The 40,665-nt window shown below is 72.3% G+C and carries 36 protein-coding genes (1 of these 36 cut by a window edge); 18 read left to right on the top strand and 18 right to left on the bottom strand.

What is annotated here, in order from left to right:
• Nucleotides 1-631: hypothetical protein (locus tag IEZ13_RS18220; protein ID WP_189285747.1), on the bottom strand; the 631-nt coding region annotated here is incomplete at its 3' end.
• 56 nt (nucleotides 632-687) lie between these two features.
• Here IEZ13_RS18220 and IEZ13_RS18215 point away from each other — a divergent pair.
• The 3 genes from IEZ13_RS18215 to IEZ13_RS18205 all read left to right on the top strand — a co-directional run bounded on the left by IEZ13_RS18215 (nucleotide 688) and on the right by IEZ13_RS18205 (nucleotide 3,055).
• Entirely contained in the window at nucleotides 688-1,386 is a 699-nt protein-coding gene (locus tag IEZ13_RS18215; RefSeq protein ID WP_183218864.1) for an SIMPL domain-containing protein, read from the top strand.
• An 86-nt stretch (nucleotides 1,387-1,472) separates the two neighbouring features.
• Complete coding sequence (locus tag IEZ13_RS18210) at nucleotides 1,473-1,829, top strand: YciI family protein (protein WP_183218863.1); 357 nt, start codon at nucleotides 1,473-1,475, stop codon at nucleotides 1,827-1,829.
• Complete coding sequence (locus tag IEZ13_RS18205) at nucleotides 1,826-3,055, top strand: RNA polymerase sigma factor (RefSeq protein ID WP_183218862.1); 1,230 nt, start codon at nucleotides 1,826-1,828, stop codon at nucleotides 3,053-3,055. The genes IEZ13_RS18210 and IEZ13_RS18205 overlap by 4 nt, the downstream gene beginning before the upstream one ends.
• A gap of 1 nt (nucleotide 3,056) precedes the next feature.
• Here IEZ13_RS18205 and IEZ13_RS18200 read toward each other — a convergent pair whose 3' ends face one another.
• Genes IEZ13_RS18200 through IEZ13_RS18185 form a run of 4 tightly spaced genes read right to left on the bottom strand, consistent with a single transcriptional unit; the run spans nucleotide 3,057 to nucleotide 6,862 of the window.
• Nucleotides 3,057-3,830 carry an ABC transporter ATP-binding protein gene (locus IEZ13_RS18200; RefSeq protein WP_183218861.1) on the bottom strand — a complete coding sequence of 258 codons (774 nt, stop codon included), beginning with the start codon at nucleotides 3,828-3,830 and terminating at the stop codon, nucleotides 3,057-3,059.
• Nucleotides 3,827-4,864 (bottom strand): FecCD family ABC transporter permease, encoded by a 1,038-nt coding sequence (locus IEZ13_RS18195; protein ID WP_183218860.1) that lies wholly within the window; start codon nucleotides 4,862-4,864, stop codon nucleotides 3,827-3,829. The genes IEZ13_RS18200 and IEZ13_RS18195 overlap by 4 nt, the downstream gene beginning before the upstream one ends.
• 2 nt (nucleotides 4,865-4,866) lie before the next feature.
• Nucleotides 4,867-5,877 carry a FecCD family ABC transporter permease gene (locus IEZ13_RS18190; protein WP_183218859.1) on the bottom strand — a complete coding sequence of 337 codons (1,011 nt, stop codon included), beginning with the start codon at nucleotides 5,875-5,877 and terminating at the stop codon, nucleotides 4,867-4,869.
• A complete protein-coding gene (locus IEZ13_RS18185) occupies nucleotides 5,858-6,862 on the bottom strand; it encodes an ABC transporter substrate-binding protein (RefSeq protein ID WP_183218858.1) in 1,005 nt (334 codons plus the stop codon). Before IEZ13_RS18185 ends, IEZ13_RS18190 begins: the two co-directional genes overlap by 20 nt.
• 287 nt (nucleotides 6,863-7,149) lie before the next feature.
• On the opposite strand from IEZ13_RS18185, the gene IEZ13_RS18180 reads away from it, so the two are divergent.
• The 4 genes from IEZ13_RS18180 to IEZ13_RS18165 all read left to right on the top strand — a co-directional run bounded on the left by IEZ13_RS18180 (nucleotide 7,150) and on the right by IEZ13_RS18165 (nucleotide 11,665).
• Nucleotides 7,150-8,163, top strand: a complete 1,014-nt coding sequence (locus IEZ13_RS18180) for a glycoside hydrolase family 11 protein (protein WP_229794771.1) — start codon at nucleotides 7,150-7,152, stop codon at nucleotides 8,161-8,163.
• A gap of 118 nt (nucleotides 8,164-8,281) precedes the next feature.
• On the top strand, nucleotides 8,282-9,109 hold the full coding sequence (locus IEZ13_RS18175; RefSeq protein WP_183218907.1) for a TylF/MycF/NovP-related O-methyltransferase: 828 nt from the start codon (nucleotides 8,282-8,284) through the stop codon (nucleotides 9,107-9,109).
• A gap of 80 nt (nucleotides 9,110-9,189) precedes the next feature.
• Nucleotides 9,190-10,803, top strand: a complete 1,614-nt coding sequence (locus IEZ13_RS18170) for a methyl-accepting chemotaxis protein (RefSeq protein ID WP_183218857.1) — start codon at nucleotides 9,190-9,192, stop codon at nucleotides 10,801-10,803.
• Nucleotides 10,804-10,825: 22 nt separating this feature from the next.
• On the top strand, nucleotides 10,826-11,665 hold the full coding sequence (locus tag IEZ13_RS18165) for a polysaccharide deacetylase family protein (RefSeq protein WP_229794770.1): 840 nt from the start codon (nucleotides 10,826-10,828) through the stop codon (nucleotides 11,663-11,665).
• Here the strand turns inward: IEZ13_RS18165 and IEZ13_RS18160 are convergent.
• Nucleotides 11,662-13,059 carry a hypothetical protein gene (locus IEZ13_RS18160; protein ID WP_183218856.1) on the bottom strand — a complete coding sequence of 466 codons (1,398 nt, stop codon included), beginning with the start codon at nucleotides 13,057-13,059 and terminating at the stop codon, nucleotides 11,662-11,664. The two genes, IEZ13_RS18165 and IEZ13_RS18160, sit on opposite strands and share 4 nt — an antisense overlap.
• A gap of 86 nt (nucleotides 13,060-13,145) precedes the next feature.
• Here IEZ13_RS18160 and IEZ13_RS18155 point away from each other — a divergent pair, with 86 nt between their 5' ends.
• Entirely contained in the window at nucleotides 13,146-14,249 is a 1,104-nt protein-coding gene (locus tag IEZ13_RS18155) for a sensor histidine kinase (protein WP_183218855.1), read from the top strand.
• Nucleotides 14,246-14,905 carry a response regulator transcription factor gene (locus IEZ13_RS18150; RefSeq protein WP_183218854.1) on the top strand — a complete coding sequence of 220 codons (660 nt, stop codon included), beginning with the start codon at nucleotides 14,246-14,248 and terminating at the stop codon, nucleotides 14,903-14,905. Before IEZ13_RS18155 ends, IEZ13_RS18150 begins: the two co-directional genes overlap by 4 nt.
• On the opposite strand, the gene IEZ13_RS18145 is transcribed toward IEZ13_RS18150, so the two are convergent.
• Nucleotides 14,868-15,224 (bottom strand): hypothetical protein, encoded by a 357-nt coding sequence (locus IEZ13_RS18145; RefSeq protein ID WP_183218853.1) that lies wholly within the window; start codon nucleotides 15,222-15,224, stop codon nucleotides 14,868-14,870. The genes IEZ13_RS18150 and IEZ13_RS18145 overlap by 38 nt on opposite strands.
• Nucleotides 15,225-15,349: 125 nt before the next feature.
• On the opposite strand from IEZ13_RS18145, the gene IEZ13_RS18140 reads away from it, so the two are divergent.
• Nucleotides 15,350-18,274, top strand: coding sequence for a M36 family metallopeptidase (locus IEZ13_RS18140; protein ID WP_183218852.1), 2,925 nt, complete (start codon nucleotides 15,350-15,352; stop codon nucleotides 18,272-18,274).
• A 40-nt stretch (nucleotides 18,275-18,314) separates the two neighbouring features.
• On the opposite strand, the gene ppk2 is transcribed toward IEZ13_RS18140, so the two are convergent.
• The 3 genes from ppk2 to IEZ13_RS18125 all read right to left on the bottom strand — a co-directional run bounded on the left by ppk2 (nucleotide 18,315) and on the right by IEZ13_RS18125 (nucleotide 24,578).
• The gene (ppk2, locus tag IEZ13_RS18135) at nucleotides 18,315-19,163 is read right to left on the bottom strand and encodes a polyphosphate kinase 2 (protein WP_183218851.1); all 849 of its coding nucleotides are present in this window, start codon (nucleotides 19,161-19,163) and stop codon (nucleotides 18,315-18,317) included.
• 135 nt (nucleotides 19,164-19,298) lie between these two features.
• On the bottom strand, nucleotides 19,299-21,983 hold the full coding sequence (locus IEZ13_RS18130) for a DUF6493 family protein (RefSeq protein WP_183218850.1): 2,685 nt from the start codon (nucleotides 21,981-21,983) through the stop codon (nucleotides 19,299-19,301).
• A gap of 9 nt (nucleotides 21,984-21,992) precedes the next feature.
• Nucleotides 21,993-24,578 (bottom strand): DUF7825 domain-containing protein, encoded by a 2,586-nt coding sequence (locus IEZ13_RS18125; protein WP_183218849.1) that lies wholly within the window; start codon nucleotides 24,576-24,578, stop codon nucleotides 21,993-21,995.
• Between the two features lie 64 nt (nucleotides 24,579-24,642).
• Here IEZ13_RS18125 and IEZ13_RS18120 point away from each other — a divergent pair, with 64 nt between their 5' ends.
• Nucleotides 24,643-25,515, top strand: a complete 873-nt coding sequence (locus tag IEZ13_RS18120) for an amidohydrolase family protein (RefSeq protein ID WP_183218848.1) — start codon at nucleotides 24,643-24,645, stop codon at nucleotides 25,513-25,515.
• 932 nt (nucleotides 25,516-26,447) lie between these two features.
• Here IEZ13_RS18120 and IEZ13_RS18115 read toward each other — a convergent pair.
• Both IEZ13_RS18115 and IEZ13_RS18110 read right to left on the bottom strand, forming a co-directional pair.
• The gene (locus IEZ13_RS18115) at nucleotides 26,448-27,587 is read right to left on the bottom strand and encodes a hypothetical protein (RefSeq protein ID WP_183218847.1); all 1,140 of its coding nucleotides are present in this window, start codon (nucleotides 27,585-27,587) and stop codon (nucleotides 26,448-26,450) included.
• Between the two features lie 109 nt (nucleotides 27,588-27,696).
• Nucleotides 27,697-29,478, bottom strand: coding sequence for a siderophore-interacting protein (locus tag IEZ13_RS18110; RefSeq protein WP_183218846.1), 1,782 nt, complete (start codon nucleotides 29,476-29,478; stop codon nucleotides 27,697-27,699).
• A 43-nt stretch (nucleotides 29,479-29,521) separates the two neighbouring features.
• On the opposite strand from IEZ13_RS18110, the gene IEZ13_RS18105 reads away from it, so the two are divergent.
• Nucleotides 29,522-30,685 carry a hypothetical protein gene (locus IEZ13_RS18105; RefSeq protein ID WP_229794769.1) on the top strand — a complete coding sequence of 388 codons (1,164 nt, stop codon included), beginning with the start codon at nucleotides 29,522-29,524 and terminating at the stop codon, nucleotides 30,683-30,685.
• Here the strand turns inward: IEZ13_RS18105 and IEZ13_RS18100 are convergent.
• Nucleotides 30,678-31,526 carry an amidohydrolase family protein gene (locus IEZ13_RS18100; RefSeq protein ID WP_183218845.1) on the bottom strand — a complete coding sequence of 283 codons (849 nt, stop codon included), beginning with the start codon at nucleotides 31,524-31,526 and terminating at the stop codon, nucleotides 30,678-30,680. The two genes, IEZ13_RS18105 and IEZ13_RS18100, sit on opposite strands and share 8 nt — an antisense overlap.
• A 49-nt stretch (nucleotides 31,527-31,575) precedes the next feature.
• On the opposite strand from IEZ13_RS18100, the gene IEZ13_RS18095 reads away from it, so the two are divergent.
• Nucleotides 31,576-32,535, top strand: coding sequence for an ABC transporter substrate-binding protein (locus tag IEZ13_RS18095; RefSeq protein ID WP_183218844.1), 960 nt, complete (start codon nucleotides 31,576-31,578; stop codon nucleotides 32,533-32,535).
• Nucleotides 32,536-32,550: 15 nt separating this feature from the next.
• Here the strand turns inward: IEZ13_RS18095 and IEZ13_RS18090 are convergent, their stop codons facing one another.
• A complete protein-coding gene (locus tag IEZ13_RS18090; RefSeq protein WP_183218843.1) occupies nucleotides 32,551-33,153 on the bottom strand; it encodes a M23 family metallopeptidase in 603 nt (200 codons plus the stop codon).
• Between the two features lie 148 nt (nucleotides 33,154-33,301).
• Here IEZ13_RS18090 and IEZ13_RS18085 point away from each other — a divergent pair, with 148 nt between their 5' ends.
• From IEZ13_RS18085 to IEZ13_RS18065, 5 genes are all read left to right on the top strand, one after another.
• Nucleotides 33,302-34,306, top strand: a complete 1,005-nt coding sequence (locus IEZ13_RS18085; protein ID WP_183218842.1) for an ABC transporter ATP-binding protein — start codon at nucleotides 33,302-33,304, stop codon at nucleotides 34,304-34,306.
• Between the two features lie 8 nt (nucleotides 34,307-34,314).
• A complete protein-coding gene (locus IEZ13_RS18080; RefSeq protein WP_229794768.1) occupies nucleotides 34,315-34,941 on the top strand; it encodes an ABC transporter permease in 627 nt (208 codons plus the stop codon).
• Complete coding sequence (locus IEZ13_RS18075) at nucleotides 34,938-35,597, top strand: ABC transporter permease (protein ID WP_183218840.1); 660 nt, start codon at nucleotides 34,938-34,940, stop codon at nucleotides 35,595-35,597. Before IEZ13_RS18080 ends, IEZ13_RS18075 begins: the two co-directional genes overlap by 4 nt.
• Entirely contained in the window at nucleotides 35,598-36,503 is a 906-nt protein-coding gene (locus tag IEZ13_RS18070) for an ABC transporter substrate-binding protein (RefSeq protein ID WP_183218839.1), read from the top strand.
• Nucleotides 36,504-36,677: 174 nt separating this feature from the next.
• Complete coding sequence (locus IEZ13_RS18065) at nucleotides 36,678-38,426, top strand: carbohydrate-binding module family 20 domain-containing protein (RefSeq protein ID WP_229794767.1); 1,749 nt, start codon at nucleotides 36,678-36,680, stop codon at nucleotides 38,424-38,426.
• A 33-nt stretch (nucleotides 38,427-38,459) separates the two neighbouring features.
• Here the strand turns inward: IEZ13_RS18065 and IEZ13_RS18060 are convergent, their stop codons facing one another.
• From IEZ13_RS18060 to IEZ13_RS18045, 4 genes are all read right to left on the bottom strand, one after another.
• Entirely contained in the window at nucleotides 38,460-39,068 is a 609-nt protein-coding gene (locus IEZ13_RS18060; protein ID WP_203833687.1) for a suppressor of fused domain protein, read from the bottom strand.
• A 145-nt stretch (nucleotides 39,069-39,213) separates the two neighbouring features.
• Nucleotides 39,214-39,822, bottom strand: a complete 609-nt coding sequence (locus tag IEZ13_RS18055; protein ID WP_183218838.1) for a class F sortase — start codon at nucleotides 39,820-39,822, stop codon at nucleotides 39,214-39,216.
• The gene (locus IEZ13_RS18050) at nucleotides 39,819-40,613 is read right to left on the bottom strand and encodes a hypothetical protein (protein WP_183218837.1); all 795 of its coding nucleotides are present in this window, start codon (nucleotides 40,611-40,613) and stop codon (nucleotides 39,819-39,821) included. Before IEZ13_RS18050 ends, IEZ13_RS18055 begins: the two co-directional genes overlap by 4 nt.
• On the bottom strand, nucleotides 40,610-40,665 hold the 3' portion of the coding sequence (locus tag IEZ13_RS18045; protein WP_183218836.1) for a serine/threonine-protein kinase. 1,366 nt of this gene lie beyond the right edge of the window; 56 of the gene's 1,422 nt are visible here — the last part of the coding sequence; the start codon falls outside the window, past its right edge; the stop codon is at nucleotides 40,610-40,612. The genes IEZ13_RS18050 and IEZ13_RS18045 overlap by 4 nt, the downstream gene beginning before the upstream one ends.

Raw genomic sequence — 40,665 nt, 5'->3', positions numbered from 1 at the left:
TCGCCGCCTTCAAGAAGCTCGCCGCCAACCCCATCTTCAACGTCAAGCTGAGCTGACCGGACACACACCGAGCCGCCACCCCACCAGGGGTGGCGGCTCGTTCGGCTATTCGCAGGGCTCGAAGGCGTTCGTGATGTAGGTGATCCGGCCGCCGCCGTCCTTCCGGTCGCCGGCCCACATCATCGGCGGTTCCTTCGGCGTGGTGATCCAGTACTTCTGGAACACGTCGTCCCATCGGGTGGTCGCCGGGGATGGTGCGCAGCGCCTTCCGGACGGTCGTCGCGGTCGTCACATCGTGCGGCAGGTGGACGCCGTCCGGCAGCCGTCCCGCGCCGACGGTCCAGCCGACCAGGCGGTTGCCGGCCGGCGCCATGGTCACCGTGAGCGCTCCCCAGATGAGATGGCGGCGCGGCTCCGCATCGGGATCGAGCTCGCAACCGCCGCCCTGCACGATCCGGTCCGGCGCGCTCAGGGCCCGGCGCAGCACCCGCTCCGCGGCCCGGGCCGAACCGCCGACCGCCACGCCGCCGACCGCCACCGGCGTCAGCTCCAGCGTCCGACCGCCCCACAGCGCCACCACGCCGGGAGCGTTGAGCAGGGCCGCGACCAGGATCGAGCGCCTCGCCGTCATTTGCTCACCGTAGCGATGAGCGCTCACTTCGTACCAAAAATGGTTTTAATGAATAAATGGTGTTATCTCGTTTCGCGGCCTCGGTAGCCGCACTAACCACCCTCGTCGCGCTCACCGCCGGGCCGGCCGCCGCCGCACCGGCCCTGGACAGTGTCACGGTCACCGGGACCGGCGAAGTCTTCGGCGAGCCCGACGTCCTCGTCGCCGACTTCGCCGCCGAGGCCGGCGCGGCCACCGTCGCCGAGGCGATGGAGCGCGCCTCCGCGGCGGCCACCCGGATGCGGGACAAGCTGGTGAGCGCCGGCGTCGTCGCGGCCGACCTGCAGACCTCCCACGCCGACATCAGCGCGCAGCGTGACGACAAGGGGAAGATCACCGGCTACACGGTGACCCAGGGGCTCACCGCGAAGATCCGGGACCTGCCGAAAGCCGGGACGGTGCTGACCGAGACGGTCACGGCGGGCGGGGACGCGGCACGGCTCAACGCCGTGTCGTTCGCGATCGACGACGACGCGGCGCTGCTCGCCGAGGCGCGCCGGAAGGCGTTCGCCGACGCCAAGGGCAAGGCCGAGCTGTACGCCGGAGCGGCCGGCCGGAAGCTGGGGCGGGTCATCCGGGTGACCGACGCGATCCCCGCCGACGGGGGACCCGGCGTGCCGGACCGGGCGGCCTTCAAGGACACCGCGATGCCGATCGAGCCGGGCCGGCAGCAGGTGGCCGCGACCGTCACCGTGGAATGGGTCATGCTTCCCTGAGCCTCGCTGTCGATGTGCGGTGGTCGCGGTTCGTCGTAAGGTAGGCGACCCACTCCGGGTCGCGTACCGAGGAGGAGACGACCATCGTGGCGAAGTACATGCTTCTGATCTACGGCGACGCGGCGCAGTGGGAGGCGATGACTCCCGGGGAGCGCGCGGCACACGACGCGGCCCACCGGGCGTTCGCCGAGGCCGCCGGGTCGCGCATCGTCGGCGGCGGGGAACTGGAGACCGCGCCGAGCGCCACCACCGTCCGCGGCGGCGCGGACGGTGACCTGATCACCACCGACGGTCCGTTCCTGGACACCAAGGAGGCGGTCGGTGGCTTCTACCTCATCGAGGCCGGCGACCTGGACGAGGTGCTCGCGCTGACCGCCCTGCTGCCCGAGGTCGCGGCCGCGCACAGCGCCGTCGAGGTCCGGCCCATGGTGTTCCACGGGTGAGTGACGAGGTCGTCGCGGCGGTCGCTTCGGCGCACCGCCGCGACTGGGCCCGGGTCCTGGCCGCGACCGCACAGCTCACCCGGGACCTGGATCTCGCCGAGGAGTGCACCCAGGACGCGTACGCCCAGGCGTTGCGGGTCTGGGCGCACTCCGGGGTGCCGGACCGGCCGGGCGCGTGGCTGACCCAGGTCGCCCGCAACCGGGCCCGGGACGTGCTGCGCCGGGAGAGCCGCTTCCGCCGGGCGATGCCGCTGCTGGTCGCCGACGAGACGCTGCCGGGCCCGGAGGACGGGCTGGCCGCCGACGGCCGGCTGCGGCTGATCTTCACCTGCTGCCATCCGGCGCTCGGGCGTGAGGCCCAGGTCGCACTGACGTTGCGCCTGGTCTGCGGCCTGTCGACGGCCGACGTGGCGCGCGCGTTCGTGGTGCGGGAGGCCACCGTGGCGGCCCGGATCACGCGTGCCAAGAAGAAGATCGCGACGGCCCGGATCCCGTACCGGGTGCCCGGTCCCGACCAGCTCGGCGAACGGGTCGGCGCGGTCCTCCAGGTGGTGCACCTGATCTTCACGACCGGGCACACCGCGCCGGACGGGCCCGATCTGATCCGCTGCGACCTGACCCGGTGCGCCGTCGACCTGGCCCGGATGCTGCACCTGCTGATGCCGAACGACGCCGAGGTCACCGCCCTGCTGGCGCTGCTGTTGCTGAACGACGCCCGGGCGGCGAGCCGGGTCGGCCCGGACGGCCGGATGCGGCTGCTGGCGGACCAGGACCGCTCGCTCTGGGACGCCGCGCTGATCGCCGAGGGGGCCGCGCTGCTCACCGGGGCGCTGCGCGGCGGCCCGCCGACCCGGTACGCCGTGGAGGCGGCCATCGCGGCCGTCCACGCCGAGGCGCCGACCTGGGCGGACACCGACTGGACCGAGATCGTCCAGCTGTACGGCGTGCTGTCGCGGATATGGCCCGGTTCGCCGGTCGTGGCACTCAACCGGGCCGTGGCCGTCGGCATGCGGGACGGCCCGCAGGCCGGGCTGGACGCTCTGGAACCGTTGCTCGGCGAGCCCGCGCTGGCCGGCTACGGCTACCTCAGCGCGGCGCGGGCCGACCTCCTGCGCCGGCTGGGGCGCCTCCCGGAAGCGGCCGCCGCGTACCGGGAGGCGCTGCTGCTGACCGCGAACGAGGTGGAGCGGGCGTTCCTCACCGAGCGGCTCGACCAGGTCCGGTAGCTCAGGCGGGCACCACGATCGGGGTTCCGGCGACCGGGTCGGTGACGATGACGCAGGCCAGGCCGAACACCTTCGCGACCAGCTCGGCGGTGATCACCTCGGCCGGGGTGCCCTCGGCGACGATCCGGCCGTCGGCCATCGCGATGATGTGGTCGCAGAAGCGGCTGGCCAGGTTGAGGTCGTGCAGGACCGCGACGATCGTCTTCCCGGACTCCCGGTTCAGGGTGCCCAGCAGGCGCAGCAGCTCGACCTGATGGTTGATGTCCAGGAACGTGGTCGGCTCGTCGAGCAGCAGCAGATCGGTGTCCTGGGCGAGCGCCATCGCCACCCAGACCCGCTGCCGCTGCCCGCCGGAGAGCTGGTGCAGGGGCCGGTTCGCCAGGTCGGCCGTGCCGGTCGCGTCGAGGGCGCGGGCCACCGCGTCGTGGTCGTCGCCGGTCCACCGGCGGAACCAGCCCTGATGCGGGTAGCGGCCGCGGGACACCAGGTCGGCGACGGTGACGCCGTCCGGCGCGACCGGCGACTGCGGCAGCAGCCCGAGCACCTTGGCGACCTCGACCGTGCTCATCCCGGACATCGGCGTGCCGTCCAGGTGGACCGCGCCGGCCCGGGGTTTGAGCAGCCGGGCCAGGCCGCGCAGCAGGGTGGACTTGCCGCAGGCGTTGGCGCCGACGATGGCGGTCACCCTGCCGTCCAGGATGTCGACGTCGAGGCCGCTCACCACGGCCCGGTCGTCGTAGCCGAGGGTGAGGCCCTGTGCGCGCAGCCGTGTCATCCGCCGGCTCCTCTCCGGTTCGTCGTGGCGAGCAGCCACAGCAGGTAGGGTGCGCCGACCGCGCCGGTGACCACGCCGGTCGGCAGCGGCGACGGCATCAGGTGCACGGCGACCAGGTCGGCGGTGAGCAGCAGCGCCGCGCCGGTCAGGGCGGCCGCCGCGATGCCGCCGGTGGCCGGGCCGAGCAGCCGGTTCGCGACCGGGCCGGCGACCAGCGCCACGAAGACGATCGGGCCGGCCACCGCGACGGCGAGCGCGACCAGCAGGACGGCGGTGCCGAGCAGGGCGGCACGGCTCAGCTCGGTACGCGTACCGAGCGCCCGGGCCGTGTCGTCGCCGAGTTCGAGCGCCCTGAGGTGCCGCTGCAACAGCACCGCGACCGGCAGCAGGACCGGCAGGGCGTACAGAAGGATCCGCAGTTCGCTCTCACTGGCCTGACCGACCGAGCCGGTGAGCCAGTGCATGGCCTGCCGCGCCTCGGTCAGTCTCGCGCGGCTCAGCACGTACCCGATCAGGCCGTCGAAGAACGCGGCGACCCCGATGCCGATCAGGATGAAGCGGTAGCCGCTGACCCCGTCCCGCCAGGCGAGCACGTACATGAGCAGGGCCGCGAGCAGGGCGCCGCCGAGGGCGTACGCGCACACGGCCAGCCCCGCGGCCTGGAGGAAGACGATGCCGCCGACCGCCGCGAGGCTCGCGCCGGAGGTGACGCCGACGAAGTCGGGGGAGGCCAGCGGGTTGCGCAGCAGCTGCTGGAAGACGGTGCCGGAGGCGCCGAGGGCGAGCCCGACGGCGAGCCCGGCGCCGGCGGTCGGCAGCCGCAGGCCGCGGACCACGAAGTCGATGCCGGGATTCGGCTCCAGATGCAGGACCGAGACGATCACCTGCCCGGCGGTGAGCCGGAAGCTGCCGACCATCATGGTCAGGACGAACAGGGCGGCCACCAGCAGGGCCAGGACCGTGGTGACGGTGATCGACCGGACGGATCGCCGGCGGCGGGTCACCCGCAGCGTGTCGAGTGTGGCGACGGACATGGTCAGGCCTCCGTGAGCCGGGCGTAGCGGACGATGCCCACGAAGACCGGCGCGCACAGCACCGCGAGGACCACCCCGACCTGGAGCTCGCCGGGCGCGCCGGCCACCCGGCCGATCACGTCGGCGAGCAGCAGGACGACCGGGGCGAGCAGCATCGAGTAGGGCAGGATCCACCGGTAGTCCGGTCCGCACAGGAACCGGGCCAGGTGCGGCACCACCAGGCCGATGAAGACGATCGGCCCGCATGCCGCGGTGGCCGCGCCGGCCAGCAGCGCCACCAGGGCGAACGCGGCGGCCCGGGTGAGCCGGACCCGCTGGCCCAGGCCGCGGGCCACGTCCTCGCCGAGCGCCAGCCCGTTGAGCGCGCGCCCGCATCCCAGCGACAGCACCAGTCCGGTCAGCAGGAACGGGGCGACACCGGTGAGGACCGGCGCGTACCGGCCGGCCAGCGATCCGACCTGCCAGAACCGCAGCTCGTTGAGCGCGTCGATGTCGGTCATCACGATGGCCGAGGTGACCGAGATCAGCCCGGCGGTGACGGCCGCGCCGGACAGCGCCAGCTTGACCGGGGTGGCGCCCTCGCGGCCCATCGACGCGATCGAGTAGACCAGCACGGTGGCGGCCGCCGCCCCGGCGAACGCGAACCACACGGAGACGCCGATCCCGCGGATGCCGAGCACCGTGACGGCGAAGACGACGCTCGCGGCCGCGCCCGCGTTGATGCCCATGATCCCGGCGTCGGCGAGCGGGTTGCGGGTCACTCCCTGGAGGATGGCGCCGGCTACGCCGAGCGCGGCCCCGGCGAGGATCCCGAGCAGCGTACGAGGCACCCGCAGTTCGATCGTGACGGTGCTGTCGATCGTCTGGTCGCCGCCGAGGTTCCCCAGCGCCCGCAGGACCTCCGGCAGGTCGATCGACCGGGAGCCCTGGGTGACGCTGAGGAACGCGACGACGGCCAGGATGGCGCAGAGCGCGACGAGCCCGAGGGCGCGCCTAGGAGCCGATGTTCTCATCAGCGCCGTTGATCGCGGTGGTCAGCTTCTCCAGCTCGGTCGCGAAGTCGCCGTAGGTGTGCAGCCAGTACGCCGGCCAGGAGACGACCGCACCGGCCTTGGCCGCCTTCACCTCGAACCAGGTCGGCTGCTTCTTACCGAACTCGGCGTTCAGCGTGTCCTTGTAGGCGCGCCCGTCCCAGAGGATCAGGTCGGGCTGGTACTTGTCGGCGTTCTCCCAGCTCAGCGTCTCCCAGTAGGGGAAGTCCGCGTCCGGTGTCGCGGGGTTCATCACCATGAGGCCCCAGCGCTGGAAGTCGAGCAGCTCGGGGGCGTACTTCGGGTTGGCGACGTACACCTTCTCGTCGGTCGGCGACATCCCGGCCGCGGTCAGGTTCGGCTTCGCGGCGGTGGCCGCCTTGAACGCGGTGACGGCCTTCTCGTACCGCTGCTTGTTCTCGGCGATCTTCGGGTCGTCGACCTTGGCGCCGAGGCTCTTCGCCAGCGCCTCGTAGCCCTCGGCGAGGTCGGCGATCGACTCACCCTGGGTGACACCCACGATCGGCGCGAGCTCGGTGAGCTTCTTGCTCTTCTCGTCGACGCCCTCCTCCAGGCCGGAGTACGCCTTCTCGACCGGCCACCAGTCGCCGACGATCAGATCCGGGGCGAGCGAGGCCGCCTTCTCCACGTCGATCTTGCCCCACTCCTCGCCGAGGACGGTGATCCCGGTCAGGTCGAGGTTCTTGAGGTTCGCGTCGGTCTTGACCGGCTCGTCGGCGTAGATGCCGACCGGTTTGATCCCGAACGACATCAGGGCGGCCGCCTCACCGGCGTGCGCGATGATCCGGGTGGGGGTCTTCTCGGCCGTCACGGTCTCGCCGTTGCCGCTCTTGAAGGACCAGGGTCCGGCCGCCGCGGGGGTCTCGGGCTCATCGGTGCCGCCGCCGCAACCGGCGAGCAGCACGCCGACTGTCGCGACGGCCAGGATCGAACGCCAGGTGTGCATCGGGGGGCCGTCCATTCATGCTCGGATCATTGGTTAGGGAAGGCTAACCATAGTTCAAAGGATTTGCATAGCCGGGCTCCGAAAGTTTCGGTGACATGCGCCGTGCGTGCACTCGGTCACCAGCGCTGGATGCTCGTGAATGCCTGTTGGGGTCGATCTCGGTATTTCCGAAAGTTCTCCGAAAGTTGTTGACACGATAAGAGGTAATGACGAAGCTCGATTTCGTAACATTCCCGTCCCCGTGGGGCTGCTTCCCCGACAGCCCCTCAAGAGGAGGAAAGGCCCACATGTCCGTAGAAACTCCCCGTCGGCGCGGGCGCGTCCGCCTGCTCACCGCCGCTCTCTGCACCGCCGCGATGGCGATCGCCGGGGTCTCCGTGGCCGGCGCCGCGCACGCCGAGGCCGACCGGACGGTCAGCTCGAACACCACCGGAACCCACAACGGCTACTACTTCTCGTTCTGGAAGGACAGCGGCAACGCGAGCATGACGCTGCGCGCCGACGGTCGGTACTCCAGCAGCTGGGACCGCAGCACCAACAACTGGGTCGGCGGCAAGGGCTGGGCCACCGGCACCCGCCGGACGATCACCTACTCGGGCACCTACAACCCGGGTAACAACAACACCTACCTGGCCCTGTACGGATGGACGCGCAGCCCGCTCATCGAGTACTACATCGTCGAGAACTTCGGCAGCTACAACCCGAGCAGCGGCGCCACCCGGATGGGCACCGTCACCACCGACGGCGGCACCTACGACATCCTGCGCAGCCAGCGGGTCAACGCCCCGTCGATCGACGGCACCCAGACGTTCTACCAGTTCTGGAGCGTCCGGCAGTCGAAGCGCAGCTCCGGCACCATCACGATCGCCAACCACTTCGACGCGTGGGCCCGGGCCGGCCTGAACCTCGGCACCAACCACAGCTACCAGATCATGGCGACCGAGGGTTACCAGAGCCAGGGCAGCTCGGACATCACGGTCCGTGAAGGTGGCGGCACGAACCCGACCAACCCGACCACGCCGCCGCCGGGCGGCGGCGGCAACTGCACCGCCACGCTGTCGGCCGGCCAGCAGTACGGTGACCGGTTCAACCTCAACGTCGCGGTGAGCAACGCCAGTAACTGGACCGTCACGCTCAACCTCAACGGCGGCCAGAGCCTGCAGAACAGCTGGAACGCCGCGGTCAGCAGCAGCGGCAGCACCGTCACGGCCCGCCCGAACGGCAGCGGCAACAACTTCGGCGTGACCATCATGGCCAACGGCAACTGGACCTGGCCCACCGTCACCTGTACCACGAGCTGATCCCAGGATCGGGACGCGGCGGCCACCCGGCCGCCGCGTCACCGTCGGGTTCGGACGATCCACGACCGTGTCGGACTGTTCCAATCCTGTGATCTTCGTTACGGTACCGTCTGTGACGATGCGTAAGGGCGTCAATCGAGTGCTGCGGAATCTCACCGGATACGAGCTGCGCAAGCCGAAGCCGCCGGTGAAGAAGGCCGCCCCGAAGCCCAAACCCGCCCCCGAGCCCGCCGCCGCCAAGCCCGCGGCGCCTCCCGAGATCAAGTTCCCGGTCGACTACGACGAGGCCGCCCGGGCCACCATCCGCACGGTCAAGCCGTGGACCATGACCTCGCCGGGGAAACTGCACGCGCTGATCTCGTCGGTGCGGTACGTGGCCCGGCATCAGATCCCCGGCGACGTCGTCGAGTGCGGCGTCTGGCGTGGCGGCAGCATGCTGGCCATCGCCAAGACCCTCGCCGAGGCCGGTGACACCGACCGCCACCTGCACCTCTACGACACGTTCGAGGGCATGAGCGAGCCAGGCGAGCACGACAAGCGGCACGACGGCCGCAGTGCCGCCGAGATGCTGGAGACCAGCGACAAGAGCTCCGGCGTGTGGGCCTACGCCTCCCTCGAGGACGTGCGGGCCACGATGCGCGAGTCGGGCTACCCGGCCGACCGGATCCACTACTACAAGGGCAAGGTCGAGGACACCATCCCCGGCGACGCCCCCGAGCGGATCAGCATCCTGCGCCTCGACACCGACTGGTACGAGTCGACCCGCCACGAACTCGAACACCTCTGGCCGCGGCTGGTGCCCGGCGGCGTCCTGCTGCTCGACGACTACGGCTGGTGGGACGGCGCGAAACGGGCCGTCGACGAGTGGCTCGAGGAGGTGAACCCGCGACTGCTGCTGCTGCGCATGGACGAGGGCCGGGTCGGTATTAAGCAGACGCTCAGCTAGTTCCCCTCAATCCCTGCCCCGGCGCGCCCGATGAGAAGGGCACAGCCGGGGGTGCCGGCGCCGGGCGGGGGAGTGTGCACATGCGTATCGCGGATATCAGTGTCGGCAAGCGTCTGGGCGCCTCCTACCTGCTGCTCACCGCGCTGATCGTCACGTCGGCGGGCGCCGGCTGGTGGGGCCTGCGCCAGCAGGCCGACGCCGAGGGGGAACTCGCCGTCCTGGAGCAGGTGCGCGACGACATCCAGGCCGCCAAGTACGCCGCCTCGGACGTCACCGGATGGCAGGGCCTCGCGATCGCCGACGCGGGGGCCTACGGGGCCGAGTACGCCCTGGGCCCCGACGGCTACAACCGGGAGGGCGAGCTGAAGTCGAAGGACGCCCTCTACGCCGGTCTCGCCGCCACGAACACGGCCGGCATGACCGAGGCCGAACGGGCTCAGTTCGACCAGCTCAAGCCGGCCTGGGACGACTTCTTCGTCTGGGACGAGACCATCATGAAGTGGCTGTCCGAGGACACCAAGGCCTCCCGTGCCAAGGTGATGGACAGCGTCAACGGCGGTGCGGCGTCGGAGGCGTACGGCAAGGTGCTGGACATCACCGCGGAGCTGGACGAGTCGGTCAACGCCCGCGCCGAGGAGGTGCGCGCCGATGTCGAGCAGATCCGGAAGACCGCGACGACGGTGCTGGGCGGCGCGCTCGCCATCGCCGTGGTCCTCGCGGTGATGATGGGCTTCCTGGTCACCCGCTCGGTGGTCGGCCCGCTCAACGTCGTGGTCGCGGGGCTGAGGCGCCTCGCCGGCCGGGACCTCACGGTACGTGTGGACCTGAACCGCCGGGACGAACTCGGCCGACTCGGCGAGGCCCTGGACCAGACCGCCGACGCGCTGCGCGAAACGGTGTCGGCGATCGCCGGGCACGCCGGAACCGTCTCGTCGGCGTCCCACGAGCTGTCCGCGGTGTCGGCGCAGATCGCCGAGACCAGCGCCGACATGGACACGCAGGCGGCCGCGGTGGCGTCGGCGGCCGGCAGCGTCTCCGGCAACGCGAACACCCTCCAGGCCGGAAGCTCGGAGATGGCCCAGGCGATCGACGACATCGCGCGCAGCGCCGGTGAGGCGGCCCGGGTGGCCGGTGAGGCGGTCACCGTGGTCGAGCAGACCAACAAGACGGTCGGCAAGCTGGGCGACTCCTCGGCCGAGATCAGCAACGTGGTCAACATGATCACCTCGATCGCCGAGCAGACGAACCTGCTGGCGCTCAACGCCACCATCGAGGCCGCCCGGGCCGGCGAGCTCGGCAAGGGCTTCGCCGTGGTGGCCGGCGAGGTCAAGGAGCTGTCCCAGGAGACCGCCCGGGCCACCGAGGACATCGCCCGGCTGGTCAAGACGATCCAGCAGGACACGTCGAACGCGGTCGGCGCGATCAGCGAGATCGGCGGCGTGGTGGCCCGGATCTGCGACTTCCAGACCCTGATCGCCGCGGCCGTGGAGGAGCAGACCGCCACCACCAGCGAGATGGGCCGCAACGTCGCGGAGGTGGCCGACAGCAGCGAGGCCATCGCCACCAACATCGCCGGGGTGGCGACCGCGGTCGGCTCGACCAGCACGGTGGCCAACCGGGCCCGGTCGAACGCCGAGGGCCTGGAGCGCACCAGCAACGAGCTCCAGGAACTGGTGGCCACCTTCACCCTGTGAGGCATGTGAAACCCTGTCCTGCATGCAGATGCATGGCCGGTTCCTCGCCGCCGCCCTGGCCCTGACGCTGACGGCCTGCGGCGCCGGGGAACCGGGTCCGGCTCCGGCCGTCACCGCCGCCGGTAGCCCTCCGCCGATCCTCGAAGCCGCGCCCGCCGTCGAAGCCACGACGGCGGGCGCGAACGCTCCCGGATCACTGCCGCCGGTGGTCCGGCACGGGCCCCGCGACGTGCAGAAGGTCGCGCTCACCTTCGACGCCGACATGACCGACGCCATGAAGGCCCGGCTGCGCAACGGCGCCGTCTCGTCCTACGCCAACCTGCGCCTGCTGGCCCTCCTGGAGACGCGGCGGATCCCGGCCACCTTCTTCGTCACCGGGCAGTGGGCCGAGCAGTACCCCGACGTCACCCGCCGGATCGCCGGGAACCCGCGCTTCGAGATCGCCAACCACAGCTACGAACACGCGGCCTTCACCGGCGACTGCTACAACCTGCCGCGACTCGCCCCCGGCGAGATGACCGGCGACGTCGACAAGACCTTCACGACCCTTCATCCGTACGGCGGACGCCAGACCCGCTACTTCCGGTTCCCCGGGCTCTGCCACGACCGGGCGGCCCTGCGGGCGCTGGCCCCGCTCGGGGTGACCGTGGTCGACGGTGACGTGGTCAGCGGCGACCCGTTCGCCCGTGGCGCGGCCCCGGTCATCGACGCCGTGCTGTCCCAGGTGAAGCCGGGATCGATCGTCATCATGCACATCACCGAGGCGAACGCCCGTTTCACCGACGACGCCCTGCCCGCCGTCCTGGCCGGCCTGCGGCGGCGCGGCCTGGAGCCGGTCACCCTCTCCGAGCTGCTCTCCTAGACCGCCCGCGACACCGGCCGGTGCGCCCAGGCCCGCCGGCCGGCCGCGACCGCGATCAGCCCGGCCCAACCGGCGAGCACCGCGAGCCCGGCCCACCAGGGCAGCGGGAAGTACCCGGCCGACGGCGCGTAGTGGGCCAGCACCTGCGGATACTCCACCCCGGTCTGCTTCACGGCGAACCCGGCGGCCGGGGTGACCCGCAGCAGCCATTGCGCGAGCGGATCGGGCAGCAGCGGCACGGCGGTGACCGTGTACGGCACGACCACCAGCAGCAGCGCGAGCGCCCAGCCGTACCGGAGGAGGGACCCGAGCCCGTAGGCGAGCACCGCGCACAGGCCGAGGGCCACGCCGAGCCCGGCGACCACCCGGACACCAGCCGGCTCACCGGTCACCGCGAGGACGGTCCCGACCGACAGCAGTCCGGTGACCAGCGCCGCCGCGCCGACCGTGGCGGCCCGCCGCGGCTCGAAGGGCGCCGCCCGGCCGTAGCGGGCGGCCACCACCAGGATGATGATCAGGGCGACGACCAGCCCGGTGAGGGCCGCGCCGGCGCCCGGGTCCGGGTCCTCGGCGAGCGGCCCGATGTCGCCGGTGCCGCTGATCGTGACCACCCCGTCCGCCCGCACGGCCCCGGCCGGGTTGTGGTGCTTCTCCCAGTCGGTCACGTTCATCTCGCCGACCGGCTCGCTCGTCCAGGCATCGCCGGCGCCCTCCACGGTGACGCCGTCGAACACGCCCACCGCCTGCGTGAAGCGGCCCTGCCCGATCCGCCCGCCGAGCGCGACCTCTTTGAGGGTGAGCCCGTGCGGGGAGGTTGCGAACAGCCCGACCTGGACGGTGTCCGGCAGCCCGTCGAGCTCGGCCGACCCGACGTCGTGCCACCGCACCCCGTCGGCCGACTCGGCGCCGGTGACGGTGTCGCCGGACCGGGTCAGCCGCAGCCAGCGCGGGTTCCCGGCGGACACGCCGCCGGGCCGCCCGGCCACGTCGTGGCGGTAGCCGTGCTGGAACCGGACCCCGTGCTCGCCGGTCATCATGAGCGCCGCGTACCGGGAGCCCGGCCGGAGCCCGTCCTTGACGATGATCCCGGTCTTCGCCCACGGGACCAGGCCGGGGACGATCTCGTCATGGTCCGGCGGGGGATAGGTGATGGTGCCGGTCATCGACGTCAGCCGAACCGTGATGCTGCCCTGCGGCCCGAGATCGCGGTGCAGGAACCAGAACCGGTCGCTGACCACGTCGCCGTCGCCGGTCACCGGGACCGGCGGGCACGGGCCGGGATCGCAGGAGGTGTCGATGGCGGAGGTGGACAGGACGCCGAGCGCCACGACGGACACGGCCGCGGCCGCGAGGGCCACGATCCGGCCCGGGCGGAGGAAGTCTGCGCTGAACATGCCCGGATTTCTAGGCGCCGGCCGGTAACACGGCCCGAACGCGGGCTGTCACGCCGCTGTTAGGTCCGGCCCGGCATGCTGTGACGATGTTCCGCTTGCGTCTGGCCACGGTGGGGACCCGGTTCACGGTCCTCTACGCGGCTGTCTTCCTCGGGTCCGGGGTGCTGCTGCTGGCGGTCGCCCTGGCGTTCTCCGGCGGCAGCAGCACCACGGTGGCGCCCGTCCAGCAGCAGAGCGGCCCGGCCGCGGCCCAACAGCGGATCACGGCCCTGGAGGACCAGCTCGGCGCCGTCCAGAGCGAGCAGGCCCGGCGGCTGGTGTTCGGGTTCGCCGTGGCGCTGTTCGTGATGGCCGTCCTCTCGCTGCTGCTGGGGCGGCTGATGGCCGGCACCGTGTTGTCGCCGGTGCGGTCGATCACCGCGGTCACCCGGCGCATCTCCGCCGACAACCTGCACGAGCGGCTCGCCGTGCACGGCCCCGACGACGAGGTGAAGCAGCTCGCCGACACCATCGACGGGCTGCTGGAACGCCTGGAGGCGTCGTTCACGGCGCAGCGCCGGTTCGTCGCCAACGCCTCGCACGAGCTGCGCACCCCGCTCGCCACGATGCGCGCCACCCTGGACGTGGCGGTCGCCAAACCCGATCCGGCCGCCGCGACGCTCGTGCTCGCCGGGAAGCTGCGCACCCAGCTCGACCGGGTCGACCACCTGCTCGACGGGTTCCTGACGCTGGCCCGCGCCCAGCACGGCGGCACCGGCGAGGCGGTGCCCAACGACCTGAGTGAGCTGACCGCCGAGGCACTGCGGGACCGGGCCGCCGAGGTGTCCGCCCGGCGGCTCGCGGTGACCGTCGAGCTGCCGGCCGGGAGCGTGATGCGCGGCAACCCGGCGCTGCTGGCCCGGCTCGTGGCGAACCTCGTCGACAACGCGGTCACCCACAACATGGACGACGGGTGGGTCCGGATCGCCGGCGGTGAGTCCGAACTGATCGTGGAGAGCGGCGGCCCGGTCTTCGCACAGGATCAGGTGGACCGGCTCACCGGTGCGTTCGAGCGGCTCGGCGCGGAGCGGGTCGGCTCGTCCGGGCTGGGGCTGTCCATCGTGGCCGCGGTCGTGGCGGCCCACCAGGGCACGCTGGAGCTGACCGCCCGCCCGGACGGCGGCCTGCGGGTGGCGGTGCGGCTGCCGTGAGGATCCTGGTGGTGGAGGACGACCACGCCCTGGCCGACGTGGTGGTGGAGGGGCTGACCGACGCCGGGATGGCGGTCGACGCCGCCCACGACGGGCTGAGCGCCGCGGAAAAACTCGAGCTCACCTCGTACGATGTGGTGGTTCTTGATCGTGATCTGCCCGGCCTGCACGGCGACACCCTGTGCCAGATGATCACCGACCGCCCGGACGACCGGCCGATGGTGCTGATGCTCACCGCGGCGGGCGAGCCCGGCGACCGGGTCAGCGGGCTCACCCTGGGCGCCGACGACTACCTGGCCAAACCGTTCCACTTCCCGGAGCTGATCCTGCGGATCCGGGCGCTGGCCCGCCGCCGACCGGACGCCCGGCCGCGCACCCTGCGGGCCGCCGGGATCGAGCTGGATCCGGTCCGCCGCACCGTGGTCCGCGACGGCCGGCAACTGCCGCTGTCGGTGAAGGAGTTCGCCGTGCTGGAGGCGCTGCTGCGGGCCAGCCCCGGATTCCTGAGCGCGGAGACCCTGCTGGACAGCGTGTGGGACGAGCACGCCGACCCGTTCACCAACACGGTCACCGTGACGGTCGGCCGGCTGCGGCGCAAACTCGGTGACCCGCCGGTCATCACGACCACGCCGGGGGTGGGTTACCGGATCGTCTGACCTTTCGGCGCCGGCGCACCCACAGCAGGATCACGGCGGCCGGCACCGCCCCGGCGACCGGCAGCAGGGCGGTGGCGATCAGGCCGTACCGGAGCCGGTCGGTGTCCGGTGGCCCCGGATCGCCGAGCGGGTTGCCGGTCACCGGCGGCACGTCGGCGGTCAGGGCCGCGTAGGCGTCCACCACACCGTGCCCGCGCCCGTAGTCGACGTCGGCGACACCCGTGTCGGGCGGCGCCCCGGTCGCCAGCACCCCGGTACGCAGGTCCGCGGGGAGGTCGGCCACGTCGATGGCACAGCGGATGTCAACTTGACGCCGCAAGCTTCATCGACAAAGCTCACCATTGAGAAACCTCAATTTTGTGGACGTTCGGCCCATGCCGCCAAGCCGCGCATCTGATGTCGGATGCGAAGTGACCGGTAACGACCGTCCATAAAGGAGGTTCCGTGCGCACACCATCCCGTGCGTTGGCGGGCACCACCACAGCCCTGGCCGCCGCGGTGCTCGTGCTCTCGCCAGGATCCGGCGGAAGCGCTGCACCGGGCGCCGCCATCCCCAGCCGGGCCGAGACCCCGGAGATCCACGCCGACCACGATCACGGCGAGCTCATCGACAACCGCAAGGGCCGCGTCGCGCCCAGCGCCGAACAGCGGACCCTGGCCGCCGAAGCCGACGCCTCCGCCCGGTGGACCGTCTTCGGCACCCCGGCCAGCCTCACCGCCACCACCGCCGAGCCGCTCGCCGCGGGCCTGCCCGCCGAGCCCGTCGCCGCGGCGCGCGCCTACGTGACCGGCAACCTCGACGTCCTCGGCATCACCACCGCGGCCGCCGAGTCCCTCGAACTGCTCACCACCCGCAAGCTCGGCGAGGGCGACGTCGTGCTGCTGCGCCAGCGGTTCGGCGACCTCGACGCCGGCCGCGACGGCCTGATCTCGATCGGCCTCCGCGACGGCAAGGTCTGGCACGTCAGCTCCTCACTGGCCCGCGACGCCGCCGCCCCGCAGCCGGCCACCCTGACCGCCGCCGAGGCCGAGCGCGTCGCCGCCGCCGACGCGGGCATCACCGCTCCCACCCTGCTGGGCACCAAGCTCGTCGCGGTACCCACCGCCGACCGGGGCGCCCGCGCCGCCTACCAGGTCGCCCTCGGAGCGGCGCTGTCCAGCGCCGACCCGGTCGCCTACACCACGTGGGTGGACGCCCGCGACGGCGGCATCCTGGTCCGCGAGGACATCGTCGACCACGACGCCGACAACCCCGAGTGGGAGGTCTTCCCCAACTCGCCGCGCACCGACTACTCCTCACGGGACACCCGCCGGCGCTGGTGCTGGGCGCCGCAGCGGGGCTGTGACGAGGCCGTCGCGACCCCGGCGTCCCCGCAGGCGTGGGACGTCGACCCGGCCACCGGCACGCCCACCTTCACGACCAAGGGCAACAACTCGTTCGCCGTGCACAACTGGCTCTCCAGCGACCCGTTCACGGTCGGCACCGAACTGGCCACGCCCAGCCCGGCGCGCGAGTACACGTACCCGTGGACCAACCAGTGGCACGACACCAAGTGCGCGCCCACGGTCTTCGACTCGGCCGCCCGCAACGACATCGACGCGGCCCGCGCCAACCTGTTCGTGCAGCACAACCGGATGCACGACTGGTCGTACCACCTCGGCTTCACCGAGGAGACCTGGAACATGGAGGGCGACGGCGGCGACCCCGAGCAGGGCAACGCGCAGGCCGGTGGCATCAGTGGCGGCCCGCCGGACTTCCTGGCCCGCAACAACGCCAACCAGATCACCCCGCCCGACGGGGAGGCGCCGATCACCAACATGTACCTGTGGCAGCCCATCGCCGGTTCCTTCTACTCGCCGTGCGTCGACGGCGACTACGACATGTCGGTCATCGGCCACGAGTACACGCACGCCATCACCAACCGCATGATCGCCGGCCCGGACGCCGGTCTCAGCTCCCCGCAGGGCATGAGCGAGAGCTGGTCCGACCAACTGGCCGTGGAGTACCTGGCCGAGCACGGCTACGCCCCCAAGGGCGCCCGCGGCTTCACCGTCGGCGAGTACGTGACCGGTGACCCGGTCGCCGGCATCCGCAACTACAACATGAGCAGCGGCGCCAACCGGCTCAACTACAGCTCGGTCGACTACGACTTCGTCGGGTTGCAGGTGCACGCCTCCGGTGAGGTGTGGACCGCCACCAACTACGACATCCGGTCCGCGTTCATCAAGCGGTACGGCTACGGCAGCTCCGCCCTCCAGAAAGCCTGCGCCAACGGGAAGAAGGCGGTCACCTCCTGCCCGGGCAACCGGCGCTGGATCCAGCTCGTCGTCGACTCGTTCCTGCTGATGGCCAACAGCGCCAACAGCCAGGTCGACGCCCGGGACGCGCTGCTCGCCGCCGACCGGATCCGCTTCGGCGGCGCCAACCAGGACATCCTGTGGAACGCGTTCGCCAAGCGCGGCCTCGGCGAGGGCGCGGCCAGCAACGGCGCGGGCGACGTCGACCCGAAGCCGAGCTTCACCTCCCCGCACGCCAAGGAGGCGACGGTCACCTTCCGGCCGGTCGACGAGCACGGTAAGCCGGTCGCCGGCGCCAAGCTGTTCGTCGGTGACTACCAGGCCCGGGCCGTCGCGGTCGCCGACACCGACCCGGCCACCGCCCTGCCCGACACGGTGAACCTGGTGCCCGGCACCTACGCGTTCGTCGCGCAGGCGCCCGGCCACGGCCACGCCCGCGTCTCCCCGGAGTCGCTGCGCTCCGGCGAGAAGGAGAGGCTGACCGTGAAGCTGCCGCGCAACGTCGCCTCGGCGGCCAACGGCGCGACCGCCACCGGCGACGGCGTCAACCTGGCCCGGCTCCTCGACGACGACGAGGCCACCAACTGGGCCTCGCTCGGCAGCGCGGTGGCCGGCAAGGGGGTCAGCGTGGACCTCGCGGGCGACGCCCAGAAGGTCCGGCGGGTCCAGGTCAGCGCCATGCTGCGCCCGGCCGTCACCGGCGACGTCGACGCCGGCACGCAGGCCCGGGTGTCGGCGCTGCGCCAGTTCCGGGTGCTCGCCTGCACCGCGTCCGCGACGGTCACCTGCTCGGCCCCGGCCGACTTCACCACCGTCTACACCAGTCGGCGGGACGCGTTCCCGGCCGTGGCGCCGCGACCCCGGGCGCCGCAGCTGATCGTCCGGTCCTTCGACATCCCGGATGTCACGGCCACGCACCTGCGCATCGAGGCCGTGACCAACCAGTGCACCGGCGCCCCGGACTACGCCGGTGAGCAGGACAACGACCCGCGCGCCAACACGGACTGCGCCACGGCCAGCCCGCAGGCGCTCAACGTGCGCATCGCCGAGTTCCAGGCGTTCACGCGCTGACAGCGATCGGTGGGCGGGCCCACGAGCCCGCCCACCCCGGTCAGCGCACGTCGCCGAACGGCGTGGGGATGAAACGCAGCGGCAGGTCGGCAGCGAGATAGCCGTTCTCGGCCCGCCGTTTCGGCAGTTTGATGTCGCGTGGCTTGAGCGGCTCGTACGGCACCTGGCTCAGCAGATGCGTGATGATGTTGAGCCGGGCCCGCTTCTTGTCGTCGGTGTACGCGATGAACCAGGGCGCCCAGGAGGTGTCGGTGGCGGCCAGCATCGCGTCACGGGCCCGCGAGTACTCGTTCCAGCGGCTGTACGACTTCAAATCCATGTCGGACAGCTTCCAGATCTTCCGCGGATCGTGGATGCGGCTCTCCAGCCGGCGGGTCTGCTCGTCCGGGCTGACCTCCAACCAGTACTTGAGCAGCAGGATCCCGGAGTCGACCATGGCCTTCTCCCAGGTCGGCACGATCTCCAGGAACCGCTCGGACTCCTCCGGCGTGCAGAAGCCCATCACCCGCTCGACGCCGGCCCGGTTGTACCACGACCGGTCGAAGATCACGACCTCGCCGCCGGCCGGGAGCCGGGCGATGTAGCGTTGCGCGTACATCTGGCTCTTCTCCCGCTCGGTGGGAGTGGGCAGGGCGACCACCCGGAACACCCGCGGGCTGACCCGCTCGGTGATGCGCTTGATGGTGCCGCCCTTGCCGGCCGTGTCCCGGCCCTCGAACACCACACAGATCTTGGTGCCGGACGCCTTCACCCACTCCTGCATGGCGACCAGCTCACCGTGCAACCGCCGCATCTCCCGCTCGTACTCGACCCGCTTCATCCGTTCCACCGGAGCGGCCTGGCCCGTCTCCTTGGGGTGATGTTTGTTCTTCTTTTCCTTCTTGCTCATGGTGACGTCTCCCGGATGCCGGCCTCGCATGGTGTAATCGGCAGCCTGTCGCGATCGCGGCCCCGGCGCGTCATCCGCCCCGGATGAGCCGATGAGAATCGGCCCGTCCGGCACCCATGAACCCGGTAACATGCGTCAGCCCGTCAGGACCGTGCGCAACCGGCGCGCCTCCTTGAGCAGCCGGCTCCCGCCCGCCCGGCCCGCCACCTCGGCCAGCCCCGGGATGTCGTCGTGGGCGCCCACCTCGCCCGCGACCTGCGTGGCCAGCTCCAGCAGGTCCGGCAGGCCGCGCGGCCCGGCCGGCAGCAGCCCCGGCAGGGCCGCGGTCAGCAGCTCCCACAGGGCGCGGGACCCGCCGCCGCGATGGACGTCGGTCAGGGCCGCGACCACCCGGGTCAATTTCACCATGCCGTCGGCGCACAGGTCCGCGAGTTCGGCGCCGACCCCGGCTCCGATCGGCTCGCCACCGGCCGCCAGGATCAGGAACGCATCGACGGCGGCGAGCCGGTCCGGCTCGTGGCGGGCGCCCAGACCATACGCCAGGGCCAGCGTCAGGGCCGGCCCCACCGGCCCGGAGCACTCGGCCAGCGCCGGCAGCATCGGCCCGTCACCCTTGCCGTCCATGTCGGCGTGCGCCGCGATCACCGGCAGCACCCAGGCGGCGACCACCTCCCGGTGCTGCGGCAGCACCGCCGCGGTGATGTCGATGGGCGCCGAGAAGTCCCAGGGATAGTACGACGGCACGTTGCTGCGGGTCAGGTTGACGAGCAGGCCGCCCAGCAGGTGCTCGACCGGCCGCGACTCGTCGAGCTGGGCGACCACCCGCCGCTTGAGCGGGGGTGTCCCGCCGTACGCATACCGCCCGTCCTTACCGGTCTGCGGCCACCGGGTGCTGACCGGATCGGGCAGCCCACCCTCCTTGAGCCAGACCGCGAACCGGCGGCCCGCCGCCGACGTCAGCCCCGTGGCCGCGGCCGCCACCTCTGGGTCGACCTCCCGCGGCACCCGCAGCAGCGCCTGCTCGAAGTCGAGCGGCCACGGCTCCCACCCGGCCGCCTCCGCCCGGACCAGCCGCTCCAGCAGAACCGCCGCGTCGAGGACCCCGGTCACCCGGGTGGGCGTGGCCATCAGCTCCGCGGCCGGCTCGGCGGACACCCGCTCGGCCAGCTCACGGATGCGCAGCTCGAGGACGCTGGCGGGCCCGCCCCGCAGCGACTGCCGGGGGCCGGAACCGAACACCCAGGCGTTGCGCACGTTGTCCGACGACGCGGAGCTCCTGTCCCGGCCGAGGATCACCCGCATCACGTCGCCGAGGAGGGCGTTGCGCAGCAGCTCGCCGTGCCAGCCGTGGTCGGTCAGCTCGTAGTGGTGCCGGTCGAGGAGGGGCAGCAGGGACTCCGCGACCGGCACCCCGGCCGCGGGCAGCGCCACCAGCGCGGCCAGCACCCGCTCCCACGCGACGGCGCCGCCCTCGTGCAGCAGGGCGACGATCTCGGTGGCCAGCTCGGCGCCGCTCGCGATGGGCGGCGGCATCGCGGCGGCCGGCGCGGGCGGGGCGAGCTCCGCGACGCCGGGCCCGGCGGTCTCCGGAGCGGCCACCCCGAACAGCCCGGCGGCCCGCGCCGGCAGGTCGCCGCCGAGGGCGCCGGCGGCGTCGGCGAGCCGGGCAACGGCGCCGGCGTCGAGCCGGGCCACCTGACGGGCGATGAGGTTGAGCGCCCGCTCCTGCACGTCGAGCGTGGGATGCCCGAACGCCACGGCGACCGTCTCCATCAGCTCACCGGCCCGCTCGGGGGAGCGGCGGGACACCGCCTCCAGCCAGGAGAGCTGCGTCTTGACCAGGCCTTTCTCGCCCCGGAGCAGGGTCGCGGCGCTCGCCTCGATCAGGGTTTCCAGCTCCAGGCGGCCGGCGTCGTCGACCGCGCGCAGCGCCCGCTGGGCGAGCCCGGCGATCGCGGACGGCGCCCCGGCCAGCAGCCGGGCGTAGTCGTGGGTGAACCCGGCCTGCTCGTCGACGGTCGGCGCGAGAGCGTCGTGCAGCATCGCGAACGGCCGCAGCAGGGCCGGGCGGTCGCCGCGGACCAGGCGGTCGACGGTGGCGGCGAGGACGGTCGCACGGTCCAGGCGCCCGTCGGCCACCAGCATGGCGAGCGCGACGGAGAAGCGCGGCGTGGTGCTCCACTGCCCGTCGTCCCAGTGGCCGCCGGTCAGCGCGCTGCCGAGGCCGTCGATCTCGAACACGGCGGGCAGCAGGTGGTCGAGGAACGGGCTGTCGCGGAACGCGTCGGCCAGCCCCCGTAGCCGGCCGGTGCTCTGGTGCACGTGGTCGAGCCAGCCGCGGACGAACCCCTCGGTGCGCGGGGCCAGCTCCGGCGTCGCGGCGAGCATCGGGGAGACGAACTCCCAGTCCCGGGTCCAGACCTCCTTGGCCGGCAGCTTCTCGGCGAGCCGCACCCCGAGGTCGGCCAGCCACGGGATGTCGCGGGCCTCCACGATGCTCCGGAACTTGTCGGCCGGGATGCGGCCCCAGCCGTCGCGCATGTCGCGCCGGGCGAGCAGGGTGGCGGCCCGCGCGGCGGACGGCATGCTGCCGATTACGGCCAGCGCGTAACCGGCGGCCGGATCGCTGCCCTGCTGCCCCCACCAAGCCTCGCCGCGGGTCTTCCTGATGCCCGCCTCGAGCTCGGCGGCGAACGCGGACCGCTCCGGCTCGCTCAGCGCGATGACTCGGCGGGTGATCGTCACGTGATCCGCCCGCCTCGCCAGCGTGTCGAGAGCCTCCCAGGTGAGGCGGTCGGTGGGGGTGATGTCCTGAGGCATGCGGGAACCTTAGATCTCGGGTACGACAGTTTTGGGGGCGGAGGCGAGCGTCCGCGCGAGCCGGGTCGCCTCGGTGACGAGCCGGGTCCGGCCGCCGCGTGCGGCCACCGCCGTCACCTCGGGGATCTCGCCGCCCGCGTGGACGGCCGCCGCGACGGACTCGGCCGTCAGCAGCAGATCGGGGGCGCCCGCCCCGGGCGTGTCCGCGGCGAGCACGGCCGGCACCAGCTCGCGGAGGGCGGCCCAGGCGCCGGGCGCCGCACCGGCCCGAGCGGCCTCGGCGAGACCGTCGGCGACCCGCTTCAGGACGATGAGCTCGGCCCGGTGCAGGGCGGCCAGCTCCCGCCCGACCAGCGTCCCGTCGAGGACGCCCCGGGCGGCCAGGTCGAGGAACGCGTCCACGGCGGACACCCGGCTCTCGGGGCGGGCGGCGGTCAGACCGTACGCCAGGCAGAGCGCCATGGCCGGCCCGAACGGCCCGTCGCAGGCCGCCAGGGCGGGCAGGATGCCGACGTGGCCGAAGGCGCCCCGGCTCTCGGCCGACTCGATGATCCGTGGCTGCACATGGGCCGCGGCCAGCTCCCGGTGACTCGGGAAGACGAGCGGCCACGGGTCCAGCGAATAGCCGCCGTTGTAGGTGTACGCCCGGGCCGCCGCCTCCTTGCGTGGCTGGCCGAGCAGACCCGCCGGGACGGTCAGCGTGTGCTCGATCGGCGGGAACGCCACGGTCCGCCGGGCCGGCCGGCGGGAACACTCGCAGTAGTGGCCGTCGATGTGCGGGCAGCTCAGCGTGCCGACGGCGACCGTGACCACCTGCGGGTCGGGCAGCCCACCACCGGCCAGGAACCCGGCGAGGGCGCGCCCGGCGTCCGAGGTGAGCCGGTCGGCCGCCGCACGCACCTCCGGGCCGATCTCGCGCGGCAACCGCAGCAGCGCCTGGGACAGGTCCCACGCCCCCGGCTCCCAGCCCTCCCCGAGCAGCCGCACCACCCGGGCCGGGTCGACGTGGCCGTCCACCGTGGCCGGGGTCGCGAGCAGCGCGGGCGGTGGGCTGCCGGCGCACACCTGCCGGGTCAGCTCGATCAGCCGCTCGAACAGCATCCACATCGGCGCCGGGGCCCGCTTCATCTCCCTCGACGGGCTCCATGTGAACCACTGGCCGGTGACGACGGCCCGCAACAGGTTGAGCAGCGGGCTGCCGGAGTTCGGCACCAGCGGCGCCAGCGCGCCGGCGAGGGTCGGGCGGTCGCTCACCGTGAACCGCACGAGAGCGTCCAGGACCAGCTCCACCCGGACCGGGTCCGGCGCCACCTCGCGCAGCAGGTGACGCACCTCGGCGGCCAGCTCCGGAACGGACCGGATCGGTGGCGGCACCGGCGCGGCCGCGGCCACCGGTGGCAGCGCGACCGGAGCGGGATCGGCCGGGCCGCCGGCGCCGAGCAGCTCCTCGGCCTGACGGCGCAGGTCGCCCTGGAAAACGGCGACCGCGGCGGCCAGCGACTCACGCCCGGCGGCCCCGAAGACCGGCAGGTGCGTGGCGGCCGCCCGCAGCACCTGCTCGGCCAGGTCGACGGCCGGGTTGCCGAGCCCGGTGAGCAGCGCCTCGAACAGCAGCGGATCGGCCTTGCGGGCCAGCGCCGCGCCGAGCCAGTCGAGCTGGGCGCGGACCAGCTTCTTCTCCTTGCGCAGCAGGACCGTGAACGCCGCCTCGGCCACCGTGTCGATCTCGACGAGCCCGGCGTCGTCGGCCCGGCGCAGGCCCTGCAGCGCCAGGTCGGCCACCGTGGACTCCGGGCCGGCCAGCATGGCCAGGCACTCCGCCCGGCGGGCCGCGAACTCTTCGGCGGTCGGGTCGAGCAGCCGGTGCAGCACCACCACCCGGCGGATCGCGCCCGGCCGGTCACCGGCGACCAGCCGCTGGACGCAACCGTCCAGCAAGGACTGCCGGTCGATGACGCCGTCGGCGGCGAGCCGGGCCAGCGCCTTCGTCCACTCCTCGTCCATCTCCTGGCCGAGCCGGGCGATGCCGAAGATGTGCGGGAGCATCTCGGTGGTGTGCGGGTCGGCGCGCAGCAGGCCGGCCAGATCCTTGCGGTAACGCTCGGCGCCGACCTGGCCCATCCAGCCGCGGACCACCGCCTCGGTGCCCGGTGGGGACAGCTCGGCCTCGGCGAGCAGCCGGCTGATCATGCCCCACTGGAGGTCGGCCTGGGGCGTGCGCAGCTTGTCGGCCAGCGCCTGGGCGATCGCGGCCACCGACGGGCGGCCGGGCGCGCGCAGCACCCGCACCAGCGCGTCGAGCGCGGCCGGGGAGGGCGCCGCATCGAACCGGCCGGACCGCAGGAACGACACGATGTCGGCGGCCCGGGGCAGGCAGCCGGCGCCGGCGATCCGCAACGCCGCCTGCCGCGCGGCCCGCCAGGCGATCCGCTGCTTCCAGGGGGTGCCGGCCTCCTCCACCCAGTGCAGCTCGATGCCCTTGACCGGGGCGGCCAGAGCCCGCCGGGCCGGCTCGTCGACACTCAGAAGAGCGGTCGCGACCTGGTCGAACTCACCGGCCCGGATCAACCGCTCCAACTGCCCGAAACTCACCATGCCGGAGAACCTAGCGGCACCCTCCGACAAAAACCGTCCCGCGATCAATAGGGTGGAGCCGGTGATGCGGAGCGACTGCCACCAGCACCTGTGGCCCCCGGCGTTCATCGACGCGCTGCGCCGGCGCGACACCTTCCCCTACCTGCGCGAGTGGACGCTGTACCTGGCGGGCGAGGATCCGTACGAGGTCGATCCGGCCGCCCACGACGTCGGCCTGCGCCGGGCCCGGGAGATCGCCGAGGGTACCGGCCGGGTCCTGGTCTCACTGTCCAGCCCGCTCGGCATCGAACACGGCCCCGGCCACGACCTGATCGACGTCTGGCACGAGAGCGCCCTCGAACTGCCCGATCCGTTCCACGTGTGGGCCGCCGCCGCGGTCACCGAGCCCGACCCGTCCGCGCTGGCCCGTCTGCTGCGGGTGGACCGTGTCGCCGGGCTGCAACTGCCGGCCACCGCGCTGGGCGGCCCGGCCGCCATCGCACACGTGTCGCCGCTGCTCACCGAGCTGGAACGGGCCGGAAAGCCGCTTCTCGTCCACCCCGGTCCGGCGCCCGCCGGCGAGTCCGGCATGCCCGGCTGGTGGCCGGCCCTGGTGCCCTACGTCGCCCAGATGCACCGGTCCTGGATGGCCTGGCATCTCGCCGGCCGGGAGCGTCATCCCAGCCTGCGGATCGGGTTCGTCGCGCTGGCCGGGCTCGCCCCGCTGCACCACGAACGTCTCACCGCCCGCGGCGGCGCCTTCGCCGTCGATCCGTTCGTCTTCTACGAGACGTCCTCCTACCAGGCCGACGCGATCACGGCCCTGAGCCGGGTGGTCGGGGAGGGCGCCATCGTGCACGGCTCCGACCGCCCCTACGCGCAACCCCTCGACCAGGCCGTCTTCCCGCCTGCTCTGTTCACCACGAACGCCCGGCGATTCCTCACCGGACAACCCTGATCTCGTACGGCCGCGCGACTTCCGGGGCCGAGGTCCGCGTCTCCCTTCCGTCTCTTTTCCGGTACGCGTGTCCTCGCCCCGCCTCATCAGGGCCGTTCCGTCCGGTCGGCGCGATCTTGCTGCCCGCTCCGGCCTGTGCCGCGCCCGCCGGGCTCAGATCGGTGGCCGGGCAGGCCGGGCGGACCCGCGGCTTCCTCGATTGCCGCCGCTCGCGGCTCACCTTTCGGTCACGCCGGGCGGGTGGTCGCGGTGGTGGTCGCCAGGCACCCGGGTTGCCTCCTGTCGGCCGTCACAGCGATAAGCGGGGTGGGCGCACACACTAGCGATGTCGTGGTCGCATACCTGGGCTACGGCGGTGGTGGCCGCGCACGTGGCGACTTGCGTGTGCGGCCACCGCGTCTTCGGCAGCCCGACCGTGTGCACCCGCCCCCGGTTGGGAGGGTGGCCGTGTGCGGCCGCCGGGCCTGGCGGGACCGCGGGTGACGACTGCCGTGCCCGGCGCAACGGCCGGGAGCGGGCAACCCGGGTGCTTGGTGAGCGACACCGCGACCATCCGCCCCGGGTGACCGGCGTTACGGCCGGGAGTGGGCAATCGGGTGCCTGGCCGGCGACCGACCGCCCAGCGTGACCCGGTCCGCCGAGCGCGGGAGCCGCCCCGGCCGTGACCGGCGACAGTCAAGGCGGGCCGGGCCGGCCCCGGGCACCGATCTACGCCCGGCGGGCGCGGCACAGGCCGGAGCGGGCAGCGAGATCGCGCCGACCGGACGGGACGGCCCTGAAATGGCGGGACGAGGACACGCGTACAAGAAAGGATCTTGAAGCGAAGACGAGGACCTCGACCACGAATGATCTCTACCCGAACCGATCGGAGCAGACCCGCGAGGCGCTGCCCGGTCCGGGCCGTGCCGCGCCCGCCGGGCGTGAGTGGTGGGTCAATCCTCGAAGACCTCCATGAACCCGATCCCGGCCTCGGCGTCGACGTCGAGGCCGGGCCGGTCGTCCAGGTCCCCGGAGCGGATCCTGTCTCCGGCGCCGACGCCGCCCGAACTGTGCCCGTACAGGGTGATGTCGCCGGCGCCAGCGCCGACCGCCACCCGCACCGGCACCCGCTGTGCCGTCCGGATCCGCCAGGTGTGCACGCCACCCGCCATCCGCACCGGCAGCGTCGAGGACAGCCGCCCCACCTCGATGTCGATGGTCTGTGCCCCGCCCCGCAGGTCGATCCGCCCGACCGTGCCGGTGCCCATGTCGAACGACGCCGTGTGCACACCCGCGCCCATCCGCAGGTCCCACACGATCCGGTCACTGAGCCGTACGTCCACCCGCCCCGACCCGCCGGACCCGTCCGATGTGGCCTCCACCCGCAGCACCCCGTCGTCGAACGACGTGTCGAGGTCGAGCCCGGAGTCCGACGGCGTCGTCACCCGGAAGTTCTGGCCGTCATCCAGCGACACGGTTCGCACGGACAGTTCGGTGACCCCGCTGGCCAGCTCGAACCGTGCCTCCCGCACCCGTTCGGGCGGCTTCGGCGCGACCGGCGCCGTGGTGGCGGGCTTCGTCGGTGTGGGTGACGGCGTGGCCGGGGCGCTGGTGGCGGCGCTCGGGGCGGCTGGTTGCAACGGGGCGACGCTGACCGGATCGGTGGGAGCCTCCGCGGCCGGCAGGGTCTGCTGCCGGCCGCTGTCGGTCAGCGGCCGGGTCAGCAGCACGGTGCCGCCGGCGAACACGAGCGCCAGCAGGCCGGCCAGGATCACCGGCCGGCGCCCGGCCCACCGCCGTCCGTGGTCGCCGGTGGTGGGCGGTCCGCCGGGGAGTCGTGGCGGCCGCGGTGTGCCGGCCGGTCGCGGATGGCCGGCCCGGCCGGCCCGGAGGTCGATGCGGCGTATCGCGTCCGGCCAGTAGTCCGAGATGTCGGGCAGGCGGACGCGGCTCAGGTCCGGTTCGGCCGGCTCGTCGGCGACGGGTTCGGCGTGACCGGCCACGTATCCGGCGATCCGCAACGTCGATGGACGGCCCCGCCCGTCGACAGCCTTGTCACCAGAGCCTCTCCGCTCCACAACGCGTCTCCCCACGCCTGTCAGGGTCTGCCCGGACGGTCACGCGGGGCTACGGCGTGGTCGACGGACAGACCCTGGATGATTCTCTGTGGAGGTTACGGCTACCGACCGTGCCCGGTTCAATTCATGCGGGTGTGAGATGCCACATTCGGTGTGACCAGCCGATGTCGGTGGACATGACGGTCCGCAGACCGGCCGTTTCGAGGAGCGCGGTGACCTGCTCGGCGGTCCGCCGCCCGGTGCCGAACGCCGCCCGCAGGCGCAGGTCGTTCTCGATCTCCTCGACGTCGGTGTCGCCGTCCGGGCGGACGTCCTCGACCACCACGACGTCGGTCCCGGCCGGCAGCGCGCGGGCGAACTCGGCGAGCAGGTGGGCCGCGTCGGCGTCGGTCAGCCAGTCCAGGAAGTGCACCAGCAGGTGGGTGGCGCCGTCGCGGACCACGACGGCCCCGGACGTGGGCACGAGCTCGACGTGTCCGGTGTGCTCCTTGTCGAGGACCCGGTCGCGGACCATGGTGAGCGCCGACGGCAGCGCGGACAGGCTCAGCTCGACACCGGGGTGGGCGCGGGCGATCGCGTTGACGGCGGCACCGGCCCCGTGCCCGGTTGCGGCGACCGCGCCCGTCCCGGCCCAGTCGTACGCCGACATGATCAGCGGCGCGATCCACAGTGCCAGGTCCTCGACCACGCCGCGGGCCTGCCCGCCCAGTCGCTCGTCGGTCTCGAAGAGGGCGCGCAGCGACTCCGGCGCCCCGGCGGCGGCGAGCTTGAGCACACTCAGGTCGAGGATCGCCTCGGCGTTCTCCAGGTGGTAGTCGTCGGCGTCCTCGGCGAGCTCCTCGCCCAGCGCGGTGAGCACGTGCCGGCCGTCCGCGTCCACGGCGACCACGTCGAGGGCGGCCAGGTAGCGCAGCAGCGACTCGACGGTGCCGGGGTCGGCGCCGACCCGCGCGGCGATCGCGGCCGCCGTGCCGTCCCCGGCGTCGACGGCGTCGATCACCCCGAGTGTGACGGCCACCCGGATGGCGAGGCCGGGCACGATCTCGGCGAGTTCGTGCAGCCGATCGTGGGCGTCGTCCTCCGGCTGCTCCTCGATCGTCTCGTCGAGCGGCGCCTCGGTGGAGGAGCGCTTCCAGTAGCCGGTGATCTCCACCTGCGAGGCCGGCAGCTCCCGCTCCACCCGCAGGTAGCGGCGCAGCGGTCGGATGGCGCCCGCCTCACCGGCCACCCAGGCGAAGACGACGCCGTCCGGCCACGGCAGGGCCCGGACCGCCTCGTCCAGGGTGGGGGAGCCGCCGGACAGCCAGGTGATCTCGGCGTCGGCGGCGGTCGGCAGCTCCTGGCGGCGGCTGTCGTCGGCGATCTCGATGAAGACGTGCGCGCGGGTGCCGGCCGGCATCTCGTGCAGCCAGCGGCGCAGCGCGGGAAGGGCGGTCTCGTCGCCGGCGGCCACGATGACGTCGGCGCCGGCCGGGTGGCTCAGCGACATCTTCGGGCCGGCCATCCACACCGTGTCGCCGGGCTTCGCGTGCTCGGCCCAGGTCGCGGCCGGGCCGCTGCCGTGCCGTACGAAATCGAAGTCGACCCCGTCCGCGGTGATCCCGTGCGGGGTGTAGTCCTTGGCGATGGGCCGCTCGCCGGCCGGCCAGTCCAGGCTGGCGATCTCCTGCCGGGGCAGCACCGGCCGGTCGGCGCCGGGCGCCGCGAAGAAGAACTTGACGTGGTCGTCGAAGCCCTCCGACGTCCATGCGGGAAGGTCCAGCCCGTGGGCGTGGAACGCGCCGAGTTGCGGGCCCCCGACGGTGATCCGGCGGGTTCCGGCGTTCACGTCGACCACCCGGAGGACGGTCAGCTCGCGCAGGACGATCGGGAACGTGACTCTGGTACGCATACTTCGGCTGGACACGGGTAGGAGACTACGTGGCGGGCGGAAGCCGTAGCATCTGGCGATGCGTTGGGGACGGATCATCCTTGCCGTGTGCGCCGTAGGTTCGCTGGCCGCCTGCCACAGCTCCGGCCCGCCACCGGTGGCGGCCGCGCCGTCTGCTCCGGCGGCGGCGTCGTCGTCCGCATCGGTTCCGGCCGCCGCGTCCGCATCGGCACCGGCGCCCCCGAAGCCGAGTGTCAGCCCGAAGACGCTGCCGAAACCCGGCAACCCCGGTGGGAAGGCGACGATCCCGGCCACCGCGCGGGCCGTCGACACCAGCCGGCCGGACCGGACGATCGGCGACGGCACCCCGGCGAGCTGCACCTCGGCCGCCGTGGTGAAGGCCGTCGCGGCCGGCGGCCTGATCACCTTCGACTGCGGCCCGCAGCCGGTCACGATCACCATGACCGGCACCGCGAAGGTGCGTAACGCCAAGGCCCGGGTGGTGCTCGACGGCGGCGGCCGGGTCACCCTGAGCGGCGGTGGCAAACGCCGCATCCTCTACATGAACGTCTGCGACACGAGTCTCGGGCAGAGCCCGGCGAGCGGCCACTGCCACCTCAAGGCCACCCCGAAGCTGACCGTGCAGAACATCGTCCTCAAGAACGGCAACAGCACCGATCCGACCGACGAGACCGGCGGTGGGGGAGCGATCTTCGCCAACGGCGGCCAGCTCAAGGTGATCAACTCGCGGTTCACCGGCAACCGCTGCCACGGCACCGGCCCGGACCTCGGTGGCGCGGCGATCCGGGTGCGCCTGTCCGGGCAGACGGCGTACGTGGTGGGCAGCACCTTCACCGGCGGGGTCTGCTCCAACGGTGGCGCGCTGAGCAGCATCCAGGTCTCGTGGACGATCCTGAACAGCCACTTCTCCGGCAACTCGGCGATCGGCAACGGCGCGAACCCGGCCCGCGACGGCACCCCGGGCGGCGGCAGCGGCGGCGCGATCTACAACGACGGCAACACGTACCGATTGACGATCGACGGCACGGTGATCGAGAACAACAGGGCGAAGGAGGGTGGCGGCGCGATCTTCTACGTGAGCAACGACCGTACCGGCACCCTGTCGATCCGCAACTCGCGGCTGCGGCGCAACGTCAGCTCCGGGTTCGAGAGCGACGGGCTGCCCGGCATCTTCTACCTGGGGTCGCCGCAGCCGTCGCTGACCGGGTCGAAGCTCAGCTGACCAGCCGGTAGACGCGGGCCGCGGTGCCGCCGAGGATCTCGGCCCGCTGCGCTCCGGTCATCGGCGGCAGCGCCTCGCGCAGCGCGTCCAGCACGTCGCGGTAACCGGCCCGCAGCAGGCACACCGGCCAGTCCGAGCCGAACATCAGGCGATCCGGCCCGAACAGGTCGACGGCCGCCGCCACGAACGGGCTCAGCGCCGCCGCCGTCCACCCCGGGCCGGCCTCGGTGACCAGGCCGGACAATTTGGCGGTCACGTTCGGGCAGCCGGCCAGCTCGGTGATCGGGCCCAGCCAGGCCCGCAGACCGGTGTCGCCCTCATCGATCCGGGGCTTGCCGAGATGATCCAGGACGAAAATCAGCTCGGGTACGGCGTACGCCGCTCTCGCCGCGGCCGGAAGCTGCTCGGCGCGGATGATGAGGTCGAAGCTCAGCCCCGCGGCCGCGACAGCGGCCAGACCGTGCCGCACCTCCGGCCGGTCCAGATAGTCCGGGTCGGCCTCGCCCTGCACCTGCGCGCGCACCCCGGCGAGCAGCTCCCCGCCGGGCAGCCGCCGGTATGCGGCCAGGGTCGCCGCGACGTCCGGGGCGCCGATGTCGATCCAGGCCACCACGCGCGCGATCACCGGTGTGGTGGCCGCGTAGCCGAGGAACTCGGCCACCTCGTCGCGGTGGCAGCGGCCGCCCTCGACCAGCACGGTGGCGCCGACCCCGGCCGCGGTCGTCTCGGCGGTCAGGTCGGCCGGCAGGTAGGGGCGGCGCAGCCGGTCCAGTCCGGGTTCGTCCAGCCATCGGTAACCGCGTTCGGGCTGCCACAGGTGGTGATGCGCGTCGATGATCATCGGACTCCAATGAATTGACGTCAGCAAATGAATACCCTACGTTGCGGGAATGCGACGACCCCGTCTCCTCGCGCTGTTCACCGCCACGGTCCTGCTCACCGCGGCCTGCGGTGACCCGGAGAACGAGAAGGCCCCCGCCGAGGCCGGTCCGGACAAGGTCAACGTCGGGGTGATCGCGATCCTCGACGTCGCCCCCATCTACCTGGGTAAGGACAAGGGCTTCTTCGCGGACCGGGGCATCGAGCTCAGCCTGACCACCGCGCAGGGCGGCGCCGCGATCGTGCCGGCCGTCCTCAGCGGCGAGTACCAGTTCGGGTTCAGCAACACCATCTCGCTGCTGCTCGGCGCGGACCGGAAGCTGCCGGTCAAGGCGGTGGTCAACGGGGTCAACTCGACCGGCGTGGACGGTCAGGACTTCGCCGGGCTGTTCGTGAAGGCGGACAGCCCGATCAGGTCGCCCAAGGATCTCGCCGGCCGCACGGTCGCCGCCAACACCCTGAAGAACATCGTCGACACGACCGTACGATCGTCGGTCGCCAAGGACGGCGGCGACGCCTCGCGGGTCAAGTTCACCGAGCTGGCCTTCCCCGACCAGGTGCCGGCGCTCCAGGAGGGCCGGGTCGACGCGATCTTCGTGGTCGAGCCGTTCCAGCAGTCGGCCGTCGCGGCCGGCGCCCGGAAGATCGCCTCCAGCTACGTGGACGCCGCCCCCGATCTCACCGTCGCCATGTACTTCACCTCGCAGCAGCTGATCGCGAACGACCCGGACCTGGTCTCCCGGTTCACCGCCGCGATGAAGCAGTCGCTGGAGTACGCCGACGCCCATCCCGACGAGGTCCGGGACGTCCTCGGCAGCTACACGAAGATCGCGCCCGAGGTCCGGGCGAAGCTGGTCCTGCCGAAGTGGCCCGCCGAGGTCAACCGCGCCTCGGTGGAGACCCTCGCCGACCGGGCCGTCAGCGACGGCACCCTGCCGAAGAAGCCGGACCTGGCCGCCCTGCTCCCGTGACGTGTCCCGGCCGGGTCACCCGCAGTTGCGGCTGGTCCGCTCCACCGAGTACTCCCGGTCGTCGCTGGTGATGCCGGCCGGGGCGCCGTCGAAGTGGCTCTCCACCTTCGCCCCGGCCCGCAGCTGCTCGTAGTGCAGGTGCGGCGCCCCGGACTTGCCGGTGCTGCCGACCGACCCGATCCGCTGGCCGATCGTCACCCGGTCGCCGGGTTCGACCGTGGGCGGTTCGAGCAGGTGCAGGTAGACCGTCTCCCAGCGGCCGCCGTGGTCGATCTTCACCCAGTAGCCGGCGCCGGTGCCGTGCGGTCCCTTCGGGTTGTCCGGCGTCCGCGAACCGAGGGTGCCGTTGAGCCCCGCCTCGGTGACCGTGCCGCCGAAGGACGCCAGCACCGGCCGCCCCCACGCCTGCCCGCTGGTGGGGAAGAAGTCGATGTCGAAGTCGTCGTGCCCCGGGTAGGTGCCGAGCACCCACGTCTCCTCGCAGGTCACCGGCAGCTGGAACGCGGGCCGGGGCCCGGGTGGCCGCAGCCTCGGCAGCACGATGACGCCGGTCGCCACGATCACCGCGGCCAGGCCGATGCCGAGCATCCAGGCGGTACGGTTCGGTCGGCCGGTCATCGCCTGATCTTTACAGACCACCTCCACTGTGATCTCCGCCGCACAGCGAGCGCGGCGAAGGTCTGGAAAGGTCGGGGGTGACCGTTGACACCCTATTCACTACCAACGGAGTATGAATAGGGTCGCTTGAAGATCAACCAGGAGTGCCATGATCACATTCGAGGACGTCGTGAAGGTCTACCCCGGCGGCAGCACCGCCGTGGACCACCTCAGCCTCGAGCTGCCCACCGGTAGGCTGACCGCGCTGGTCGGCCCGTCGGGGTGCGGCAAGACCACGTCTCTCCGGATGATCAACCGCATGGTCACCCCCACCTCCGGCCGGATCCTGATCGACGGCGAGGACGTCGCGGAGCGTGACGAGGCGGCGCTGCGGCGCGGCATCGGCTACGTCATCCAGCACGCCGGCCTCTTCCCGCACCGCACCGTGCTGGACAACGTCGCCACCGTCCCGGTGCTGCTCGGCAAGACCCGCCGGGAGGCCCGCGCCGCCGCCCTGGAACTGCTCGAACGGGTCGGCCTCAGCGCCGACTTCGCCAAGCGCTACCCGGCGCAGCTCTCCGGCGGCCAGCAGCAACGCGTCGGGGTGGCCCGCGCGCTCGCCGCCGACCCGCCGATCATGCTGATGGACGAGCCGTTCAGTGCCGTCGACCCGGTGGTCCGCGAGCAGCTGCACCGCGAGTTCCTCCGCCTCCAGGAGGATCTGGGCAAGACCATCGCCCTGGTCACCCACGACATCGACGAGGCGATCAAGCTCGGTGACCGGGTCGCCGTGTTCCGCACAAGCGGCCGTCTCGCCCAGGTCGGCACGCCCCGGGAGCTGCTGGCGGCGCCGGCCGACGACTTCGTGGCCGAGTTCGTCGGGCGGGACCGCGGACTGCGCGGCCTCTCCTTCGACAGCGCGGCCGGGCTGCCGGTCCGGCCGGTCGACGGCCTGCTCCTGGACGACGCGGGCCGCCCGGTCGGCTGGCCCGGCGACGACGGCCCGCGCGACACCGGCGGCACCTTCACCAAGGACGACTCGCTGCGCGTCGTCGCCGACCTGGCGATCCGCTCGCCGGTCGGCATCGCGGTCCGCGTCGGCCCGGACGGCGCCGCCGACGGCCTGGTCAGCCACCACGACCTCGCCGACTACCTGGCCGGCCGGCGCTCATGATCGAATACTTGCGGAACAACGCCGACACCGTCTGGCTCGCCCTCCAGGAGCACGTCTGGCTGGCCCTGCTGCCGGTGCTGTTCGGGTTCGTCATCGCCCTGCCGGTCGGCTATCTGGGCGTGCGCTTCCCCGTCCTCTACCACCCGCTGGTCAACACCTGCGGCGTGCTCTACTCGATCCCGTCACTGGCGCTGTTCGTCTTCCTGCCGGTCGTCCTCGGCACCAAGGTGCTGTCCCCGGTCAACATCGTCGTGGCGCTCACCATCTACACGGTCGCGCTGCTCGCCCGGACCGTGGCGGACGGCCTGCGCTCGGTCGACCCGGTCGTCGTGCAGGCGGCCACCGCGATGGGCTACCGCCGGGTGCGGCGCCTCACCGGGGTCGAGCTGCCGATGGCGCTGCCGGTCATCCTGGCCGGGCTGCGGGTCGCCACGGTGTCGAACATCAGCCTGGTCAGCGTCGGCGCCCTGATCGGCATCGGCGGGCTCGGCCAGCTGTTCACCCGCGGCTTCCAGCTGTTCTACATCGAGCCGATCCTGGTCGGCATCGTCCTGTCGGTGCTGCTCGCCGGGCTCGCCGACCTGATCATCGTGCTCGTGCAGCGGGCCGTCACCCCGTGGACGCGTGCCGTGTGAACCTCTCCTACCTGCTCGACCCGGCGCACTGGGAACTCGGCGCTCCGTACAGCATCCCGACGCTGATCTTGGCCCACCTCGGCTACACGGTGCTCGCCCTGCTGATCGGCACGGTCGTGGCGCTTCCGGTCGGCCTCTACATCGGCCACACCGGCCGCGGCTCGTTCCTGGCCATCAACGCCGGCAACGCGGGCCGCTCGCTGCCCACCCTCGGCCTGCTGATGCTGCTGGTCACACTGCTCGGGCTCGGCCTGCTGCCGGTGCTGATCGCGCTCACCGTGCTGGTCATCCCACCGATCCTGACCTCCACGTACGCCGGGATGCGCAGCCTCGACCACCGGGTCGTCGACGCGGCCCGCGGCATGGGCATGCGGTCCTGGCAGGTGCTCACCCGGGTCGAGCTGCCGATGGCGCTGCCGGTGCTGATGGGCGGCTTCCGCAGCGCCGCGCTCCAGGTCGTCGCCACCGCCACGGTGGCCGCCGCGGTGGGCCTGAGCGGGCTGGGCCGGCTGCTGATCGACGGCCTGGCCGTCAACGACTACTCCCGAGTGCTGGCCGGCGCCATCGTCGTCGCCGTCCTCGCCGTACTCGTGGATCTCTTCCTGGCGCTGGTTCAGCGCTGGATCGTCTCACCCGGATTGAAAGGCATCGAATAGATGAAGCGCATTGCCGCTGCTCTTGCCCTGACGCTCAGCCTCACCGCCTGCGGCGCCAACAGTGATCCACTCGCCGAGGAGACCAAGGCCGGCTCCTCGGCGGTCACCGTCGGCTCGGCCAACTTCGCCGAGTCCGAGCTGCTCGGCGAGATCTACTCGCAGGCCCTGGAGGTCAAGGGCGTCACGGTCACCCGCAAGTTCAACATCGGCGCCCGGGAGGCCTACCTCAAGGCGCTCCAGGACGGTTCGATCTCTCTGCTGCCGGAGTACAACGGCGCCCTGCTCGCCGCCCTCACCCCGGGCGGCGCCCCGGAGGGAGTCAGCAGCTCGGAGGACGTGCTGGCGGCCCTCAAGAAGGTGCTGCCGGCCGGCACCGAGGTGCTGGAGCAGTCGGCCGCCCAGGACAAGGACACCCTGACGGTCACCGCGGAGACCGCCACCAAGAACAACCTCAAGACGATCGAGGACCTCAAGGCCGTCGCCGGCCAGCTCGTGGTCGGCGCCGGCCCGGAGTTCGCCGAGCGGCACCAGGGCCTCAAGGGCCTCGAGACGGTGTACGGCCTGAAGTTCAAGGAGTTCAAGCCGCTCGACGCAGGCGGCCCGCTGACCGTCACCGCGCTCAAGGACGGCGACATCGACGTGGCGAACATCTTCTCCACCGACTCGTCGATCGTCACCAACAAGTTCGTCGTGCTGGACGACCCGAAGAACCTCTACCTGGCGCAGAACGTCCTCCCGCTGATCCGCACCGAGGCGAACAACGCGACCGTCAGCGGCGCGCTCAACGCGGTGTCGGCGAAGCTGACCACCGAGAACCTCACCTCGTACCTGGCCCAGGTGCAGGTGGACAAGAAGGACACCAAGGCGGTGGCCAAGGCGTTCCTGACCGAGAACGGTCTCGCCTGACACACTCCGTGAAGAACGCCGCCCGGTGACGGGCGGCGTTCTTCTGTTTCCGGGAGATGTCTTGACGGGCGAACTCGCCGGTATCTATGTTGGCCGAAAAGATTTGCAGAAAGTTTCAAGCCTGTTGCAGTAAGCGCTTGCAGACCCGTCCCCGATCATCCCCAGGAGCTCGATGTGGACACTCCCCGCAGGCGGCGACGCCTGACCCGCATCCTCGCCGCCGCCACCCTCGTCCTCGGGGCCGGCGGCTTCGGCGTCGCCCAGATCGCCACCGGCGGCGACGCCTTCGCCGCCCCGCCCGGGCAGAAGGACGTCACCGCGGTCATGTTCGAGTGGTCCTTCGCCTCGATCGCCCGCGAGTGCACCAGCACCCTGGGTCCGCTCGGCTACGGATACGTGCAGGTCTCCCCGCCGATGGAGCACATCCAGGGCAGCCAGTGGTGGACGTCCTACCAGCCGGTGTCCTACCGGATCGCCGGACGGCTCGGTGACCGTGCCGCCTTCGCGAACATGGTGAACACCTGCCACGCGGCGGGCGTGAAGGTCATCGCCGACACCGTCATCAACCACATGGCTGCGGCCTCCGGCACCGGCACCGGCGGAAGCTCGTACACCAAGTACAACTACCCCGGGATCTACTCGGACGCCGACTTCCACTCCTGCCGCACCGCGATCAGCGACTACACCAACCGCGGCAACGTCCAGGATTGTGAACTGGTCAACCTCTCCGACCTGAACACCGGCAGCGACTACGTCCGCGGCAGGATCGCCGGCTACATGAACGACCTGGCCTCGCTCGGCGTCGACGGCTTCCGGATCGACGCGGCCAAGCACATGTCCGCGGCTGATCTGGCCGCCATCAGGTCGAAGCTCAGCAACACCGGCGCGTACTGGAAGCAGGAGGTCATCTTCGGCTCCGGCGAGGCCGTCCAGCCGACCGAGTACACCGGCAACGGCGACGTGCAGGAGTTCCGGTTCGCCCGCGACCTCAAGCGGGTGTTCCTCAACGAGAACCTCGCCTACCTGTCCAACTTCGGCACGGCGTGGGGCTACCTGCCCAGCGACCAGGCGTCGGTGTTCGTCGACAACCACGACACCGAGCGCGTCGGCGACACCCTCAGCTACAAGAACGGGTCGGCGTACACGCTCGCTCAGGTCTTCACGCTGGCCTGGCCGTACGGCGCCCCCGACATCAACTCCGGCTACGAGTTCAGCAACCACGACGCCGGCCCGCCGAACAACGGCGCCGTCAACGCCTGCTACAGCGACGGCTGGAAGTGCCAGCACGCCTGGCGCCAGATCGGCAACATGGTCGGCTTCCGCAACGCGGTCCGCGGCACGGCGGTCACCAACTGGTGGTCCAACGGCGCCGACCAGATCGCTTTCGGGCGCGGCAACAAGGGCTACGTGGCGATCAACCACGAGGGCAGCAGCCTGACCCGCACCTTCCAGACCTCGCTGCCGGCCGGCACCTACTGCGACGTCCAGCACGGCAACCCGACCGGCAACGGCGGCTGCACCGGCACCACGTACACGGTCAGCTCCGCCGGCCAGTTCACCGCCACGATCGCCGCCGGTGACGCGGTCGCCCTCTATGTCGGCGCCAGCGGGGTCACCCCGACCAGCACCACCGCCTCCGGCGCGACCTTCGGTGTCACCGCCACCACCACCGTCGGCCAGAACATCTTCGTGGTCGGCAACCAGGCCGCCCTCGGCAACTGGGCGCCGGCCGGCGCGGTGGCCCTGTCGGCCGCCACCTACCCGATCTGGCGCGGCACGGTCTCGCTGCCGGCCGGCACCAGCTTCGAGTACAAGTACCTCCGCAAGAACGCCGACGGCACCGTCACCTGGGAGTCCGGCGCCAACCGCACCGCGACCGTCCCGGCCGGCGGTCAGGTCACGCTGAGCGACACCTGGCGCTGACGCCACTCACCCACAGCGACCCGGTCACCCTGCTCAGCACCCAGGGTGACCGGGTTTCTCCGGTACGGACGTGCAGGCGCGCAGCGGATCGGTGGGCACGACCCCCGCCGCCTCGAAACGGTCCTCCAGCGCCTCCAGCCCGTCCCGCAGCGCCAGCTCCTTCTCGGCCCGGGTGATCGGAAGCAGCCACAGCACCCGCGCGTGCCCGCCCGGAACGGCGCACTCCTCCAACTGCGGCCCCCACGGATAGGGCAGGCTGACCAGCAGGTGATCACACGCCGACCCGGGCAGCCAGCCCCGCCCGATCCCCACCGTGTGCCCGTGGCCGAGCCGGTAGTCGCCACCGCTGGCCTGGTAGTAGGCGACCATGGTCAGCAGTTCGACATGCGGTTCGTCATCGGCTTCCGGAGCGTGCAGCAGGAACTCGAGCGCGTGCCCGTCCCGCTGGGTGGCGTCCCACAGCCCCACCGTGGCGTAGATCCGCCCACCCTGCGACGGCGTCCAGCTCAGGATGCGCAGCCCCGGCACCAGCTCGCGAACCGGCCCCGGCGCGGGCCCCAGCACCGCGATCGGGCTCCCCGTGAACAGCCCCGCGTAGTGCTCCCTGACCGACCGTGCCGCCGGTGAAAGATCATGATCCACCCAGCCAGTGTGCCAGCACTCCCGGGACCCGGATCGGATCTTGCCCGGCTGGCCGTGGGTGCTGTCCCGGGGCGCTCGAGACAGCACCCACGGCCAGCCGCTGTCCGGACATTCGCGGCGATCGGCTGGGGAGTTCGTTCACGACTCACCCCAGGACCTGTCGCAGGCGGGCGTAGGCGACCACGTTGTCGACGTAGTGGCCGGTGCGCCGGTCGAAGTCGCCGCCGCAGGTGATCAGCCGGAGCCCGGCGTGGTCGATCGGGCCGTACACCTCGCCGGACGGGAAACGGTTCTTGGGATAGGTGGCGACGCCGGTCACCGCGAAGACCGCCGTGCGCCCGTCCCGGCGCGTGATCCGGACCTCGTCGCCGGGTCGCAGGGTGGACAGCTCGGCGAAGGTGCCGGAGACGCCACGGTAGTCGACGTGCCCGGCCAGGACGGCGGGGCCGAGCGATCCGGGCGCCGGCGCCCCGGTGAACCAGCCGACCGTCGTCGCGTCGGTGGGCACCTCCATGGCGCCGTCCGCCCGCAGGCCGAGCCCCACGACCGGCACCGACACGTCCAGCGCCGGAATCGCCACCCGCTCCGGCGGAGACGCCGGCAACAGCTCCCCGCTGGTCAGCGTCTCCGCCCCGGCCGGGCCGGGCATACTGCCGGACGGCCTCACCGCGCCTGCCGGGTTCGAAGGCGGCGTGCCGCCCGTGCACCCGGCCAGGACCGCGGCGACCGCGCCCGCCAGCCACCGGCGTCTCATCGCCGGGAGCGGGGGAGGACGAGGGAACGACGCCGGGCGAACAGCAGCAGCGCGACCGCCGCGACCAGGGCGAAGCCGCCGGGGAGCGACCACAGCGCCGGGCCGGGGCGGGTGCTGCCGTCGCCGGTCTCGACGCCGCCCACCGGGACCGAGCCGGCCGCCGCGCCGGTCACCATGCCGCAGGTGGCCGGGTTGGTCGCCTCCTGCGGGATGCCGCTCAGACCCGCCGAGCGGGCCATCGTCGACTCGCCGAGGGCGCCCACGTCGTACGTCCCGTTGCCGTTGACGTCGATGCCGTGCTGGACCACGTGCAGGTCCTTGAGGTGCTCGACGGTGCCGGGCGGCAGATCGGCGGCCGGGATGACGCGGTCGTAGACGACCACACCGGCGGCGGACGCCCGGGGCATCCGGTCGACGGCCAGGCCGCTGGCCCGGGACACGTCGCCCCGGGTGGCGAGGGAGACGAAGATGTCGCCGTAGGACGGCATGCCCTCCTCGGTGCTCACGTACCCGTCGCCGTCGGTGTCGGCGGACTCCGGCGGACAGTGGAAGTCCATGCCTTCGGTGGACCCGTGCAGGTGCTGGGCGTGCGGCGCGGACGGCACCAGCCCGGTGGACCGGATCCGCACCCGCAGGTCCCCGCCGGGCAGCGCGGTCAGCACGGCCGTCCCGCGCGCGCCGGACCGGTTGAGCTCGGTGAGCTTGACGTGCACGCTCTCGTCGGCGAGCGCCGGCGACGGGGTCACCGCGAGAGCGACGGCCACGAACGGTACGACCCACAGCAGTCTCATGATGTCCCCTCGAAGAGCTCGACCATCCGCCTCTGCACACCTGTCGTCGCCG

Source organism: Actinoplanes campanulatus, from assembly GCF_014647795.1.
In the GTDB taxonomy this organism is placed as follows: Bacteria; Actinomycetota; Actinomycetes; order Mycobacteriales; family Micromonosporaceae; genus Actinoplanes; species Actinoplanes campanulatus.
The sequence above is the reverse complement of the archived record's forward strand: the minus strand, read 5'-3'. Positions and strand labels throughout refer to the sequence as shown.

Coding starts and splice junctions, on each gene's coding strand:
- IEZ13_RS18085 (WP_183218842.1), top strand. CDS start 33,302: ATGATCACATTCGAGGACGTCGTGAAGGTCTACCCCGGCGGCAGCACC.
- IEZ13_RS18190 (WP_183218859.1), bottom strand. CDS start 5,877: ATGAGAACATCGGCTCCTAGGCGCGCCCTCGGGCTCGTCGCGCTCTGC.
- IEZ13_RS18095 (WP_183218844.1), top strand. CDS start 31,576: ATGCGACGACCCCGTCTCCTCGCGCTGTTCACCGCCACGGTCCTGCTC.
- IEZ13_RS18215 (WP_183218864.1), top strand. CDS start 688: ATGGTGTTATCTCGTTTCGCGGCCTCGGTAGCCGCACTAACCACCCTC.
- IEZ13_RS18050 (WP_183218837.1), bottom strand. CDS start 40,613: ATGAGACTGCTGTGGGTCGTACCGTTCGTGGCCGTCGCTCTCGCGGTG.
- IEZ13_RS18155 (WP_183218855.1), top strand. CDS start 13,146: ATGTTCCGCTTGCGTCTGGCCACGGTGGGGACCCGGTTCACGGTCCTC.
- ppk2 (WP_183218851.1), bottom strand. CDS start 19,163: ATGAGCAAGAAGGAAAAGAAGAACAAACATCACCCCAAGGAGACGGGC.
- IEZ13_RS18165 (WP_229794770.1), top strand. CDS start 10,826: ATGCAGATGCATGGCCGGTTCCTCGCCGCCGCCCTGGCCCTGACGCTG.
- IEZ13_RS18160 (WP_183218856.1), bottom strand. CDS start 13,059: ATGTTCAGCGCAGACTTCCTCCGCCCGGGCCGGATCGTGGCCCTCGCG.
- IEZ13_RS18120 (WP_183218848.1), top strand. CDS start 24,643: ATGCGGAGCGACTGCCACCAGCACCTGTGGCCCCCGGCGTTCATCGAC.
- IEZ13_RS18195 (WP_183218860.1), bottom strand. CDS start 4,864: ATGTCCGTCGCCACACTCGACACGCTGCGGGTGACCCGCCGCCGGCGA.
- IEZ13_RS18185 (WP_183218858.1), bottom strand. CDS start 6,862: ATGCACACCTGGCGTTCGATCCTGGCCGTCGCGACAGTCGGCGTGCTG.
- IEZ13_RS18175 (WP_183218907.1), top strand. CDS start 8,282: ATGCGTAAGGGCGTCAATCGAGTGCTGCGGAATCTCACCGGATACGAG.
- IEZ13_RS18100 (WP_183218845.1), bottom strand. CDS start 31,526: ATGATCATCGACGCGCATCACCACCTGTGGCAGCCCGAACGCGGTTAC.
- IEZ13_RS18200 (WP_183218861.1), bottom strand. CDS start 3,830: ATGACACGGCTGCGCGCACAGGGCCTCACCCTCGGCTACGACGACCGG.
- IEZ13_RS18070 (WP_183218839.1), top strand. CDS start 35,598: ATGAAGCGCATTGCCGCTGCTCTTGCCCTGACGCTCAGCCTCACCGCC.
- IEZ13_RS18125 (WP_183218849.1), bottom strand. CDS start 24,578: ATGGTGAGTTTCGGGCAGTTGGAGCGGTTGATCCGGGCCGGTGAGTTC.
- IEZ13_RS18130 (WP_183218850.1), bottom strand. CDS start 21,983: ATGCCTCAGGACATCACCCCCACCGACCGCCTCACCTGGGAGGCTCTC.
- IEZ13_RS18170 (WP_183218857.1), top strand. CDS start 9,190: ATGCGTATCGCGGATATCAGTGTCGGCAAGCGTCTGGGCGCCTCCTAC.
- IEZ13_RS18180 (WP_229794771.1), top strand. CDS start 7,150: ATGTCCGTAGAAACTCCCCGTCGGCGCGGGCGCGTCCGCCTGCTCACC.
- IEZ13_RS18105 (WP_229794769.1), top strand. CDS start 29,522: ATGCGTTGGGGACGGATCATCCTTGCCGTGTGCGCCGTAGGTTCGCTG.
- IEZ13_RS18055 (WP_183218838.1), bottom strand. CDS start 39,822: ATGAGACGCCGGTGGCTGGCGGGCGCGGTCGCCGCGGTCCTGGCCGGG.
- IEZ13_RS18090 (WP_183218843.1), bottom strand. CDS start 33,153: ATGACCGGCCGACCGAACCGTACCGCCTGGATGCTCGGCATCGGCCTG.